This window comes from Streptomyces sp. NPDC001770 (assembly GCF_053596135.1).
In genome coordinates this window covers 1-56,866 of sequence record NZ_JBSFFN010000005.1, presented here as the reverse complement: position 1 = coordinate 56,866, position 56,866 = coordinate 1, and the positions used below count along the sequence as shown (strand labels likewise).

The 56,866-nt window shown below is 72.3% G+C and carries 48 protein-coding genes and 2 pseudogenes (1 of these 50 cut by a window edge); 25 read left to right on the top strand and 25 right to left on the bottom strand.

From position 1 onward, the window contains the following. Positions 1-22 carry the 3' portion of a hypothetical protein gene (locus ACWCSV_RS06780; RefSeq protein WP_451139567.1) on the top strand. It extends 200 nt beyond the left edge of the window, so 22 of the gene's 222 nt are visible here — the last part of the coding sequence; its start codon lies beyond the left edge, outside the window; its stop codon occupies positions 20-22. 56 nt (positions 23-78) lie between these two features. Here the strand turns inward: ACWCSV_RS06780 and ACWCSV_RS06775 are convergent, their stop codons facing one another. Next, on the bottom strand, positions 79-1,773 hold the full coding sequence (locus tag ACWCSV_RS06775; protein WP_451139201.1) for an AMP-binding protein: 1,695 nt from the start codon (positions 1,771-1,773) through the stop codon (positions 79-81). A gap of 89 nt (positions 1,774-1,862) precedes the next feature. Further along, positions 1,863-3,029, bottom strand: a complete 1,167-nt coding sequence (locus ACWCSV_RS06770) for a winged helix DNA-binding domain-containing protein (protein ID WP_451139199.1) — start codon at positions 3,027-3,029, stop codon at positions 1,863-1,865. A 202-nt stretch (positions 3,030-3,231) separates the two neighbouring features. Here ACWCSV_RS06770 and ACWCSV_RS06765 point away from each other — a divergent pair, with 202 nt between their 5' ends. Then, on the top strand, positions 3,232-4,104 hold the full coding sequence (locus tag ACWCSV_RS06765) for a DMT family transporter (protein ID WP_451139197.1): 873 nt from the start codon (positions 3,232-3,234) through the stop codon (positions 4,102-4,104). A gap of 37 nt (positions 4,105-4,141) precedes the next feature. Here ACWCSV_RS06765 and ACWCSV_RS06760 read toward each other — a convergent pair whose 3' ends face one another. Continuing rightward, positions 4,142-5,668: an MFS transporter gene (locus ACWCSV_RS06760; RefSeq protein ID WP_451139195.1), complete on the bottom strand. Its 1,527-nt coding sequence runs from the start codon at positions 5,666-5,668 to the stop codon at positions 4,142-4,144. A gap of 269 nt (positions 5,669-5,937) precedes the next feature. On the opposite strand from ACWCSV_RS06760, the gene ACWCSV_RS06755 reads away from it, so the two are divergent. Continuing rightward, positions 5,938-8,412, top strand: a complete 2,475-nt coding sequence (locus ACWCSV_RS06755) for an endonuclease/exonuclease/phosphatase family protein (RefSeq protein WP_451139193.1) — start codon at positions 5,938-5,940, stop codon at positions 8,410-8,412. 157 nt (positions 8,413-8,569) lie between these two features. On the opposite strand, the gene ACWCSV_RS06750 is transcribed toward ACWCSV_RS06755, so the two are convergent. From ACWCSV_RS06750 to ACWCSV_RS06740, 3 genes are read right to left on the bottom strand one after another with little or no spacing between them, the layout of a single operon-like run. Beyond that, positions 8,570-9,574: an alpha/beta fold hydrolase gene (locus tag ACWCSV_RS06750; protein ID WP_451139191.1), complete on the bottom strand. Its 1,005-nt coding sequence runs from the start codon at positions 9,572-9,574 to the stop codon at positions 8,570-8,572. Between the two features lie 19 nt (positions 9,575-9,593). Further along, entirely contained in the window at positions 9,594-10,865 is a 1,272-nt protein-coding gene (locus ACWCSV_RS06745; protein WP_451139189.1) for a beta-ketoacyl-[acyl-carrier-protein] synthase family protein, read from the bottom strand. After that, positions 10,862-11,095 carry an acyl carrier protein gene (locus ACWCSV_RS06740; protein WP_358756248.1) on the bottom strand — a complete coding sequence of 78 codons (234 nt, stop codon included), beginning with the start codon at positions 11,093-11,095 and terminating at the stop codon, positions 10,862-10,864. Before ACWCSV_RS06740 ends, ACWCSV_RS06745 begins: the two co-directional genes overlap by 4 nt. A 276-nt stretch (positions 11,096-11,371) precedes the next feature. On the opposite strand from ACWCSV_RS06740, the gene ACWCSV_RS06735 reads away from it, so the two are divergent. The 3 genes from ACWCSV_RS06735 to ACWCSV_RS06725 all read left to right on the top strand — a co-directional run bounded on the left by ACWCSV_RS06735 (position 11,372) and on the right by ACWCSV_RS06725 (position 14,964). Beyond that, positions 11,372-12,103, top strand: coding sequence for a nitroreductase family protein (locus ACWCSV_RS06735; RefSeq protein WP_451139187.1), 732 nt, complete (start codon positions 11,372-11,374; stop codon positions 12,101-12,103). Between the two features lie 224 nt (positions 12,104-12,327). Next, positions 12,328-13,890: a peptidoglycan recognition protein family protein gene (locus ACWCSV_RS06730; protein ID WP_451139185.1), complete on the top strand. Its 1,563-nt coding sequence runs from the start codon at positions 12,328-12,330 to the stop codon at positions 13,888-13,890. 282 nt (positions 13,891-14,172) lie between these two features. Next, positions 14,173-14,964 carry a class I SAM-dependent methyltransferase gene (locus ACWCSV_RS06725; protein WP_451139183.1) on the top strand — a complete coding sequence of 264 codons (792 nt, stop codon included), beginning with the start codon at positions 14,173-14,175 and terminating at the stop codon, positions 14,962-14,964. 186 nt (positions 14,965-15,150) lie between these two features. Here ACWCSV_RS06725 and ACWCSV_RS06720 read toward each other — a convergent pair whose 3' ends face one another. The 5 genes from ACWCSV_RS06720 to ACWCSV_RS06700 form a co-directional block, all read right to left on the bottom strand. Beyond that, positions 15,151-18,834: a S8 family serine peptidase gene (locus ACWCSV_RS06720; RefSeq protein WP_451139565.1), complete on the bottom strand. Its 3,684-nt coding sequence runs from the start codon at positions 18,832-18,834 to the stop codon at positions 15,151-15,153. 170 nt (positions 18,835-19,004) lie between these two features. Beyond that, complete coding sequence (locus ACWCSV_RS06715) at positions 19,005-20,231, bottom strand: XdhC family protein (RefSeq protein ID WP_451139181.1); 1,227 nt, start codon at positions 20,229-20,231, stop codon at positions 19,005-19,007. 120 nt (positions 20,232-20,351) lie between these two features. Beyond that, complete coding sequence (pucD, locus tag ACWCSV_RS06710) at positions 20,352-22,751, bottom strand: xanthine dehydrogenase subunit D (RefSeq protein ID WP_451139179.1); 2,400 nt, start codon at positions 22,749-22,751, stop codon at positions 20,352-20,354. A 2-nt stretch (positions 22,752-22,753) separates the two neighbouring features. Next, on the bottom strand, positions 22,754-23,335 hold the full coding sequence (locus tag ACWCSV_RS06705; protein WP_451139177.1) for a (2Fe-2S)-binding protein: 582 nt from the start codon (positions 23,333-23,335) through the stop codon (positions 22,754-22,756). A 2-nt stretch (positions 23,336-23,337) separates the two neighbouring features. Then, a complete protein-coding gene (locus ACWCSV_RS06700; protein ID WP_451139175.1) occupies positions 23,338-24,225 on the bottom strand; it encodes an FAD binding domain-containing protein in 888 nt (295 codons plus the stop codon). Positions 24,226-24,556: 331 nt separating this feature from the next. Here ACWCSV_RS06700 and ACWCSV_RS06695 point away from each other — a divergent pair, with 331 nt between their 5' ends. Continuing rightward, positions 24,557-26,299 (top strand): PucR family transcriptional regulator, encoded by a 1,743-nt coding sequence (locus ACWCSV_RS06695; RefSeq protein WP_451139563.1) that lies wholly within the window; start codon positions 24,557-24,559, stop codon positions 26,297-26,299. Between the two features lie 173 nt (positions 26,300-26,472). After that, positions 26,473-27,258, top strand: coding sequence for a hypothetical protein (locus ACWCSV_RS06690; protein ID WP_451139173.1), 786 nt, complete (start codon positions 26,473-26,475; stop codon positions 27,256-27,258). Between the two features lie 73 nt (positions 27,259-27,331). Here the strand turns inward: ACWCSV_RS06690 and ACWCSV_RS06685 are convergent, their stop codons facing one another. After that, positions 27,332-28,180: a GntR family transcriptional regulator gene (locus ACWCSV_RS06685; RefSeq protein WP_451139171.1), complete on the bottom strand. Its 849-nt coding sequence runs from the start codon at positions 28,178-28,180 to the stop codon at positions 27,332-27,334. 143 nt (positions 28,181-28,323) lie between these two features. On the opposite strand from ACWCSV_RS06685, the gene ACWCSV_RS06680 reads away from it, so the two are divergent. Then, on the top strand, positions 28,324-29,175 hold the full coding sequence (locus ACWCSV_RS06680; protein ID WP_451139169.1) for a (2Fe-2S)-binding protein: 852 nt from the start codon (positions 28,324-28,326) through the stop codon (positions 29,173-29,175). Positions 29,176-29,368: 193 nt separating this feature from the next. After that, positions 29,369-30,463: a DUF2637 domain-containing protein gene (locus tag ACWCSV_RS06675; protein WP_451139167.1), complete on the top strand. Its 1,095-nt coding sequence runs from the start codon at positions 29,369-29,371 to the stop codon at positions 30,461-30,463. Positions 30,464-30,572: 109 nt separating this feature from the next. Here ACWCSV_RS06675 and ACWCSV_RS06670 read toward each other — a convergent pair whose 3' ends face one another. Beyond that, on the bottom strand, positions 30,573-30,938 hold the full coding sequence (locus ACWCSV_RS06670) for an ATP-binding protein (RefSeq protein ID WP_451139561.1): 366 nt from the start codon (positions 30,936-30,938) through the stop codon (positions 30,573-30,575). A 280-nt stretch (positions 30,939-31,218) separates the two neighbouring features. Here ACWCSV_RS06670 and ACWCSV_RS06665 point away from each other — a divergent pair, with 280 nt between their 5' ends. Further along, positions 31,219-31,680, top strand: coding sequence for a ribonuclease domain-containing protein (locus ACWCSV_RS06665; protein ID WP_451139165.1), 462 nt, complete (start codon positions 31,219-31,221; stop codon positions 31,678-31,680). Between the two features lie 94 nt (positions 31,681-31,774). Here ACWCSV_RS06665 and ACWCSV_RS06660 read toward each other — a convergent pair whose 3' ends face one another. Both ACWCSV_RS06660 and ACWCSV_RS06655 read right to left on the bottom strand, forming a co-directional pair. Continuing rightward, the gene (locus ACWCSV_RS06660) at positions 31,775-33,517 is read right to left on the bottom strand and encodes a pyruvate dehydrogenase (RefSeq protein ID WP_451139163.1); all 1,743 of its coding nucleotides are present in this window, start codon (positions 33,515-33,517) and stop codon (positions 31,775-31,777) included. Between the two features lie 128 nt (positions 33,518-33,645). Next, positions 33,646-35,541 carry a protein phosphatase 2C domain-containing protein gene (locus ACWCSV_RS06655; protein WP_451139161.1) on the bottom strand — a complete coding sequence of 632 codons (1,896 nt, stop codon included), beginning with the start codon at positions 35,539-35,541 and terminating at the stop codon, positions 33,646-33,648. A gap of 319 nt (positions 35,542-35,860) precedes the next feature. Here ACWCSV_RS06655 and ACWCSV_RS06650 point away from each other — a divergent pair, with 319 nt between their 5' ends. Together ACWCSV_RS06650 and ACWCSV_RS06645 are read left to right on the top strand one after the other, a co-directional pair. After that, the gene (locus tag ACWCSV_RS06650) at positions 35,861-36,853 is read left to right on the top strand and encodes a helix-turn-helix domain-containing protein (protein ID WP_451139159.1); all 993 of its coding nucleotides are present in this window, start codon (positions 35,861-35,863) and stop codon (positions 36,851-36,853) included. 124 nt (positions 36,854-36,977) lie between these two features. Further along, positions 36,978-37,460: a DUF456 domain-containing protein gene (locus ACWCSV_RS06645; protein ID WP_451139157.1), complete on the top strand. Its 483-nt coding sequence runs from the start codon at positions 36,978-36,980 to the stop codon at positions 37,458-37,460. Between the two features lie 53 nt (positions 37,461-37,513). Here ACWCSV_RS06645 and ACWCSV_RS06640 read toward each other — a convergent pair whose 3' ends face one another. Both ACWCSV_RS06640 and rsgA read right to left on the bottom strand, forming a co-directional pair. Next, positions 37,514-37,822: a hypothetical protein gene (locus tag ACWCSV_RS06640; RefSeq protein ID WP_451139155.1), complete on the bottom strand. Its 309-nt coding sequence runs from the start codon at positions 37,820-37,822 to the stop codon at positions 37,514-37,516. A 66-nt stretch (positions 37,823-37,888) separates the two neighbouring features. Then, positions 37,889-39,049 (bottom strand): ribosome small subunit-dependent GTPase A, encoded by a 1,161-nt coding sequence (gene rsgA, locus ACWCSV_RS06635; protein ID WP_451139153.1) that lies wholly within the window; start codon positions 39,047-39,049, stop codon positions 37,889-37,891. 387 nt (positions 39,050-39,436) lie between these two features. Between rsgA and ACWCSV_RS06630 the strand changes: the two genes are divergently transcribed. Beyond that, entirely contained in the window at positions 39,437-39,937 is a 501-nt protein-coding gene (locus ACWCSV_RS06630) for a DUF5949 family protein (protein WP_451139151.1), read from the top strand. Between the two features lie 170 nt (positions 39,938-40,107). Here the strand turns inward: ACWCSV_RS06630 and ACWCSV_RS06625 are convergent, their stop codons facing one another. The 6 genes from ACWCSV_RS06625 to ACWCSV_RS06600 form a co-directional block, all read right to left on the bottom strand. Then, complete coding sequence (locus ACWCSV_RS06625; RefSeq protein WP_390957585.1) at positions 40,108-40,515, bottom strand: rodlin; 408 nt, start codon at positions 40,513-40,515, stop codon at positions 40,108-40,110. 119 nt (positions 40,516-40,634) lie between these two features. After that, a complete protein-coding gene (locus ACWCSV_RS06620) occupies positions 40,635-40,811 on the bottom strand; it encodes a hypothetical protein (RefSeq protein ID WP_451139149.1) in 177 nt (58 codons plus the stop codon). Positions 40,812-41,128: 317 nt separating this feature from the next. Beyond that, positions 41,129-41,539: a rodlin gene (locus tag ACWCSV_RS06615; protein ID WP_390957587.1), complete on the bottom strand. Its 411-nt coding sequence runs from the start codon at positions 41,537-41,539 to the stop codon at positions 41,129-41,131. A gap of 199 nt (positions 41,540-41,738) precedes the next feature. Then, on the bottom strand, positions 41,739-42,032 hold the full coding sequence (locus ACWCSV_RS06610; protein WP_451139147.1) for a hypothetical protein: 294 nt from the start codon (positions 42,030-42,032) through the stop codon (positions 41,739-41,741). 268 nt (positions 42,033-42,300) lie between these two features. Continuing rightward, positions 42,301-42,534: a chaplin gene (locus ACWCSV_RS06605; RefSeq protein ID WP_451139145.1), complete on the bottom strand. Its 234-nt coding sequence runs from the start codon at positions 42,532-42,534 to the stop codon at positions 42,301-42,303. A 304-nt stretch (positions 42,535-42,838) separates the two neighbouring features. Continuing rightward, the gene (locus ACWCSV_RS06600; protein ID WP_451139143.1) at positions 42,839-43,240 is read right to left on the bottom strand and encodes a rodlin; all 402 of its coding nucleotides are present in this window, start codon (positions 43,238-43,240) and stop codon (positions 42,839-42,841) included. 595 nt (positions 43,241-43,835) lie between these two features. On the opposite strand from ACWCSV_RS06600, the gene ACWCSV_RS06595 reads away from it, so the two are divergent. Next, complete coding sequence (locus ACWCSV_RS06595; RefSeq protein ID WP_451139141.1) at positions 43,836-44,474, top strand: chaplin family protein; 639 nt, start codon at positions 43,836-43,838, stop codon at positions 44,472-44,474. 219 nt (positions 44,475-44,693) lie between these two features. Here the strand turns inward: ACWCSV_RS06595 and ACWCSV_RS06590 are convergent, their stop codons facing one another. Then, complete coding sequence (locus tag ACWCSV_RS06590) at positions 44,694-45,920, bottom strand: acetyl-CoA C-acetyltransferase (protein WP_451139139.1); 1,227 nt, start codon at positions 45,918-45,920, stop codon at positions 44,694-44,696. Positions 45,921-46,150: 230 nt separating this feature from the next. Between ACWCSV_RS06590 and ACWCSV_RS06585 the strand changes: the two genes are divergently transcribed. Continuing rightward, entirely contained in the window at positions 46,151-47,698 is a 1,548-nt protein-coding gene (locus tag ACWCSV_RS06585) for a 3-hydroxyacyl-CoA dehydrogenase (RefSeq protein WP_451139137.1), read from the top strand. A 60-nt stretch (positions 47,699-47,758) separates the two neighbouring features. Here the strand turns inward: ACWCSV_RS06585 and ACWCSV_RS06580 are convergent, their stop codons facing one another. Next, positions 47,759-49,024, bottom strand: coding sequence for a YihY/virulence factor BrkB family protein (locus ACWCSV_RS06580; protein WP_451139135.1), 1,266 nt, complete (start codon positions 49,022-49,024; stop codon positions 47,759-47,761). A 17-nt stretch (positions 49,025-49,041) separates the two neighbouring features. Here ACWCSV_RS06580 and ACWCSV_RS06575 point away from each other — a divergent pair, with 17 nt between their 5' ends. The 9 genes and pseudogenes from ACWCSV_RS06575 to ACWCSV_RS06535 all read left to right on the top strand — a co-directional run. Beyond that, positions 49,042-50,685, top strand: a complete 1,644-nt coding sequence (locus ACWCSV_RS06575) for an acyl-CoA dehydrogenase family protein (RefSeq protein WP_451139133.1) — start codon at positions 49,042-49,044, stop codon at positions 50,683-50,685. A gap of 317 nt (positions 50,686-51,002) precedes the next feature. After that, complete coding sequence (locus ACWCSV_RS06570) at positions 51,003-52,298, top strand: GAF domain-containing protein (RefSeq protein WP_451139559.1); 1,296 nt, start codon at positions 51,003-51,005, stop codon at positions 52,296-52,298. Positions 52,299-52,462: 164 nt separating this feature from the next. After that, the gene (locus tag ACWCSV_RS06565; protein WP_451139131.1) at positions 52,463-53,059 is read left to right on the top strand and encodes a GNAT family N-acetyltransferase; all 597 of its coding nucleotides are present in this window, start codon (positions 52,463-52,465) and stop codon (positions 53,057-53,059) included. A 286-nt stretch (positions 53,060-53,345) separates the two neighbouring features. Beyond that, positions 53,346-53,417: pseudogene (locus tag ACWCSV_RS06560) on the top strand (putative leader peptide); the annotation flags it as partial. Positions 53,418-53,529: 112 nt separating this feature from the next. Further along, entirely contained in the window at positions 53,530-55,227 is a 1,698-nt protein-coding gene (locus ACWCSV_RS06555) for a nitrite/sulfite reductase (protein WP_451139129.1), read from the top strand. Beyond that, the gene (locus tag ACWCSV_RS06550) at positions 55,224-55,403 is read left to right on the top strand and encodes a hypothetical protein (protein WP_327178782.1); all 180 of its coding nucleotides are present in this window, start codon (positions 55,224-55,226) and stop codon (positions 55,401-55,403) included. The genes ACWCSV_RS06555 and ACWCSV_RS06550 overlap by 4 nt, the downstream gene beginning before the upstream one ends. After that, complete coding sequence (locus ACWCSV_RS06545; RefSeq protein ID WP_451139127.1) at positions 55,400-56,116, top strand: phosphoadenylyl-sulfate reductase; 717 nt, start codon at positions 55,400-55,402, stop codon at positions 56,114-56,116. Before ACWCSV_RS06550 ends, ACWCSV_RS06545 begins: the two co-directional genes overlap by 4 nt. Positions 56,117-56,139: 23 nt before the next feature. Next, on the top strand, positions 56,140-56,685 hold the full coding sequence (gene cysC / locus ACWCSV_RS06540) for an adenylyl-sulfate kinase (protein WP_451139125.1): 546 nt from the start codon (positions 56,140-56,142) through the stop codon (positions 56,683-56,685). Beyond that, positions 56,682-56,866 (top strand): annotated as a pseudogene (locus ACWCSV_RS06535) (sulfate adenylyltransferase subunit CysD); the annotation flags it as partial. The gene cysC and the pseudogene ACWCSV_RS06535, both read left to right, overlap by 4 nt.

The window sequence follows — 56,866 nt, the reverse complement described above, 5'->3', positions numbered from 1 at the left end:
GGAAATAGTCGAGGCCGCCTGAGAATCCGGCGGACCGCCGGGCCGCGACCGGCAGGGTTGGCCGGTCGCGGCCCCGGTTCACCGCAGGTCGCCCTCGGCGTACTCCGTACCGGCGGCGCGGGCGGTCTGCTCGCGCAGTTCGACCCGGCGGATCTTGCCGGAGATGGTCTTCGGCAGCTCCGCGAACTCCAGCCTGCGCAGGCGCTTGTACGGGGCGAGGACGGCCCGGGAGTGCTCGAACAGCACCTTCGCGGTGTCCGGTCCGGGCTCCCAGCCCTCGGCGAGCACGACGTACGCCTTCGGCACCGACAGCCGTACGGGATCGGGGGCGGGCACGACCGCGGCCTCGGCGACCGCCTCGTGCTCCAGCAGGGCGCTCTCCAGCTCGAAGGGAGAGATCTTGTAGTCGGAGGACTTGAAGACGTCGTCGGACCGCCCGATGTAGGTGATGTACCCGTCCTCGTCGCGGGAGCCGATGTCACCGGTGCGGTAGTAGCCGTCCGCCATCGCCTCGGCCGTGCGTTCCGGGTCCCCGTGGTAGCCGGTCATCAGCCCGGTCGGGGCTGCGGAGAGATCGAGGGAGATCTCCCCCTCCGTGGCGCCGGGTTCACCGGTGAGCGGGTCGAGCAGCTCGACCTTGTAGCCGGGGGTGGGGCGGCCCATCGAACCGGCCTTCACCTGCTGGCCGGGCGAGTTTGCGACCTGGACGGCGGTCTCGGTCTGGCCGAAGCCGTCCCGGACGGTCACGCCCCACGCCCGCCGCACGGTCTCGATGACCTCGGGATTGAGCGGCTCACCGGCGGCGACGACCTCACGCGGCGGGTTGGCGAGCTGGGTGAGGTCGGCCTGGATGAGCATCCGCCACACGGTGGGCGGCGCGCAGAAGCTGGTGATGCCCGAGCGGTCCATCTCGGCCATCAGCCGACTCGCGTCGAAGCGCTGGTAGTTGAAGATGAAGACGGTCGCCTCGGCGTTCCAGGGGGCGAACAGGTTGGACCAGGCGTGCTTGGCCCAGCCGGGCGAGGAGATGTTCAGATGGACGTCTCCGGGCCGCAGCCCGATCCAGTACATCGTCGCCAAGTGGCCTACCGGATAGGACACATGGGTGTGCTCCACCAGTTTGGGGCTGGCGGTCGTGCCGGAGGTGAAGTAGAGCATCAGCGGTTCGTCGGGGGACGTCTCCCGGTCCGGTACGTACGCCTCGGAGTGCTCGTCGGCGCCCGCGTAGGAGAGCCAGCCCTCCGGGACCCCGGCGCCGTCGCCCGCGCCGCCGACCGCCATGCGCGTGTAGGAGCCGGGCACGTCGTCGAACTTGCCGGTGTCCTCGGCCCGCACGATCACATGGCGGACCCGGCCCCGTTCGACCCGGTCGCGGAGGTCGAGCGGTCCGAGGAGCGGGGTGGCGGGGATGACCACGGCGCGCAGCTTCATCGCGGCGAGCGCGGTCTCCCACAGCTCGACCTGGTTGCCGAGCATGACGAGGATCCGGTCGCCTTCGCGCACGCCTTGGGCGGCGAGCCAGTTGGCCGCCTGGTTGGAGCGGGCCGACATCCGGGCGAAGGACGTCTCGGTGCGGCGGCCGTCCTCCTCCACGATGTGCAGGGCGGTACGGTCGTTGCCCTCGGCGATCACGTCGAACCAGTCGAGCGCCCAGTTGAAGCGGTCGGGCCGGGGCCACCGGAATCCCGCGTAGGCGGTCGCCCAGTCCTCGCGGTGCTGGAGCAGGAAGTCCCGGGCGGCCCGGAACGTCCCGGTCGCGCTGGTTGCCGACATGTGTCCTCCTCGTTGTGGACCGGACCGGTCATGGCCCCCGATTCAACCAGCCCCTCCTGCCCCAGGACCCCGCCGGTACCCGGGGCGGTTCACCCCCCGGAGTCCCCGAAGTCCACGAAGTCGGCGAAGCGGACGTCGTGCGCGCCCGCGTCCGTCATCACGGTCAGCAGGCGTACGGCCTCCACGGCGACGGCCTCCCGGTCCGCGCGGCCGAGCCGGCCCAGCGGCTGGACGGTGGCGGTCGCGGTGTCGTCCGTACGGTCGAGGCGCCAGATCGCGGCGAGGAACCCGTCGACGAGCACGGTGCCGTACGCCTGGTTCCCCTTGCCGTTGCGCCCGCTGAACTCGGCCGGGATGACCCGGGTGCGGTCGGCGTGGCCGAGGAGGACGTTGTCGAACTCGGGCAGGAAGCGCGGCGGGGCGGGGAGGTCCGGGCCGGGGCGCGGGGCGTCGGGGAGGTCGAAGAGTTCGGCGCCGTTCTCGTCGCGGAAGGTGAGGAGTTGCGGGCGCAGCCGGTCGAAGACCTCACGCATCCGGGTGAGCCCGGCCCAGCTCTGGAGGTCCTTCACGGATGCGGGGCCGAAGGCCGCGAGGTAGCGGAGCACCAGGGTGTCGGGGGCCGGGGCGGCTTGGGCGGAGCGGCCGAGCCAGTGCTCCAGCGTGGTGAGCGTGACCTGCCCGCTCCGCTCCCAGAGGCCCCGGGGCGTGGTCTGTGCCAGCGGGAGCGCGCAGCGGGCCGCCACGGTGAGGGCGAGCGGGTCGGCGTCCGGCCACTCGGCGAGGAGCGCGGTGCGCAACTCCTGGACCGTACGGGGCCGTTCCTCGACGAGTGCCCGGCTGATCTCCTTGAGCCGGTCGAGGTCCACCCCGGTGAGCCCCTGCCGGAAGAGTCTCAGTTCGCGGTCGCGGGCCGGCTGGACGAGCGGGCGCACGGTGAGGGCGTCGTCGGCGGTGTGGGTGTGGATCGTGGAGCGCAGGGTGACGATCCGTACGACCTCGCGCGACTCCATCAGCGTGGAGAGGGCGGCGGGGTCGAAATCGGTGAGGCGCGAGAAGAGCTGGAAGTAGGGCGGCCGGGTGTTCTGCGCCTGGAGCCCGACGAGGTGGGCGACGGCCTCCTTCGGAGACATCTCCGACCGTTCGAGGAGGAGTTGGCGGTGGAGCGTCGCCCGGTTCAGCGCGCGGGCCGAGAGCACGGCCGGGCGCACCGGTCCGGCGGCGGGGCGGGGTCCGGGAGGGTTCTTCTGGGCGGCCATGTCCGGCACGGTATGCGGACTCGCGGACAGTTCCGGTCCGCGAGGAGGGCCGCCGGTCCGATGTTCCGCCGGGCGGGCGGTCGACGGGGCGGCTCGGGCGGGCCCGTCCGGGCACTTCGTCGACCGCCCGCCCTGGGTCCCCGACACACTCGGGCAGCCCGTGTGACCCGGGCATGGGCCCTCCCGCCCGCATGATGGACCGGTGATCAGCGTCCTGTTCGCCGTCCTGACCGCGCTCAGCAACGGCTCCGCCTCGGTCCTCCAGCGCAGGGCGGCCGTCAACGTGCCGGACTCGGCGGCGATGCGGCCCTCCCTCTTCGGCCATCTGCTGCGCCAGAAGGTGTGGCTCGGCGGGATCGCGCTGGTGGTCGTCGCGGCCGTCTGCCAGGCCGTGGCGCTCGCGACCGGACCGATCGCGGTGGTGCAGCCGATCTTCGTGATCGAGCTCCCCTCGACCCTGTTGCTGGCCGGGTTCGTCATGCGCGTCCAGGTCCCGCGTCAGGTCTGGTACGGCGTCGCGGCCGTGACGGTCGGCCTGGCCCTGGGCATGGCGTCGGCGGCCCCGGGCGGGGGCCACGACACCGTACGGGGCACCGACTGGGCCGTGGCGCTCGTGGTCACCGGGATCTTCGAGGCGGCCCTGATCGTGGCGGCCCTGGTGTCCAGGCGCAACACCCGGGCGGCGCTGCTCGGGCTCGCCGCCGCCTGCGGCTACGCGCTGACGGCTGCCCTGATGAAGGACGCCATGGGCCGGCTCGACGGCTCCGGCGGGGTGACCCAGCTGCTCGCCGCCTGGCAGCTCTACGCCACGGCGGCGGCCGGGGTCGGGGCGCTGTTCCTGCTCCAGAACGCCCTTCAGGCGGGCACGCTGGTGGCGGTCCAGCCGATGCTGACGCTCGGCGACGCGCTGATCAGCATCCTGTACGGGGTGACGCTCTTCGGGGAGACGCTGCGCACCGGATGGTGGCTGCTGCCGGAGCTGGTGGCGGTCGCCCTGATCGGCGCGGGCTGCCTGGAGCTCTCCCGGTCGCCCCTCGCCTCCGGGAACCCGCTGCCCCCGCGCCGCGTGAAGTAGAGGGCTCCGCCTCCGGGCGCCGGTCACGCCCCGCCCGTCACGCGCCGCCGGTCGCCCCCGCCCCCTTGCCCGTACGCCTGCCGTGCCGGCGCCCGGCCACCACGTCGGCGATCGCCGCGAGGAGTCCGGCGCAGACGAAGGCGACCGAGACGATGAGGCCGTGGTCGTACGCCGTGGCCCACCCGTCGCCGGTGACCTGGGCGAAGAAGACGGACCCGACCGCGGCGATGCCGATGGCGGATCCGACGCGCTGGCCGGTCTGGAGTGTGCCGCCGGCGCTGCCCGCGTGGGCCACCGGCACGTCGGAGAGGGTGAGCGTCTGGTTGGGGGCGATGACCAGCCCGCTGCCGATGCCGCCGAACAGCAGGGGGGCGGCCATCGCCCATCCCGCGTTGTGGCCCGGTACCTGGTGCACGGCGAGGGCCGTTCCGGCCAGACCGACCGCGACCATGCCCAGCCCCACGACGACCAGCGGGCGCCCGAACCGGCTCACCAGCCGGCCGCCGATCATGGCCGAGAGGCCCGAGCCGACGGCGAACGGGGAGATGGCCAGGCCTGCCTGGAGGGCGCTGTAGCCGAGGCCGGACTGGAGGTAGAGCGTGGTGACGAAGAAGATCGAGGTGAATCCGGCGAAGTACAGCAGGATCAGCAGACAGCCCAGCCAGTACGAGCGCAGCCGGAAGAGCGACAGGTCCAGCACCGGCTGCGTCCCCCCGCCCGCGCAGCGCGCCTCCCAGGCGACGAAGGCGGCGAGCAGCGCGGCGGCGACGAGGAGCAGCAGCCACTTCCCGTTGCCGTGCCACTGCTGGGCCTGGACGAAGGGCAATAGCAGGCAGAGCACGCCCGCGCCGAGCAGCAGCACACCGAGCGGGTCCAGGTCGCGGGCGCGTACGTGGCCGGCCGACGGGGTGTCCGGCAGCAGCTTGCGGGCCAGCAGCAGGCAGACCACGCCGAGCGGAAGGTTGACGTAGAACACCCAGCGCCAGCCCTCCTCCGCGCCGGCCAGCTGGATCAGCAGCCCGCCGAGCAGCGGTCCCACGGCGGTGGAGATGCCGACGACCGTGCCGAACATCCCGAAGGCCCGGCCGCGTTCGCGCCCGGAGAACATCTGCTGGATCAGGGCGGAGATCTGGGGCGAGAGCAGGCCGCCCGCGAGCCCCTGGACCAGTCGGGCGACCACCAGCCAGAGGCTGGACTGGGCGGCGCCGCAGGCGGCGGACGAGAGCGTGAAGAGGGCGAGGCCGATCATGAACACCGGGCGCCGCCCCCGCGCGTCGCCGAGCCGTCCGGCCGGGATCAGGAAGAGCCCGAAGGCGAGGGCGTAGCCGGAGAGCACCCACTGGAGGTCCGATTCGGGGGTGTGCAGCCCTTCCTTGATGGACGGCAGCGCCACGTTGACGATCGACACGTCCAGCAGGGTCATGAACCCGGCCACCAGGCAGACCGCGAGGGCCCGCCACCGGTGGGGGTCGGGTTCCCCCTGCCCGGAGCCGCCGGAGCCGGAGGGGGAACCGGGGGGTGTACCGCGCCCTTGCGGACCGGGACGCGCCGAGCTGGGAGTCATGCTTCGGACCCTACGGGGTGTCCCGCCGTCCTCGGCGGATCAGCGCGCGGCGTCGGACGCGGTACGTCGCCCGGTCCCGGCCGTGCCGTCCGTACCCGTCGGGTACCACCCGCCGTCTGCTCCTTCATGCTCGAACACACCAACAGCCCGTACCCCGTCGCACCGGCAACTCACCCACACGATGCGGGGAATTAACCTCTGATGCCTTGTCATGCATGTTCTACGCGCATAGCTTTCTGCTCTCACTACACACTTTGGGGGCAGTACCCGTGCAGATATCCAGAGCCCGTTCGGCCGCGCTGGCCGGTGTCGTCGCCGTCGCGCTGTCGGTGACGGCCCTGCCCGCCGCCTTCGCCGCCCCGTCCGCGGGGGCCGTGATCTCGGAGGTGTACGGCGGCGGGGGCAACTCGGGCGCCACGCTCACCCGTGACTTCATCGAGCTGGGCAACGCGGGCGGCGCGGCGTTCGACCTCTCGGGCTACAGCGTCCAGTACCTGCCCGGGACCCCGTCCGCCGGCTCGCTCTGGCAGGTGTCCCCCCTCACCGGCTCCGTCGCCCCCGGCGGCCGCTACCTCGTGGCCGAGTCCGCCGGTACGGGCGGCACGGTCGCCCTGCCCACCCCGGACGCCACCGGCACCGTCGCGATGGCCGCGGGCAGCGGCACGGTCGCCCTGGTCTCCGGTACCACCCCGCTCACCTGCAAGACGGCGGCCGACTGCGCCATCGACACCCGGATCGTCGACCTCGTCGGGTACGGCTCCGCCGTCGTCCGCGAGACCGCGCCCGCCCCCGCCCCGTCCGCCACCGCCTCGGCGGCCCGTGCCGCCTCGTTCGCCGACACCGACGACAACTCCGCCGACTTCACCGCGGGCGCCCCGACCCCGGTCAACACGGCCGGCCAGACCTCCGGGGGCGGCTCCACCGACCCCGGGGAGCCGAGCGAGCCCACCGAGCCGGGCACCGTCCGGGTGCACGACATCCAGGGCACCACCCGTCTCTCGCCGCTCGACGGCCAGACCGTCACGGCGGTACCGGGCGTCGTCACCGGCGTCCGCACGAGCGGATCGCGCGGCTACTGGCTCCAGGACACCGCTCCGGACGGGGACGCCCGTACCAGCGAGGCGGTCTTCGTCTTCACCGGCTCCGCCGCTCCCGGCGTCGTCGCCGGGGACTCGGTCCTGGTCAGCGGCAAGGTGGACGAGTACTACCCCGGCACCGGGACCCAGTCCGTCACCGAGATCGGCACCCCGAAGACCACGGTGCTCTCGCACGGCAACGCCCTGCCCGCACCGGTCGTGCTCGACGCGTCCTCGGTGCCCGCCGCGTACACGCCCACCGCGGGCGGCGGCTCGATCGAGGCGCTCCCCCTGCGGCCGGACACCTACGCCCTCGACCTGTACGAGTCCCTCGAGGGCGTCCGTGTGCAGATCGCGGACACCCGGGTCATCGGCGCGACGAACTCGTACGGCGAGATGTGGGTCACGGTCAAGCCGAACGAGAACCCGAGCGCGCGCGGCGGCACGCTCTACACCTCGTACACCGACCAGAACACCGGGCGCATCGAGGTGATGTCCCTGGACACCGCCGAGCCGGTCCCCACCGCGAACGTGGGCGACGTGCTCTCCGGTACGACGACGGGCGTGCTGGACTACGTCTCCTTCGGCGGGTACGCCCTGCAGGCCACCGAGGTCGGCACGCGGACCGACAAGGGGCTGAAGCGCGAGGTCACCCGCAAGCAGAAGAAGAAGGAACTCGCGGTCGCCACGTACAACGTGGAGAACCTCGACGCCCTCGACGGCCAGGCGAAGTTCGACACCCTCGCCTCGGGCATCGCCGTCAACCTCTCCTCGCCGGACGTGGTCTCCCTGGAGGAGATCCAGGACGACAACGGCGCCACCAGCGACGGCACGGTCGGCTCCGAGGCGACCCTGAAGCGCTTCACCGACGCGATCGTCGCCGCCGGCGGACCGCGCTACTCCTGGCGCTACATCGCCCCCGAGGACGGCAAGGACGGCGGTGAGCCCGGCGGGAACATCCGCAACGTCTTCCTCTTCAACCCGAAGCGGGTCTCCTTCGTGGACCGCCCGGGCGGCACCGCGACGACCGCCGTCACCGCGGTGGACACCCGCAAGGGCGTCGAGCTCTCCGCCTCGCCCGGCCGGATCAACCCGACGAGCGCCGCGTGGGCGGACAGCCGCAAGCCGCTGGTGGGTGAGTTCCGTTTCAACGGCGAGACCGTGTTCGTCATCGGCAACCACTTCGCCTCCAAGGGCGGCGACCTGCCCCTGCACGGCAAGAACCAGGAGCCGCAGCGCAGTTCGGAGGTCAAGCGCGTCCAGCAGGCCGCCGAGGTCAACACCTTCGTCAAGTCGCTGCTGGCGGCGGACAAGTCGGCCAAGATCATCACGCTCGGCGACCTCAACGACTTCGCGTTCTCCCCGGCCGTGACCGCGCTGACCGAAGGCAAGGTCCTCAAGCCGCTGATCACGACGCTGCCCAAGAACGAGCAGTACAGCTACGTGTACGAGGGCAACTCCCAGACACTGGACCACATCCTGACGAGCCCCGGCGTCCGCCGTCTCGACTACGACGTGGTGCACATCAACGCGGAGTTCGCCGACCAGGCGAGCGACCACGACCCGCAGATCGTCCGCGTGGCCCTCGGCGGCGGCTCGGCCAAGGACGACAAGAAGCACGACGGGAAGAAGCACGGCAAGGACAACGGGCACGGGAAGGGGCACTGACTCCTGCCGCTGACCCGTACCGGTGATCACGAGGGCCGTCCGCTCGCGGGCAGCCCTCCGCCGTGTTCAGTGCTCGACGCGTGACCCGGCGGGCTGACGGGCCGGCGGGCTGACGGCTACGGACGACCGACAGACGGGACCGACGACCGACAGCCCTTCACGCACCGGCCCGGCCCGACGCGGCGTACTCCTGCCGGCCCGCCGGGCCTGGCCTCCGGTCGGCGGGGAGCGGGCGGTCCGTGAAGAAGCGTGCCGCCAACTCGGCCACGTCGTCGGCGCGTTCCAGGACCACCCAGTGGTCGGCGTCGGCGAGTGTGAGGAACCGGCTGCCCTCGACCGTCGCGGCGAACTCCCGTTGCCGCTCCGGTGAGGTGACCGTGTCGTGCTCACCGGCGAAGACCAGCGCCGGCACCCCGGTGAGCCCGCCGGAGAAGTCGGGCCGGTCCCCCAGGGCGCGTACCAGCGAGTCCGCGGCGTGCGGCGAGGTGCGCAGGGCGTGCAGGAAGGACCGCCTCACATAGCGCTGGGCCAACGCTCCCCGGTGGACGTACCGTTCGGGGTCCATGCACATCAGGGCCTCGGCCGCGAGGGTGGCGAGGCCCTCCGGGTCGCCGGCGGTCATCCGTTCCACCGCCCGCCGCCAGTGGTCGCGCTGGGCCGGGGAGATGTGCGCGGGGACCCCGCCGAGGGCGATCCTGGCGACCCGGCCGGGGTGGTGGCGGGCCCAGTCGAAGGCGATCGCCGTGCCGTAGGAGAAGCCGAAGAGGTTGACGCGCGGGGCGCCGAGGTCGTCGACGATCCGGGTGACCGCCTCCCGCAGCAGTACGGCGCTCGGTCCGGGAGGCAGCGCACCGGCGCTTCCCATGCCGGGGAGGTCGGCGGTCACCACGTCGGCGAGCGGGCCGAGGTGGTCGTCCATCTGGGGCCACCCGTGCATGCCCTGGAGCGCGCCGCCGAGCACCACCACGGGTTCGGTCGCGGGGCCGGGGGGCAGGACGGCGTCCTCGCCTCCCGGTGCGCGAGCCGCGTCCGGCCCGGGGCCCTGCCCCGGAACAGGTACGAGTACGGGTGCGGGGCCGTCGGGGCCGCCGCCGCGCTTCAGCAGGCGGTAGGCGAAGGGGACCCCCTCCACCGACAGCGACCGGATGATCTCCTCGCCCATGGTTCGCTCTCCTCCCGCCTCAGGCCCGGGTCAGAATGAGGGCCGCGTTGTGGCCGCCGAAGCCCAGCGAGGTCTTCGCCGCGTGGTCGAAGGTGTGCCGCCTGGCCTCCTTGCTCACCACCTCGACCGGGATCTCCGGGTCCGGTGCGTCGAGATTGACCGTGGGCGGGACCAGCTGGTGCTGGAGTGCGAGGACGGTGAGGGCCGTCTCGATGCCTCCGGCTGCCCCGAGGGTGTGCCCGGTCATCGCCTTCGTCGAGGTGACGAGGGCCTGGTCGCCGAGGACCCGGTGGAGCATGGTCGCCTCGATCAGGTCGTTGGCGACGGTCGAGGTGCCGTGCGCGTTGACGTGGCCGATGTCCGCGCCGGTGAGCCCCGCGTCCGCGAGGGCGGTGCGCAGCGCGCGTTCGACGCCCAGGCCGTCGGGCTCGGGCGCGACGGTGGAGAAGGCGTCGCTGGCGGCGCCGTAGCCGCTGACGTGGGCCCGTACGGTGGCGCCCCGGGCGCGGGCGTGGTCGGGGTGCTCCATGACCAGCAGCCCGGCACCCTCGCCGACGACGAAGCCGTCCCGGCGGGTGTCGAAGGGGCGGCAGGCGGACCCCGGGTCGTCCCGGCGGGTGGAGACGGCCTTCATCTGGCAGGCGCTGGCGATCAGGAGCCGGGAGCAGACCGACTCGGCGCCGCCCGCGATCACGATGTCGCAGGCTCCGGTGCGCAGGAGCTGGTGCGCCGTGCCGATGGCGACGGTACCGGAGGAGCAGGCGGTGGAGACGGCGAGGCTGGGGCCGTGGACGGTGAGGTCCAGGGTGACACTGCTGGCGGCGCCATTGACCACGACGAGGGGGGCGAGCTTCGGCGAGACCCGGCGGGCGCCGCGCTCACCGAGGGCGGTGTGCTGTTCGTCGTAGAACGGAAGTCCGCCGTGGGCCGAGCCGATCACGACGCCGACCCGGGAGCTGTCCCAGACCGAGGGGTCGAGTCCCGCGTCGGCGACGGCCTCGCGGGCCGCGATGACGGCGAGTTGGGAGAAGCGGTCCATCAGCCGCTGCGCCGCGATGCCGAGTTCGGCCCGGGTGTCGAGGCCGGTGACGGTGTAGAAGAAGTCGCAAGGCAGGCCTTCGAGTTCACTGCGGTGCGGCACCGAGGGTCCGTCGCCCTCGCCGCGGACACCGCGCCACGAGGCATCGGTGCCCACTCCGGCGGCGGTGATCAGGCCGATGCCGGTCACGGCGGCGTGGAACGGCTCCGGGCGGGGGCGCGGCCAGGGCCCGGGGGCCGGCCGGCCCGTCACGCGGTGACCTTGTCGTGCACGGCGGAGACGAGCCGGCCGACGGTGTCGCGGGAGGTGATCTCGACGTCCTCCAGGTCGACGTCCATCCGGTCCTCGATGAGCAGCCTCAGCTCTTCCAGGGCGAGGGAGTCCAGACGTAGCCGACGGAGCGGCACATCGTCCCCGATCGACTCGGGGTCGGTACCGAAGTTCGACACCAGCAGGTCGGTGATGTGTTCCGAGGTGCTCATGGGGCGCTCCTCCGCTCGGTGACGCGGTGACGCCTGCCGCGTGGGGATGAGGTGGGCCATCGGGGGACGCCGGCTGCTCCGAAGGGCCCTTTATACGCCCTCGCGGAGCATGATCGGCCCCGCGTTCCCCCGTGCGGAGGGCGTCTGGGCAGGTGTACGAATCCGTGGCCGCCGCCCGGGTGAACGCCACCGTCGGACGGCCGTGCGGTCCGGGCCCGTCGCGTACACCCAACACCCCTGCGGGGCTCTCTCCTTGGGCCCGTACACTCCGCGATCATGACAACGGAAACACTGATCACGGATACCTCCGCGACCGAGGACCCCGCTCTTTTCGCGACCATGTCCACCGTGCGCGCCATGCGCCGCCTCTCGCCGGAGCCGGTGCCGTACGAGACGCTGGAGCGACTGGTCCAGGCGGCGGTCTGGGGCCCGAGCGGCGGCAACATGCAGGCGTACGAGTACGTCGTGGTGACCGACCGCCAGGTGATGGCGGAGCTCGCGCCGCTGTGGAAGCGGTGCGTGGACGCCTATCTGGCGACTACGGGGAAGTACGCGCCGAAGGGCATGGACGAGGCGGCGTACGGCCGGATGGTCGCGGCGATCGAGTACCAGCGCGACCACTTCGCCGACACGCCCGCTCTCGTCGTGCCGTGTTACCGGTTCCCCGAGCCGCGCCTGGACGAGGAGGGCCTGATCGCCTCCGCCGTGGCGCTGGGACCGGTGGCGAGTGAGCAGCTGATGGCCTCGCAGGAACGCTTCCAGGCGCTGGCGGAGGGCGCGTGCGTCTATCCGGGGGTACAGAACCTCCTTCTGGCGGCTCGCGCGCTGGGTCTGGCCGCCAACGTCACCATCTGGCACCTGATGCTGGAGCAGGAGTGGAAGGAGGCACTCGGCATCCCCGAGGAGATGCGGACCTTCGCCGCGATTCCGGTGGGGTGGCCGAAGGGGAACTTCGGTCCCGTCCGCCGGCGCCCGGTCGCCGACGTCGTGCACCGCGACCGCTGGTAGCCCCCCGCTTCCCCCGGAGCCCGCCCCCCCGTTCGGGAGGCGGGCTCCGCCATGTGCCGACACTTCGTCAGATACCTTGCGCCGATGGGGTGTTGACCCGGCGCGCCGCGCCGGGACGTCATTGTCATGCATTCCTCAGATGGATAGCCTGTGCCCGCTCTGCAGCCCTCCGTCCACCCCACCGGACCGAGGGCTTCCTCTCCCCCACACACGCAGGAGCAGACATGCCCAGACGCCCCGCGGCCCCCGTGCGCCGTCGTGCCTCCGCCGCCGCCCTCGCGGCCTTCACCGTCGCGGCCGTCGTAGCGGCGGGACAGCCGGCCCTGGCGTCGGCCGCGCCGGACCCGGCCGCCGATTCCCTGAACCGGGCCTTCGCCCGCGCCGCCACCGAGTACGGCGTGCCCCGCGACCTCCTCGCGGCGGTCGGCTACGGCGAGACGCACTTCGACGGGCACCAGGGACGCCCCAGCCAGGACAACGGCTACGGCGTCATGCACCTGGTGAGCAACCCCACCAACCGGTCCCTGGAGAAGGCCGCCGCCCTCACCGGAGCCTCCGCCGCCCAGCTGCGCGAGAACACCGCGACGAACGTCCTCGGCGGCGCCGCCGTGCTCCGCTCGTACGCCGACGCCCTCGGGCTCGACCGGAACGAGCGGCTCGACGTCGACTCCTGGTACCCGGCGGTCGCCCGGTACGGCGGCGCCGACGGGCCCGCCGCCGCGCTCTACGCGGACACGGTCTACTCCTTCCTGGCCGGCGGTCTGCGTGGCAGGACCCCCGAGGGCGAGGAGATCACCGTCACCTCGCGTCCGGTCTCCCCCGAGAAGGGCGATCTCGCCCCGAGCGAAGTGAGCACCCGGTCGGCGGACTACCCCTCGGCGCTCTGGGTTCCCGCCAGCACCACCAACTACAAGTCGGGCCGGACGGCGGCGATCGACAAGGTCGTCATCCACGTCACCCAGGGCTCGTACGCGGGCTCCATCAGCTGGTTCCAGGACCCCGCGGCCGTGGTCAGCGCGCACTACGTGGTCCGTTCCTCGGACGGCCAGATCACCCAGATGGTGCGCGACAGCGACACCGCCTACCACGCGAAGAGCGCCAACGCCTCGTCCCTGGGCATCGAGCACGAGGGCTGGATCGACGATCCGACCTGGTTCACCGACGCGATGTACCGCTCCTCGGCGGCGCTCACCCGCTACCTCTGCGACCGGCACGGCATCGTGAAGGACCGGGCGCACATCATCGGGCACAGCGAGGCGCCCGGCAACGACCACACGGACCCGGGCCCCTACTGGGACTGGACCACCTACATGCAGCTGGTCGACGGCTCCACCGGCGGGACCACGGACGCGCTGAGCTTCTCCTCCTACACGACCCAGCAGTCGGGCTCCAGTGGCGCCCAGGTGAAGGCCGTGCAGCAGCTCCTCAACACCCAGGGCTACGGGGCGGGTTCGGTGGACGGGGTGTTCGGCGCGGCGACCACGTCGGCGGTCCAGGCCTTCCAGCGGGCCCGCGGGCTGAGCGCGGACGGCATCGTGGGCGCGAAGACCTGGACGGCGCTGCTGTCGGCCGGTACCACCCCCGACCTGCGCCAGGGCAGCACCGGTGAGGACGTCAAGCGCCTCCAGCGCTCGCTGACGGCGGCCCTCGGCACGACCGTCTCCGTCGACGGGGACTTCGGATCGGGCACCGCCACCGCGGTGCGTTCCTTCCAGACCGGTCACGGTCTGTCGGTGGACGGCATCGTCGGCACGGCGACCTGGACGGCCCTCCAGTCGGGGAGCTGACCCACCGGCGCGGCCGTGGCAGGGTCATGGCCGGGGTTCATGGCCGGGGTCGTCGGACGGCAGACCGCCCGGGGCCGGCGGGGTACCCGCTCGTCGGCGACGAGCGGGTACCCCGCCGGCCGGGCCGCGGCGTCCGGCGCGGCGGTCGAAGGACCGGCCGCCGGCCCCCGCCGTACGACCACCCGCCAATTCCGTTGAGTCCGCACCCTGCGATCGTGTTGGCTGTCGGCACCGATGCGTCGGTACCGCAGGTGTCCGCCCGGCCGTAGCAGGGAGTCGTACGTGCAGGATTTCGTCGTCGATCCCGCCGCCCACAATCGGGCGGCCTGGGACAAGTACGTCCAGGAGGGCAACGAGTGGTCGAGGCCGGTGAGTGCCGAGGTCGTCGAGCGCGCCCGCACGGGTGACTGGTCGGTCGTTCTCATCGGACACGAGCCGGTCGACCGCTCCTGGCTGCCGGCGGACCTGACCGGCCAGGACGTGTTGTGCCTGGCCTCCGGCGGGGGGCAGCAGGGTCCGGTCCTCGCCGCCGCGGGGGCGCGGGTCACCGTGTTCGACAACTCACCCGGCCAGCTCGGCCAGGACCGGATGGTGGCGGCGCGCGACGGACTGGAGCTGCGCACCGTCCTGGGCGACATGCGCGATCTCGGCGCCTTCGGCGACGCGGCGTTCGACGTCGTGTTCCATCCGGTGTCCAACCTGTTCGTACCGGACGTGGAACCAGTGTGGCGTGAGTGCTTCCGCGTCCTTCGACCGGGCGGATCTCTGCTCGCGGGCTTCCTCAACCCCGATGTGTACTTGTTCGACCACGAGGCGCTCGACGAGCGCGGCGAGCTGGTCGTCGCACACCAGCTGCCCTACAGCGATGTCACGCGGTACTCCGCCGAGGAGCGCGCCGCGAAGTTCGGCGCGGATGCCGCTCTTGAGTACAGCCACACCCTCACCGGCCAGATCGGCGGGCAGATCGCCGCGGGGTTCGTCCTCACCGGCTTCACGGAAGCACCGCACCAGTCCGACGCGTCCGCTCCCTATATGTCGGGCTATTTCGCGACGCGGGCCGTCAAGCCGGGCTGACCCGGCCGTGGGGCCGGCCGGGACGGCCGTGTCTCCGCATGGCCGGCAGGAGCGCTGCGCCGGCCCGGCCCCCGCCGGGTCAGCCGAGCCACGAGGAGGTGGCTCCGCACCCCCGGCGAGGGCGCGGAGCCACCGGTACCGCTACTGCCCCAGGCCGACGCCACGGGGGCCTTCAGCGCCGGGAGGTCACTTCAGACCGAAGGCCCGGATGATCTCCTGGTCCACGGCGAGGCCGTCCGGGCCCTCGGCGTGCGCCTTGAGGGAGACCGAGGAGGCCCCCTTCTTCGGCGGGGTGAACGCCGCGGCCCACTGGCCGGACGCGGTCCTGCGCAGCTTCACGGCGGACCACTTGGCCCCGTCGTCGTAACTGACCTGCAACGAGGCGGACGTCGCCTTCACCGCGCCGTCCAGCCAGGCCTGCGTCCCTGCGCCGAGGCCGAGTTCGACCTCCTTGCCCGCCTTCACATCACCCGCGAGGTCGGTGTCGACGTCGAAGTCCAGCTGGATCAGCGGGATGTCACTCCGCGCGTATCCGGCTTCGCCCGCGTCGAGCTGCCCCGAGACGAACGACCACTCGCTGTGCGTGCGGGTGGAGGACTTCCAGGTGCCGGCGTCGCGGCCGGAGTCGAGAACCAGTCGGTACGGCAGCTTCTCGGGCGAGAGGTCCCATGCGTAACCGGCCCGGCCCGCACCCTTCTTGATCAGGGTGTCGCCCTGGTAGAAGGCGTAGCTCGTGGTGTCGTACTCGTCCGCGGGCATCGAACCCGAGTGGCCCTCGCCCGAGTCGGTCCACGCGCTGATGTTGAACTGCATGTCGTTGTACGAGGTACGGAACGGTCCCCAGTAGCCGGTGCCGAGGCGGGGGCTCGTCACCGGTGCGAACCAGTCGTCCTTGTAGGTGCGGCCGGCCGTGTAGTCGAGATCGGTGCTGCGCATCTCGGCGGCGGTGTCGGTGGCGTCGGCGTTGAAGACGGAGTGGTTCTCGTACCAGAAGGAGTCGCCCGGGAGGGGGGTGACCCACTCGTCGCGGACGCCCGGGAACTGCTCGTACTCCTCGAAACCGACGCCAGGTCCGTACTCCGGGATGTCGTAGCGGTAGCCGGCGCCGAGCGTCTTCCTGGCCCCGTAGAAGGTGTTCTCCACCTTGGCCAGCTGGCGGACCGACGGGGTGAATGCGAGGGAGCGGTCCGGAATGGTGCCGTCGTGGCGGTCGACGAAGTCGTAGACGTAGTCGGCGAACTTCTTCTGGTCGACGCTGATCTTCTTGCCGCGCTGGGCCGCCTTGATCAGTGCCTGACCGGCGAGCTTCTGGGCGGAGGCCACCGGGATGGCGGTCTCGGTGCCCCAGTCGGCGTAGGTCTCCAGGGCGACCCCGCGGCCGTCGTTGACGACGAGGAGCGCCGAGGCTCCTGCGGCGACCGCGTTGGCGAGCCGGTCGGCGGGGGCGACGGCATCGCTGCGGTTGATGACCACGGCCTTGCCCTTGGCGCCAAGCCCCTTGTAGGCAGCGGCACTTCCGTCGCCCGCGTAGACGGCGTCCAGCTTCTGCTCGCGGTCCTCGGCGACGACGGAGCCGCCCTGCGCGGTGACCGGGACGTCGGTTCCGTCGGCCGTGACGTCGATCAGCTCCTCGCCCAGGCGCCAGCGGGTCAGGAAGCTGAAGGTGCCCTGGGTGACCTTCTTGGTGGGTGCGGCCCACAACTCGTCGTAGGCCAGGGGGATCTGGTAGAGGTCGCGTTGGACCAAGCCGTTCGGGTCCGTCCGTGCCATGTCGTACCGCAACTGACGCGTCTCGGACTCCTGCGGGGCCTTCGCGCTCACCTTGCGGGCCTTGGACGCGTCGAGCGTGATGGTCCGGGGGCCGTCGGTGAGGATCGTCTCGGGCGCGGCGAGGAAGGCGAGGGCCTTGGAGTCGGTGCGGTCACCGTCCACGTCGAGCGCGGTCCAGGCGGTGTAGTTGCCCGGGGGCAGCCGCAGGGTCGTGTCGCCCGCGACGCTGACGACGTTCAGCTGGGGGTCGCCGAGCGCGGCGAACACGACCTGGCCGTCCGCCGGTTGCCCCGCGCGGTCACGGAGCTGGATGGTGAGGTCGTAGCGCTCCTCCTCCTTGCTGACGGCGAAGCCCGTGTGGGCGACGGTCGCGCCGGTCGCGCCGGTGGCGAGGACCTGGCCCGAGAAGAGGGTGCCCGCGTCGACCTTGGAGGGGTCGATCGAGAGCACGGCCGTCGCGGTGGAACCCGCCGGGACGGTCAGCTCCGGGGTCGAGAGGGTGTACGCCGCGGCGTCCGTGTCGGTCGCCAGGTGCAGGGTGACGTCCTGCTTGCCGGTGTTGGTGTACGTGAGGGTCCGCCGCGCCACCTCGTCGGAGGCGTCGTGCGGCCAGGCGTAGTCGGCGGTCTCGACGGATCCGGTGGCCTGGATCGTGGCGTCGACGGCCGCCGCGACGTCCACGCGGCCGGTTCCCTGCTCGTACGGGGTGTACGCGGTGAGCCGCTTGGACGTGCTCATGAGGGCGTCCTTGAGCCGGCTGCCGGACCAGTCCGGGTGGCGCTGCTTCAGGATGGCGGCGGCGCCGGCGACGTGCGGGGTCGCCATCGACGTACCGTCCAGCGACTGGTACATCCCCTCCATGCCGGGAACCGACTGGGAGGCCGCCGCGTTGATGCCGACGCCCGGGGCGGACAGGTCCGGCTTCAGGCCGTGGTTGTTGATCAGCGGGCCCATGGAGGAGAAGGCCGCGCGGTTGTCCTGCTTGTCGACGGCGGCGACGGTGAGCGCGTCGGCCGCCGAGCCGGGGGCGCTGATGGTGCCGGCGCCGTAGGAGTTGCCGGCCGCGATGACGAAGAGCGGACCGCCGTCGGCCGAGAGCGCGTTGACCGCCTGGGCCATCGGGTCGGTGCCGTCGTCCGGCACCTGGGCGCCGAGGCTCATGGAGACGACGTCGGCGCCTTCGGCCTTCGCCCACTCCATCGCCTCGATGATGCCGGAGTCGGCACCCTCGCCGCTGTTCGCCAGCACCTTGCCGATCAGCAGGCCCGCGCCCGGGGCGACGCCCTTGTTCAGCCCGCCGGAGGCCGCGCCGGAGCCGGCGACGGTCGACGCCACGTGCGTGCCGTGACCGTTCTTGTCGTCCACGTCCTCACCGGGGACGAAGCTCTTCGACTCCAGGATGCGGTCCTTGACGTCCGGGTGGTCGGCGTCGATGCCGGTGTCCAGGACCGCGACCTTGATGCCCGCACCGTCGTACCCCTCCGCCCAGGCGGCGGGGGCGTTGATCTGCGGCACCGACTCGGAGAGCTGTGCCGTCGAACGGCCGTCGAGCCAGAGCTTGGAGATGCCCGCGTCCAGCGAACGGGCCTTCTGGGTACGGAAAATGTCGTCCCAGAAGGTGCGGGCGTCGGCCTTGTCGGCCGTGAGCGCCGCCCCGTGGATCGACTCCAGGGTGCGCACCTTCTTGGCACCGTCCGGCGCGGCGGGCAGCGAACGCGCCACGGCCTGCGGGTAGGTGGCGATCAGCGGGATGCCGCCGGTCCGCTCGTCGTCGTACCCCATTCCGACCAGCGCCGTGATGTTGAAGAGCCTGCGGTCGAGTGTGCCCGCGGCGAGGAGGGAGGTGGCCTCGTCGGGCAGGACGTAGAGGTCGTCGCCGGACTGCTGCACGTGGACGCCGCCGGTCGCGCCGTCCGGGCGGTCGACGGTGACGGTGCCGTGGTCGCCGGCACCCGCACCCTCGACGTAGTGCACCACGTCGCCGGTGACGAGGGTGATGTCATGGCTCTGCGGTTCGGCCGTCTGCCGGGTGTGCGCGGCCGGGGCCTGGGGGGTCGCCGGGTGGGGGGACGCGGAAGCGGAACCGGCGGCGGGGAGCATGACACCGCTCACGAGCGCGACGGAAGTCGCTATGAGCAGGAGCGTGCGTCCCTGACGAGCGGGTCTCGCCCGGCCGGAAACGGAGGGGGCTGAAAATGTCATGGTGTTGATCTACCGGTAAATGGCGGACGGCAAAGCGGTTTCACGGTGGCAGGAATCCGCCGTGGCGGTTAACCGCCCGGCGCGGAAAGGGCGTTCAGGGAGGCGATGTCCAGGGATGCGACACCCCGGGGCCCGGCGCCCGGCAGCACGCCGTTCGGCGACGGGACCGGTTCGTGATGGATCGGGGTACGGGCACCGGTGAGCCGCGCGCCGGTGCCGCCGTGCCGCTCGGCGACGACCTCCGCCATGATCGAGAGAGCGGTCTCCTCGGGCGTACGGGCTCCGAGGTCCAGCCCGATCGGCGAGTGCAGGCGGCCCAGTTCGCGTGCGGTGAGGCCCTCCTCCCGCAGCGCCGCTTCACGGTCCAGGTGCGTGCGCCGCGAACCCATGGCGCCGACGTAGCCGACCGGCAGTCGCAGCGCGGTCTTCAGCAGGGGTACGTCGAACTTCGGGTCGTGGGTGAGGACGCAGAGGACGGTACGCTCGTCGACCTCGGCCGTGGCGAGGTAGCGGTGCGGCCAGTCGACGACGATGTCGTCGGCCTCGGGAAAGCGGGCGGCCGTGGCGAAGACCGGCCGGGCGTCACAGACGGTGACCCGGTAGCCGAGAAACGCCGCCGCGCGGGTCAGGGCCGAGGCGAAGTCGACGGCACCGAAGACGATCATGCGGGGCGGCGGCACGCTCGACTCCACGAACAGGGTGACGGGCCGGCCGCACCGCGAACCGTCCGCGCCGACGGTGACTGTGCCGGTGCGCCCCGCGGTGAGCATCGACCGCGCCTCCGCGACGGCGGCACGCTCGAACTCCGGACCTGACACATCGTCATTATCCTGCGTGGAAATGACACTTGTGGAGTTCCCCCCCACCGCCACGGCTCGGCCGAGGAGTTCGTCCGGCCCGTCGACGACCCGGGCGAGGGCGGCGGGCCGGCCGGTCGCCGCCGCCGCGAGCGCAGCCGCCACGACCGGCCGGGCGGAGTCACCGGCCCGGACCGGGGTGACCAGCACCTCGATGGTCCCGCCACAGGTGAGGCCGACCGCGAAGGCGTCCTCGTCGCTGTAGCCGAACCGCTCACGCACGGTGATCCCGTCGTCCAGGGCCTGGCGGCACAGTTCGTACACCGCCCCCTCGACGCAGCCGCCCGAGACCGATCCGGCCGCCTCGCCGGCCCGGTCCACGGCGAGCGCGGCGCCCGGCTGCCGGGGTGCGCTTCCGGTGACCCGGACGACCGTGGCGACGGCGAAGTCCCGTCCCTCCAGGGTCCATCGGTGCAGTTCTGCGGCGATGTCCAGCACGGGGTGCTCCTCTCGGCGGTACGGCTCTCGGCGGTACGGCTCTCGGCGGTACGGCTCTGGGCGGGGCAGCTCTGGGCGGGGCCGGCGCGGGCGCGGCGGTCGCCGCACCGCGCGCCGTGATCATGTGCCGGTGAGGTGCTCCGGACGTACCGGGGTCCGGTTGAGCTCCAGGCCCGTCGCCGCCCGGATGGCGGCGAGGACCGCGGGGGTGGACGAGAGGGTGGGTGCCTCGCCGACGCCCCGCAGCCCGTACGGGGCGTTCTGGTCGGCGAGTTCGAGCACGTCGACGGGGATGGGCGGGGTGTCGAGGATGGTCGGGATCAGGTAGTCGGTGAAGGACGGGTTGCGGACCTTCGCGGTCACCGGATCGACGAGGATCTCCTCCATCACGGCGACGCCGAGTCCCTGGGTGGAGCCGCCCTGGATCTGTCCGGCGACGGCGAGCGGGTTGAGCGCCTTGCCGACGTCCTGGGCGCAGGCGAGTTCGACCACCTTCACGAGCCCCAGTTCGGTGTCGACTTCCACGACCGCCCGGTGGGCGGCGAAGGAGTACTGCACATGGCCGTTTCCCTGGCCGGTGCGGATGTCGAGTGGCTGAGTGGGGCGGTGGTGCCACTCCAGCTCGACCTCGATCACCTCGTCCTCCAGGACCTCGGCCAGGCCGGCGAGGGCCTCGCCGCCGTCGGTGACGACCTTGCCGTTCTCCAGCAGCAGTTCGGCGGTGCCCCAAGCGGGGTGGTACGTACCGAACTTGCGGCGCCCCAGCTCCAGCACCCGCTCCCGGACGGCCTCGCAGCTGTTCTTGATCGCGCCGCCGGTGACGTACGTCTGGCGGGAGGCGGAGGTGGACCCGGCCGAGCCGACCCGGGTGTCGGCGGGCTGGATGGTGACCTGTCCGACGCCGAGTTCGGTCCGCGCGATCTGGGCGTGCACGGTGACGCCGCCCTGTCCGACCTCGGCCATCGCGGTGTGCACGGTCGCGACCGCCTCGCCGTTGATGACCTCCATCCGGACCCGGGCGGTGGAGTAGTCGTCGAAGCCCTCGGAGAAGCCGACGTTCTTCAGCCCGACCGCGTACCCCACCCCCCGTACGACACCCTCGCCGTGCGTGGTGTTGGAGAGTCCGCCCGGCAGCGCGCGGACGTCGACCGAGCCGGCGCCTCCCGCCGAGTCGGCGGCCAGCCACTGCCGTTCGGGCGGCAGTGGGCGGGCCTTGACGCGGCGGAGGAGTTCGGCGACCGGCGCGGGCGAGTCGCAGGGCTGGCCGGTGGGCAGCAGGGTGCCCTGCTCCATCGCGTTGATCCGGCGGAAATCGACCGGGTGGAGCCCGAGTTCGGCGGCGAGCTTGTCCATCTGCGCTTCGTACGCGAAGCAGGCCTGGACGGCACCGAAGCCGCGCATCGCCCCGCAGGGAGGGTTGTTGGTGTAGAGGGCGAGCGCCTCGATGTCGACGTCGTCCACGGCGTACGGTCCCACCGAGAGCGAGGCGGCGTTGCCGACGACGGCCGGGGAGGACGAGGCGTAGGCGCCGCCGTCCAGCACGATGCGGCACTTCACGTGGGTCAGCTTGCCGTCGCGGGTGGCCCCGTGCTCGTAGGTGAGCCTGGCGGGATGACGGTGGACGTGCCCGAAGAAGGACTCGAAGCGGTTGTAGACCATCTTGACGGGCTTGCCGGTGCGCAGTGCGAGCAGGCAGGCGTGGATCTGCATGGACAGGTCCTCGCGGCCTCCGAAGGCGCCGCCGACGCCGGAGAGCGTCATGCGGATCTTCTCCTCGGGGAGGCCGAGAACGGGCGCCATCTGGGCCCGGTCGTTGTGCAGCCACTGGGTGGCGACGTAGAGGTCCACACCGCCGTCCTCGGCGGGGACGGCGAGCCCGGACTCGGGGCCGAGGAAGGCCTGGTCCTGCATGCCGAAGACGTACTCGCCGCGCACGATCACGTCGGCGCGGGCGGCTGCCGCCGCCGCGTCGCCGCGCACGATCGGCTGGCGGTGCACGACGTTGGGGTGCGGGACGTGGAGGCTGTGGTGGTCGTCGCGGCCCTCGTGGAGCAGGGGCGCGCCAGGTGCGGTGGCGGACGCCTCGTCGGTGACGACCGGCAGTTCGGCGTAGTCGACGCGGATCTTCGCGGCGGCGCGGCGGGCCGTCTCGGGGTGGTCGGCGGCCACCAGGGCGACCGGCTCACCGTGGTGGCGGACCCGGCCGTGGGCGAGGGCGGGGGTGTCCTTGATCTCCAGGCCGTAGTTCTTCACGGCGGCGGGCAGGTCGTCGTAGGTGAGGACCGCGTACACGCCGGGGGTGGCGAGCGCCTCGGCGATGTCGATCGAGCGGATCTCGGCGTGGGCGGTGGTGGAGCGCAGGGTGTGGCCCCAGAGCATGTCCTCGTGCCACATGTCGGAGGAGTAGGCGAACTCCCCCGTGACCTTGAGGGTGCCGTCGGGGCGGAGGGTGGACTCGCCGATCCCGCCCCGGGTGGGTGAGCCCTGGGTGAGGCCGACCGGGGTTCCGGTGGTCGCCATGGTCAGGCCTCCTGTCCGGAGCGGGCGGCGGCGAGGCGGACCGCGTCGAGGATCTTCTCGTAGCCGGTGCAGCGGCAGAGGTTGCCGGAGAGCGCCTCGCGGATGTCCTGGTCGGACGGGGAGGGGTGCTGTTCGAGGAGTTCGTCGGCGGCGACCAGCAGTCCGGGGGTGCAGAAGCCGCACTGCACGGCTCCGGCGTCGACGAAGGCCTGCTGGACCGCGGAGAGCGGGGGCCCGCCCGGGCCGGGGACGGCCTGCCAGCCGCGGGCCTCGTCGAGGCTGGTGCCGCAGCGGCCTGCCGCGCAGCCGCTGCCGGGGTGGGCGTCGGCGCGGTGGCGGGCGTAGTCGGCGAGTCCTTCCACGGTGACGACCTCGCGGCCCTCGGCCTGTCCGGCGGCGACCAGGCACGCGCAGACGGGCACTCCGTCGAGGCGGACGGTGCAGGAGCCGCACTCGCCCTGCTCGCAGGCGTTCTTGGAGCCGGGCAGGCCCATGCGTTCCCGCAGGACGTAGAGGAGGGACTCGCCCTCCCAGACGTCGTCCGCCTGCTGCGGCCGGCCGTTGACGGTGATGTGGACGCGCATGGTCAGCGGGCTCCTTCGAGGGTGCGGCCGGTGCGGTACTGCTCCCAGGTCCAGCCGAGGGTGCGGCGGGCCAGCACGCCGACGGCGTGCCGGCGGTAGCGGGCGGTGCCGCGGACGTCGTCGATCGGGTTGCAGGCGCCCGAGGCGAGGGTGGCGAACTCCCGGGCGAGGGAGGGGGTGAGGGTGTCGCCGTTCTCCCAGAACCCGCCCTCGTCGAGCGCGGCATTCAGGAACTCCTCGGCGGCGGTGGCGCGGACCGGGGTGGGCGCGGCGGAACCGATGCCGGTGCGCACCGTGCGGGTCTCCGGGTGCAGGGCGACGGAGAAGGCGCAGACGGCGATGACCATGGCGTTGCGGGTGCCGACCTTGGAGAACTGCTGCGGGCCGTCCGCCCGGGCGATGTGCACGGCGCGGATGAGTTCGTCGGGGGCGAGCGCGTTCCGTTTGACGCCGGTGTAGAAGGCATCGATGGGGATCATCCGGGTGCCGCGTACGGACACCGCTTCGACCTCCGCGCCCGCGGCGAGCAGCGCCGGGTGCGCGTCCCCGGCGGGGGACGCGGTGCCGAGGTTGCCGCCGACCCCGCCCCGGTTGCGGATCTGCGGGGAGGCGACGGTGTGCGCGGCGAGGGCCAGTCCGGGGAGCTCGGCCCTGAGGTGCTCCATGATCGCGCTGTACGGCACCGAGGCACCGAGGCGTACGGTCCGCTCGCCGACCTCCCAGTCGGAGAGTTCACCGATCCGGCTCAGGTCGAGGAGGTGGTCCGGGCGGCGGTGGTCGAAGTTGATCTCGACCATCACGTCCGTGCCGCCCGCGAGCGGGACGGCCGCCGGGTGCTCGGCCTTGGCGGCGAGCGCGTCCTCCCAGGCGGCGGGGCGAAGGAAGTCCATGAGTGGCTCTCTTCTCGATGGGCTGCGCAGGGTGGAAGAAGAACCCCGCAACGGTGCCGGGGGCCGGTCCGCGCGGGGCCGGGAACGGTCCGCGTACGGCTGGGGAGCGGTCCGCGTACGGCCGGAGAGCGGTCGCCCTTCATCAGTTGTTGACGCAGGGTGGCCTCCAGTACACAAGCCGTGCTCCAACCGGTGCAGTCACCGAAACAATGAAGGAGTTGGCTGGTCTCCTCGCTCGTCTTGTAGATTCGAACGAATGGCGAGGGTCGGAAACCTCGCCGCAATTCACAGGACCCCTGGAACCTACGAAAAACAGATCGGCGGCAACGAGATGCGGCTGCGCGCACTGCTGGACACCGACGCGCTGGGGCTGCGGCTGCTCGGCGGCGAGGACGAGCTGGACCGTCCGGTCCGGGGCGTCATGACGACGGACCTGCGCGACCCGAGCCGCTACCTCTCCGGCGGCGAGCTCGTGCTCACCGGGCTGGCCTGGCGCCACGACGCGACGGATTCGGAGCCCTTCGTCCGGATACTCGCCCAGGCCGGGGTCAGCGCGCTGGCGGCGGGCGAGGCCGAGCTCGGCCCCATACCCGACGACCTGGTCGAGGCCTGCCGGCACCACCGCATGCCGCTCTTCGCGGTGAACGAGACGGTTGCCTTCGCGACGATCACCGAGTACGTCGTACGCCAGGTGTCCGGCGAGCGCGCCGGGGATCTGGCCGCCGTCGTGGACCGGCACCGCAGGCTGATGACCTCGGGTCCGGCGGGTGGCGGTCCCGAGGTGGTCCTGGACCTGCTCGCCGGGGATCTGTCCCTGTCGGCGTGGGTGCTGTCCCCCACCGGCCGCCGGATCGCCGATGCCGGGAAGCCGCTGCCCGGCCCGGTCGCGACGGCTCTCGCCGGCCGCCACCTGGCGGCGGCCAGGACCGGTCGCCGGGGTCCGCACGCGACCTCGGTGGACGGCACCACGTACGCGCTCTTCCCGATCCGGAACACCGGCCGGGGCGCCGTTCCCGCCCCGTGGGGCACCCGCGGGTCCGCCCTCTCGGAGTGGCTCCTCGCGGTGGAGGCCGACCCGGGCGACTGGCCCGAGGCCCGGCTGGACCTGCTGCAGGGCGTCACCCAGCTGATCGCCGTCGAACGCGACCGGCGCGACGCCGCGCGTACGGTACGCCGCCGGCTCGCGCAGGAGGTGCTGGAGCTGGTGCAGACCGGCGCCGCCCCGGCCGAGGTCGCGGCCCGGCTGCGGGTGGCCGCACCGGTGCTGCTGCCCGGCCTCGGTACCGCTCCGCACTGGCAGGTCGTGGTGGCGCGGGTGGAGTGGGAGGCGCCGGACGGCGGTTCGCCGGCCCGCGGCGGTGCCGAGGACGGGGCGGGGGGCCCGGTGGCCCAGGCGCTGCTGGAGGAGATCCTGGTCGACCCGGCGGTCACCGGGCCGGACTCGGCGGACCGGATAGCGGTGGCGTACACGGAGGACGAGGCCATCGCGCTCGTACCGCTGCCGGCGGTCTCCGCGGCCGGGCCGGTACCCGGTGACGGAGCGGACGACGGCGGCGGTGTCCACGGGGCGGTGGACCCCGCCCTGCGCGCAGGAGCCCTGCTGGACGCGGTCCGCGAGCCGCTCTCGGCGGGACTCGCGGACGACGGGCGGCTCACCCTGGGGGTCAGCGCGGCGGTCCACTCGGCCGAGGGTCTGCGCGGGGCGCTGGAAGAGGCCCGGCACGCGCGCCGGGTCGCAGCGGCCCGCCCGGGGCGGGTCTGCGCGGCCGGCCACGACGAGCTGGCGTCGCACGTCCTGCTGCTGCCGTTCGTTCCCGACGACGTACGGCGGGCCTTCACGGCACGGCTGCTGGACCCGCTGCGGAGCTACGACGAGCGGCACCGCGCCGAGCTGATCCCGACCCTGGAGGCGTTCCTGGAATGCGACGGCTCCTGGACCCGTTGCGCGACCCGCCTCCACCTGCACGTCAACACCTTGCGCTACCGCGTCGGGCGTATCGAGCAGTTGACGGGCCGCGACCTCTCGCGGCTGGAGGACAAGCTCGATTTCTTCCTCGCCCTGCGCATGAGCTGACCTTCCTCGTCCGACCCGGCGCCGCCCGTGCCCCGCAAGGCCGACACCCGTTTGTGAAATCTTTCACCTGAACCTGGCCCGCCCTCTTGGCCGGGCTGCCGATCCGTGCTGAGATGCGCCCACACTCAACAGCTCAATGGCGCGCTCGGGGAGGCAATGTGGCGTACACCGCCATGTCTGGGTCCGGAACGACAGCCGATGACGAACCTCCTCTCCTGACCGCGGTGTGGCGGCTGCGCTCACGCGCCTGCTGGACGGACGCCGCCGCACTGCTCGGACCGAGCGCCGCGACCGATCCGGCCGCGGCCCTCCAGCGCACCGTCCTGCTGACCGAGCGCTGCCTCTACACGACCAAGGGCTGGACCGAGGCCGAAGAGGCCCTGCGGGCGGCGGAGGCGCTCGCCAGGGACAACGCCGAGCGGGGAGCCGCCGCCTGCGAACGCGGCTATCTGGCGTACGCCTCGACCCTGCTCGGCATCCGCGACCGGGCGGACGAGGCGTCCGTGGCACTCAGCCGCGCGGCGGCGCTGCTCGCCCCGGACGCGCCCGGCCGGCCCCTGCTGGACTTCCGGCGCGGGCTGATCGCGCAGAACATCGCCCAGGCGCCCGATTCCGCGCGGGCCGCCTTCCGGCGGGCGCACGCGGGCGCCACCGCCAGGGGGGACGCGTTACTGCTCTCCTTCACCTGGCGTCACCTCGCGTCCCTGGCCCTGAGTGCGGGGGAGCGCGCGGAGGCGCGCCACGGCTTCGCGGAGTCGCTGCGGATAAGGGAGGAGCTGGGCTACCTGGTCGGGACGGCCCCCGCGCTGATCTCGCTCGCGGAGACCGAGACCGAACCGGTGGCCACCCGGCTGCGCGCCGAGGCGGGTCGCCTCTTCCGGCTGCTGGGCGGCGTACCGACCTGGCTCGCCCCGCTGCTCGACCAGCCCCCGGAACCGGAGGTCGCCGCGGCGAACTGAGTGCGGCCGGCGCGGCGAACCGAGCGCGGGCCGCTGTGCCCGCGCGGACGGCTGTGCGGTGCTCACGCCTCGCTCAGCCGTCCGCCGGGCTCCGGTAGTGCTCGGCGACCAGGGCGCGTACGGCCGTCGTGTCGCGGTCGGCCAGCGCGTCCAGCAGCGCGGTGTGCTGCGCCGCGTCGGCCCGCAGCCCGGCGGGCCGGCCCGGTGCGGCCCCGGGCAGCGGACCCGGGCAGCGGCGGTGCAGGTCGTCGGCGAGGGCCACCAGCTGGGCGTTGCCGGCGAGGGCGAGCAGGGCGCGGTGGAAGGCGCGGTCGCTCTCCGCGTAGGCCGAGCCGTCCCCGGTCGCCGCCGCGGCGACCGTGGCCTCCGCCAGCGGCCGCAGGGTCCCCCAGCGGCAGGCCGGTACGATCCGGGCGAGCCGCAGCACGACGGGCGCCTCGATCAGCGCGCGGAGCTCGGCCAGTTCGGCCAGTTCGCGCGGGCCGCGCTCGACGACGCGGAAGCCGCGGTTCGGTACGACCTCCACCGCGCCCTCCGCGGCCAGCCGCTGCATCGCCTCGCGTACCGGGGTGGCGGACACGCCGAAGCTCGCGCCGAGTGCGGGAGCGGAGTACACCTGACCCGGGACGAGATCCCCGGCCGCCAGGGCGTCGCGCAGGGCGTCGAGGATCTGCCCGCGCACGGAGTGCCGGCGGACGGACGGAGGCGCGGCGGCCTCGCCGTGGGTGTGCTCGCCGCGCGCCGTGCCGCGTCCGGCCTGTTCGGGCACGCGAGGGACGGGACCGGCTCCGGACGCCCCGGGGCCTTCCGGCGAACCGGCCCTGCCGGACGTACCGGAGACTCCGGACGCCCCCGCCCCGGCACGCTCCGGGTACGCGGAGAACGCGAGCGCGTCCTCCCGCCGCGTTCTGCCCTGCTCCACCGGTCCTCCTCGTCCCCGCCCGCACCGTCCCGCACGGGCGCAGCCACCCGAGCACGATAGGCGCAGGACCCCCGGGTTCACACGTCGATCACTTCGGGTAAGGTAAGGCTTGCCTGCCAACGCTCGTGATTCGGTGGTCCCGCATGACCGTTCCCACGGTGCCCGCCGGCACCGCCCCGGCCTCCCCGGTGACGTCCGCGTACGCGCGCCTCGCCGAGGTCTTCCCCGGCCTGCGCACCGACGTCCTCGACGCGGCGGCGCCGCTGCCCGCAGGCTCCGGCTGGGTGCACGCGGACGGGCTCGCCTCGGGCGGCGCGGCGGTCGACACGTTCCTGCAGTGGGACGAGGCGCAGATCCTGCGCGACTACCAGCAGCGGGCCCGTCCGGACGTGGTGGCCAGCTTCGGGCTCCACCGGTACGCCTGGCCCGCCTGCCTGCTGGTGACCCTGCCGTGGTTCCTGCACCGGAGGGTGCCGCGGGTCCCGGTCGAGGACGTGGCGTTCCAGCGGGCGCTGGGCCACTTCGCCGTCCGCGTGCGCGAGTTCGCCTGCCTGCCCGACGACCCGGCCGCCTCGCACCCCGACGCGCGCGTGGTGCCGGACGAGGCGGCGCTCCGGGCCGAGGTGCTGGCGTCCGTCGCCGCCCACATGGGCCCCGTCCTGGAGGGCTTCGGCCCCCGCATGCGGCGCGGGAAGCGGGCGCTGTGGGGCATGGCGACGGACGAGATCGTCGAGGGCCTCTGGTACGTCGCCCATCTGCTGGGCGAGGAGACCCGGGCGATGACCGAACTGGAGCGGTTGCTCCCGGGCGCCACCAAGCCGTACGTCGGAGCCGCCGGCTTCCGCGAACTGACCGGTCCCAACGGCGAGTCCCTTCCCACCCGTGACCGTGCCAGCTGCTGCCTGTTCTACACGCTGCGCCCCGAGGACACCTGCGTCACCTGCCCGCGCACCTGTGACAGCGACCGCGTGAAGAAGCTGAGCGCCGCCCCGTAATCGACACCACCCGCACGAGGGAGCGTCCCTCGAATGCAACTCTTCCGTCTCGTGCGGCAGTTCGACCCAAATGCGGTCACCTGTACGCTCAAAGCCCCCCGAAGGCGTGCTCTTCCCCCGAATCCGCTTGAGGCGAGCGGAAGTTCCGTCACGATGGCGTCCGAAACGCCCTACGTGACCCGAGGAACCGCGCATGAGACTGACCGACATGTCGCTTGACTGGCTGCTTCCGGGCGCCGTGCTGCTCGTGGGAGTCATGGCGGCGGTGACGGTGGTCGCACGCGGCAAGCGTGCCGCCGGCAAAGCCTCGGCCGACGACAGCTGGGAACGCAGCGAGGACCGCCGCAGGCGCAAGGAAGCGCTCTACGCCACCGCCTCCTACATCCTGCTGTTCTGCTGTGCGGCCGTCGCCGCCGCGCTCTCCTTCCACGGCCTCGTCGGCTTCGGCCAGCAGAACCTGGGCCTCTCCGGAGGCTGGGAGTACCTCGTCCCGTTCGGCCTCGACGGTGCGGCCATGTTCTGCTCCGTACTGGCCGTGCGCGAGGCGAGCCACGGGGACGCGGCCCTCGGATCGCGGCTGCTGGTGTGGACGTTCGCCGGTGCGGCTGCCTGGTTCAACTGGGTCCACGCACCGCGCGGCATCGACCACGCGGGCGCCCCGCAGTTCTTCGCGGGGATGTCGCTCTCGGCGGCGGTGCTCTTCGACCGCGCGCTGAAGCAGACCCGCCGGGCCGCCCTGCGCGAACAGGGCCTGGTTCCCAGGCCGTTGCCGCAGATCCGCATCGTCCGCTGGCTGCGCGCCCCCCGGGAGACCTTCGACGCCTGGTCGTTGATGCTCCTCGAAGGGGTGCGCACCCTGGACGAAGCGGTCGACGAGGTGCGCGAGGACCGCCGCGAGCAGGAGCAGGACCGCATCCGCAGGCGGGACCAGGAGAAGCTGGACCGGGCGCGCATCAAGGCGCTCAACCGCCAGAACCGTGCCTGGAACAGGCGCGGAGGCCGCCAGGTGGACGCCCCCGCGCTGCCCCCCTCGCCGAACGCGGACCGGCCTGCCGTGGAATCCGCCACGACGGAACCCGGCCAGCTCCCGCTGCGCCCCCGGCCACCGCTGCAGGCCGTCAGCGGCTCACCGCGGACTGCGGGCGAACCCGGCCCGAAGAACGGCGCGCCGAGTTCCGGCGGTGACCCCCTGACCGTCGACCTCACGGCCGAGGACGACACCCAGGCACTGCCGCGGCTCGACTCCCTGGAGCGCAAACTCAAGGATCTTGAGCAGCAGTTCGGCTGAGCACCCCGGCAACGCCCGTACGGTGGAGGCGGGAAGGAGTCCGTGGGCAGAGGGTGATCCACCGCCCACGGACTCCGCACCACGTCCGGCGGCCTGAATCGGGCACCGCCTAATCGACGACCTCGAACCAGACCACCTTGCCCAGCACCTGCGCTTCCACCCCCCAGGCGTCCGCGAGGCTCCGTACCAGGATCAGCCCCCTGCCGTGCGTACCGTCGTCGGCGTTCGGTACGTACGACCGGGGCATGCCGGACGCGAAGTCCCGCACCTCCACCCGGACCCGTGCCCCCTCGACCGTGGCCGTGACGGCCGCACCGTTGCGGGTGTGGATCAGCGCGTTGGTCAGCAGTTCGCTCATCAGCAGTTCCGCCGTCTCGACGGACTCCGTGCCGATCCGGGGCCGGAGGAAGTCCCGCAGATCACGCCGGACCTTTCCGACGGCGGAGCTGTCGGTGTGCCCGAGCCGGCGGTACAGGCATTCGCCCTGCCCCTCTCCGACGCCGGGAGAACGTCCCCCTCCCCCGCGGTGACCGGCCTTGTTGTGACGTTCCATCATGTCCCCCGCCCGCACGCCGATTCAGCCTCCTTCTTCCTCGATCCCTCGAACGTCCTCACGGAATGCATGCCCCGCCACCACGCGATCACGCTTTGTCGCGCACAGTGGCGCCCGCTGGTGACTCCGTTGGTTAACTTCGAGAAAATTCCGGGGAGTTGCCGTTGACGCGGAGGGATCTACGCGCGTCATCATAGAGCCCATGCGAATCCCCCCACGGGTCATCACGCTCGGCGGCACCGCCGCCCTCCTGTCCGCGCTCCTCGTCGGTGCCCCGGTCTCGGCCGCCGTCGCGGACCCTTCCCCCACCTCCGCGGCGGCGTACGCCTCCTCCCCGTCGTACGCCGCCTCCTCCCCCTACGCGCTGTTCTCCGTCGCGTCGGTCGGCAGCATCTGTTACTCCGACCTGCCGTCCCAGGCACACGACACGCTCGACCTCATCGACGCCGGGGGCCCGTTCCCCTACTCGCAGGACGGCGTGGTGTTCCAGAACCGCGAGGGCGTCCTGCCCAGCAAGGCCGCCGGTTATTACCACGAGTACACGGTCGTGACGCCGGGCTCCACCACTCGGGGTGCCCGCCGGATCGTCACCGGTTCGGCGGTTCAGGACTACTACACCGCCGACCACTACGTGACCTTCGACCTCGTCGACCACGGCTGCTGACGCTTCGGTCCCATCGCGACACCCGGTTCCGGTACGCGCCGCCGCCCCCCACCGGCGGCGCGTACCCCTCAAGCTCCGTCGGGTAAGGGCTTCTTCAGGGCCGGGGCACGTTGCGCAGGTTGGACCGGGCCATCTGGAGCATCCGGCCAACCCCGCCGTCGAGCACGATCTTCCCCGCGGAGAGCGCGAAGCCGGTCACCATGTCGGCGCTGATCTTCGGCGGAATGGACAGGGCGTTCGGGTCGGTGACGACGTCCACGAGCGCCGGGCCCTTGTGCTTGAAGGCGTCCCGCAAGGCGCTCTCCAACTGCTTCGGCTTCTCCACCCGGACGCCGTAGGCGCCGCACGCACGCGCCACCGCGGCGAAGTCCGGATTCTTGTTGGTCGTACCGAACGAGGGAAGTCCGCCCACCAGCATCTCCAACTCCACCATGCCGAGCGCGGAGTTGTTGAACAGTACGACCTTGACCGGCAGGTTGTACTGGACGAGGGTGAGGAAGTCGCCCATCAGCATGGAGAATCCGCCGTCGCCGGACATCGAGACGACCTGGCGGTTGCGGTCGGTGAACTGGGCGCCGATCGCCTGCGGCAGGGCGTTGGCCATCGAGCCGTGGCTGAACGAACCGATCACCCGCCGCTTGCCGTTGGGCGTCAGGTAGCGCGCCGCCCAGACGTTGCACATGCCCGTGTCGACCGTGAACACCGCGTCCTCGTCGGCGATCTCGTCCAGGACCGAGGCCACGTACTCCGGGTGGATCGGTGTGTGCTTCTCGACCTTGCGGGTGTACGCCTTGACCACGCCCTCCAGCGCGTCGGCGTGCTTCTTCAGCATCCGGTCGAGGAACTTGCGGTCGCTCTTCGGCTTCACCCTCGGGGTGAGGCAGCGCAGCGTCTCGCGTACATCGCCCCAGACCGCGAGATCGAGCTTGGACCGCCTCCCCAGCCGTTCCGGCCGGACGTCGACCTGGACGATCTTCACGTCGGTCGGCAGGAAGGCGTTGTACGGGAAGTCGGTGCCGAGCAGGATCAGCAGATCGCACTCGTTGGTCGCCTCGTACGCGGCGCCGTAGCCGAGCAGCCCGCTCATCCCGACATCGTACGGATTGTCGTACTGGATCCATTCCTTGCCGCGCAGCGCGTGGCCGACCGGCGCCTTCACCTTCTCGGCGAACTCCATCACCTCGGCGTGCGCGCCGGCCGTACCGCTGCCGCAGAACAGGGTCACCCGTTTGGCCTTGTCGACCATCCTGCAGAGTTTGTCGATCTCCTCGTCGCCCGGACGGACCGTGGGCCGCGAGGTGACGAGGGCGTGCTCGACCGACTTCTCGGGCGCCGGCCGGGATGCGACGTCACCGGGCATGGAGACGACACTCACGCCGCCCCGCCCGATGGCGTGCTGGATCGCCGTCTGGAGGAGGCGAGGCATCTGCTGCGGGTTGGAGATCATCTCGTTGTAGTGACTGCACTCCTGGAAGAGCAGCTCCGGATGGGTCTCCTGGAAGAAGCCGAGTCCGATCTCGCCGGAGGGGATGTGCGAGGCGAGGGCGAGCACCGGGGCCATGGAGCGGTGGGCGTCGTACAGCCCGTTGATCAGGTGGAGGTTGCCGGGGCCGCAGGAGCCGGCGCAGGCCGCGAGGTCACCGGTGATCTGCGCCTCGGCACCGGCCGCGAAGGCGGCTGTCTCCTCGTGCCTGACCTGGATCCACTCGATCCCGGGGTGGCGCCGGACGGCGTCGACGACCGGGTTCAGGCTGTCACCGACGACGCCGTACAGCCGCTTCACTCCCGCCCGTCCGAGAATGTCGACGAACTGCTCCGACACGTTCTGCTTGGCCATGGGAATGCGCCTCTCTGCCCGTGATCCGTGCACGATCGGCTGTCCGGACTCCGGAATCCGAAACTCCCGGACCTCCGGGGATCGCAGCCGGACGGTCTCCGCAGTCCATCAACCCATGGCGGACGCGGTTACGCCTCCCAGACCGCGGCGGCCGTGCGGTCCTCCGCGTACCCCTCGATCCGGATGTGCAGGTCCGCCAGGAAGTCGGCGAGGCCGGGCGGGCCCCCGGGAGCCCAGCGCGCGGCGAGTTCCCCGGCGAGAGCCGGCTCGGCGCGCATCGGGTCGGCGAGTCCGGGGGAACAGAGCAGCAGCGTGTCACCCGAACGGGCCACGGACGCCCGGAACCTGAAGGGCTCCGGGGGCGGGGGCAGCGGGTCCTCGATGTACGGCCCCGGGGGCGTCGGGATCTGGAGGTCCAGCGTCAGCCGGTCCTCGCCGGTGCCGGGCGGGCTCGGTGCGTAGGGCTCGCGCGGCGGCGAGCCGAAGCCGACGACTGCCTCACCGCTGGCCGCCCCGCCCTCGGGGAGGGTGGGTTCGAGGTCCTGCCAGAGACCGTCGCGCAGCCGGAAGAGACCGCCGAGGCCGACGCCGAAGAACACCCGGGTACGGCAGCGCGGGTCGGCGGAGAGCAGCAGGCAGCGCAGCCCGACCGCGTGCTCCCGCGGGTCCAGTCCCAGTTCGGTGGCGCGGGACCGGAGCTTGCCGTACGTACGGTCGGTGAGCCGGTGCAGCCCGGACTTCAGCTCGCCCCTGCGCCCGGCCCGGATGTCCTCGGAGAGGCGCGCATGGCTGCGGCCGACCGCGCCGCCGATCCAGCGGCAGGCGTCCGCCGCCGCGAGGTGAGCCCCCTCGGCGCCCCGGGCGCCCCGGGTGCCCCGGGCGACGGCGACGAGGACGAGACCGCTCTCACCGCTGCCGAACCGCGCGGTGAGCAGCGCGTCGCTCCGGGGTTCGCCGCAGAACCGGGCCGCGTCGCCGCGCACGGAGACGGTGCGGAGCGTGTACGTGCCGTACCGGGCGCCGTCGAGAACGGTGTCGGGGACGAGTCCGTCGAGGTTGAGCGGGGTGGTGGCCGGCAGGGTGGCGGGCTCGGGCTCGTAGGCGGGCGGGCGGTCCCCGAGGTGGCCGGGAGCGGCGGGCCGGTGACCGGTGACCGGGAGCGGCTCACCCGCTCCCTGCGGGGCAGGGCCCTTGGCGTGCCTGCCGCCGGCCGTGTCGTTCCGGCTCTCCGCCGGAGGCGGGGGCGGGGGCACGGGCACGGCGAAGGTGCGCGGCACGGCGGGCCCGGCGGGCGTCTCCCACGGCGCCGCGAACCGGACGACTCCGGGCGGCGGCACCGGCGGGCGCTGCGGCGGGGCCGGGCGCTGCGACGGCGGTCCGAGCACCGGCGAGCGGGGGTCGGACGGACGCCGGTCGGGTGCGGGCGGGCGCGGACCGGACGGGAGCTGAGCGGACGGGAGCTGCGCGGACGGGAGCTGCGCGGACGGCTGCGTGCCGGGTGACACCACGCCGCGCCAGGCGGCCGTGACAACCGTGTCCTCGTGGTGGTCCTGGTCCGCGAGGAGAGCGTCCTCGTCGGGGTCGGCGTGGGTATAGGTGTACGGGTCGGCCTGGTCAGCCGGATCGTACGGTCCGGTGTCCACGGTCCGGTCGTACGGGCCAGTGTCGACAGCCTGGTCGTTCGGGCCGGTGTCAACGGTCCGGTCGTACGGGCCGGCCTCGGCGGCCTGGTCGTACGGGCCGGTGTCGGCCTCGGGGCCGTACGGGCCGGCCGGGTCGTCGCCGTCCGGGCCCTCGACCGCCGCACTCTCGTTTTCCGCATCCTCGCTCGCCAGGCCATTGGCGGGCTCCTGCGGGCCGTCGGCCGGAGACGTCGTCGAACTCACCGCGTCCGCGGCGGAGTCGAAGCGGTCGTCCAGAGTGTCCCGCGCGGCGGCGGGTCCGGTGTCCGGCGCGGCCCCGTCGTAGAGCTTGCGCCACCAATCGTCCTCGTGGTCGGTGGAGTTCTCCCCCTGCTGACTCATGCCCTCATTGTCACCGCGAACGGCGGCCCGAACCGGGACGTCGGGAAAAAGACACGGCCTTGGCCCGTTGGCCCGCCGGGCTGCCCCACCCCCCACGGGAAGGGCGCCCGGCGGGCCGGTCCTGGCGGCCCGCGCGACTGTTCGGCGCGTGTCCAGGGAAAACACGGAACAGTCCTAGGGCGATGCCACCTTGGCAGGGGGGCCATCAGTACGGGGATGATGGGCGCGGCGGGTTTGCGCCGTGGCCGTTTCCCGCCACGGCGAGTCCGCCGGTGCAGGTGGTGCGTGATTCGTGACGCCCGGGGAGGGTCCGAGGAGAATGCTGAGTGCCATAGGTCTCGACGAACGACAGGAAGCGGCCTACCGCGCGCTGGTCGCCCTGGGGGCGGCCGAACTCCGTCATCTCGCGCACCGTCTGGGGCTGCCGGAGGCGGAGACCGAACGGACCCTGCGCCGGCTGGAGCAGCAGGGGCTGGCCGCGCAGTCGTCGGCGCGGTCCGACCGGTGGGTGGCGGCTCCGCCCGGCGTCGCGCTGGGCGCGCTGCTGATCCAGCAGCGGCACGAGCTGGACCAGGCGGAGCTGGCGTCGGCGCTGCTGGCCGCCGAGTACCGTGCCGAGGCGAGCGAACCGACCGTGCACGACCTGGTGGAGGTGGTGACCGGGGCGAACGCGGTGGCCCAGCGCTTCCACCAGTTGCAGCTGGGGGCGGCGTTCGAGGTCTGCGCACTGGTGACCGGGAACCCGATCGCGGTGAGCGGTACGGACAACGAGTCGGAGGAGCGGGCGGCGGCGCGCGGGGTCTCGTTCCGCGTGGTCGTCGAGCGCGAGGTGCTGTCGCTGCCGCAGGGCATTCTGGAGCTGTCGGCCGCGCTGGGCCGGGACGAGCAGTGCCGGGTGGTGGAGCGGGTACCGACGAAGCTGGTGGTCGCGGACCGGGCCCTCGCCATGGTGCCGTTGACCGGCCGGAACGCCGAACCCGCGGCCCTGGTCGTCCACGCGAGCGGACTGCTGGAGTCGTTGATGGGGCTGTTCGAGGCTGTCTGGCGCGAGGCGATGCCGCTCCGGCTGGGCGAGCAGGGGTGTCTGAAGGAGGGCGAGAACGGCCCCGACCCCACCGACCTGGAGATCCTGTCGTTGCTGCTCGCGGGGTTGACGGACGCGAGTGTCGCCAAGCAGTTGGAGCTGGGGCTGCGGACGGTGCAGCGCAGGGTGAAGGGGCTCATGGAGCTGACGGGTGTGTCGACCCGGCTCCAGCTCGGCTGGCACGCGTACGAGCGCGGCTGGGTGGCCCGCAGCCACCCCCGGCGCTGACTCCGTACCCGGCCCCGGCCCGCTGCGGCGGGGTCCTGGCCGCCTCCCTCGCTCCTGGACCCGGCACGCCGCGTCCGACCTGCGCTGACGCGCGGGAACCCGGGGTCTCCGGCAGGCTGGTCGAATGAGTGTGTGGCAGCTCTTCGCCGTGGCCCTGGTGATGCTGCTCGGGCTGGTCGGGGTCCTGGTACCCGGCGTACCGGGCCAGGCGATCGTCTGGGCCGCCGTGCTCTGGTGGGCGCTGACCGACGTGTCGCCGCTCGCCTGGGGGGTGCTGATCGGGTCGACGGCGGTCCTGCTGCTCAACCAGGCGCTGAAACCCCTTCTGCCGGCCCGGCGGCCGAGGGAGTCGGGGGCGCCGCGCCGGACCCTGCTCGTCGGCGGGCTGGCCGCCATCGGGGGGTTCTTCGTGCTGCCGGTGGTGGGCGGGGCCCTCGGTTACGTCGGCGGTGTCTACGGCGTCGAGCGGCTGCGGCTGGGGTCCCGGAGCGCCGGATGGGCCTCGGTCAGGTCGGTGATGCGGGCCACGGGGTACGCGGTGCTGGTGGAGCTGTACGCGTGTCTGCTGGTGGCCGGGGCGTGGCTGGGCGCGGTGGTCCTGGGCTGAGTGCCGGGTGTGCCCGACCGCCCCGGAACGCCCGCGCCCGTCCTCGCGCCGGTTCAGTCGCGGCGCCAGCCCTCCGCCTCCACCGTGTCGGTGTCCCCGGCGGCGAGCCTGCCGAAGAGCCGGAGCACGTCCTCGGTGGTGGCCTTCTCGATCACGCCGGGGACGAGCGAGTCGTCCTCCACGTTCTCCCAGAGCAGCAGCCCGCCCGCGTAAGCGGTCAGGGACCAGCCGGACTCGTGGGTGAGCGAGATGTCCGGGTTCTCGCTGTCCGTCTCGCCGAGGGAGGCCACGGCCGCCCGCACGGCGTCGGCGTCGGGCTCCTCGACCGGAGTGCCCGTGATGTCGTACATGAAATAGGTCATGCCACTCATTAGCTCATCACGGCCGCCGGACCGGAGCACCGGCCCGGCGGCCGTGAGGAGTGACTCCTACCGGACACGCCCCCGCTTGGCCTCCATGGAGGCCCGCCCTTCCGCTCCCCTGCGCTTCCACTCGCGCAGCATCTCGGTGCGGACGCGGGCGTCGGTCTTGGCGACGATCCGCTGGTTCTCGCGCAGCAGCTTGCGGTAGCTGTCGAGCCGCCGGGCGGAGAGGGACCCGTCATCGAGGGCGGCGGTCACCGCGCAGCCGGGCTCGGAGACGTGGGCGCAGTCGTGGAAGCGGCAGCGCCCGGCCAGCTCCTCGATCTCCGAGAAGACCTGGCCGACGCCCTCCTCCGCGTCCCAGAGTCCGACCCCGCGCAGTCCGGGGGTGTCGATGAGCACCCCGCCGTGCGGCAGGACCAGCAGGTTCCGGGTCGTGGTGGTGTGGCGGCCCTTTCCGTCGACGTCCCGGGTGGCCATCACCTCCATCACGTCCTCGCCGAGCAGGGTGTTGGCGAGGGTCGACTTGCCCGCGCCGGAGATGCCGATGAGCACGCTCGTACCGCTGGAGACGAGGGCGGTGAACACGTCGACGCCCTCGCCGGTGTGGGAGCTGACGTTGAGAACCTGCGCGCCGGGAGCCACGGCCGCGACGTCCTCGGTGAGGTGCGCGAGCGTCGCCGCGTCCGGCACCAGGTCCGACTTGGTGAGGACGACCACGATCTCGGGCTGTCCGCCGGCATCCGCGTCGCCGCCCAGCAGGGCGTCGCCGCTGGAGCTGGAGAGGGCGAGCGCGAGGAACCGTTCGAGCCGGCCGAGGTCGAGTTCGACCGCGAGGGACACACAGATGACGATGTGGTCGATGTTGGTGGCGAGCACCTGCCCCTCGGAACGCTGTGAGGAGGTCGACCGTACGAAGGCCGTACGCCGCGGCAGCAGCGTACGGACGAAGCGCGGGTCGCCGTCGGGGTCGACGGCCACCCAGTCCCCGGTGCAGACGATCCGCATCGGGTCGCGGGGCACGACGAAGGCGGTGTCGGCCCGCAGAGTGCCGGAGGGAGTGATCACGTCGCACTGGCCCCGGTCCACCCGCACCACACGACCGGGCAGGAGTCCCTGCGCGGCGTACGGGGCGAAGGCGGCGGCCCAGTCGTCGTCCCAGCCGTACGGCGTGAGGGGGTGCGACGGGGCCTGGAGGCCGGAGAGAGCGGTGAGGGAGAAAGACAAGGGGAAACCCTTCACAGGGTGGCCCCGGCAGCGCGCGCTTCGGCGCGGCGAGAGGTGAAGGTCAGCCGGTGGCCACAGGGGGGAGAACAGAACTGGTCCGATTGCGGGCAGTGCCCGTCGCAGTGACAGTCATCAATGTCCTCACCTCCTGGTTCCTCGCCGGTGGCCGTTCGCCGACTCGGCGTCCCGTGCGGTGTCGCAGGGGAACGCGGTCCACCCTAGCCAGTCGCCCCCGGCGCCCGTCAACGCAATTACCGGGAGCCTCCGTCCAACCGCGGCCGCAGTCGTGCGCGCTTCCCGGGTCCGCGCCGGATTTACGCGTAAATCTCCCTCGTTCAGGTGATAAGCGTGCACAACACCCGGTCCGCCACGGTTAGGGTGCCGAGCATGACCTCATCCCAGACGTCCACCTACCCCTACTCCCCTGCCCAGTTGGGCACCCAGATCGTGATCGGATGGAGCGGCCGGAACCCTGAGAGCGGGCACGATGTCGCCTTCCTTCTGACCTACTCCCTCGGGGACGGACGGGACGGTCCGGTGGTCGGCGAGGCCTCCATGCGGACGGCGCTCGAACGGGCCGGCCTCCAGGTCGGCGGCGGCGTCGCGAACGCGGCCGAGCAGCCCGGACTCCAGGTCAAGCTCCTCGTCCAGTCCGGGCAGGCCGTCCTGACCCTCCCCCACTTCACCGCGCAGTACCCGGCACCCGACGAGTGGCTGGCCGCCGCCAGGGACCAGGGCCAGGTGTACGGCATGTTCGCGACCCGCCCCTGGCCCGAGGCAGTGCCCGGACGGCCGGTGTCCGAGGACCAGTTGCGCGCGTACGCCGCGAACCCCGAGATCGTCGCCACGTCCGCCCACTGCCTGATGCCGGTGCGCGCACTCGGCTGACCGGACCGTTGGCCGGCTGCCGCCCCGCCTCTCCGGCTCCTCCGGCCCCTCCGTTCACGACGATGCCCACCACCCCCCGTGGGGTGGTGGGCATTGTCACGAGCGGTGCCTCACCTGCGGGCGCGGGCGGCGGCGGGGAGATCCCCGCCGGCCGCCCGGCCGCGCGCGGGTCAGTTGTTGCCGGCGCCGTTGCCCGAGAGGACCGGGATGTCGTCCAGGACGTGCGACAGCGGCTCGTCGCCCTTCGCCTGCGTGGAGTTGTCCGCGCACTGCTGGTTCTGCGGGTTGGACAGGACGTTGACGTCCTGGACCGTGATCGGGATGAGCCCGATCAGCGAGCCCACGTTGGCCTTGACCGGCACACCGAGGCACAGGTCGTTCAGCGTGCCCTGGATGAGCTGGTTGTTGGGGCTGAAGGCGCCGCGGGTCTCGCTGTTGCCGACCTCCGACTCGGCGCCGTTCCCGTTGACCGTCGTGGTGCCGCCGTCGTTGCCGATCGCCAGGGCCATCGGGGCCGCGGCGACGGACAGACCGATCAGGGACACAGCCATTGCCGCGCCGGTCATCATCTTCTTCATCACGCTTCACCTTTCGGAGCGTTCCGTTGTGGAACGTATTGATCAACCCCGCGCCGCAGATTCGGTTGCGCAGTACCACTCAAATGGGTTTGATCTGGCGTGAAATAGACGCCTTTGGTCTACTGTTCGGGCGATTTGCGATGATTTCGTGCCGCCGGAACACGGGGAGCCGCCGGAACGGGCCGGCGGCTGCTGTTCGCCGCCTGCCACTCGGCGAACAGCCGGTCGTAGATGGGGGTGTCGCTCTCCGCGGGCCGCTGCCCGTGCGGCGGATTCTGACTGTCGTACTGGTCCATGGGAGAGCCCTACCCCCGCTCGGCCGCCGCGGCGGCCGGACTGCGGCATCCGGCCCAACGGCCTTACCGGGGCGGGTCAGGGAGCCGGGCCGCCCCGGTCCGGGGCCGTGCGGGAGCCGCACCCGGCGGTGCGCCCCGCACGTACGGCCAGGTGGGCGGAGGCTGCCGGACGGACCCCGGACACGACGAAGGGCCTGTCCCCTCCGTACGGCCGAAGAATCGGTCGCACAGGGGAACAGGCCCCGCGCGGTCGGGTGCTGATGCACCGACGGGCGCGGGGGGGGCGCCGTCGCGGCACCGCCCCGCACCCGTGCGCGTCAGCTGTTGCCGACGCCGTTGCCCGAGAGGATCGGGAGGCCGTCCAGGATGTGCGACAGCGCCTCGTCGCCCTTCGCCTGGGTGGAGTTCTCGGTGCACTGCTGGTTCTGCGGCGAGGACAGCACGTTGATGTCCTGGACCGTGATCGGGACCAGGCCGATGAGCGAACCGAGGTTGGCCTTGGCCGGCAGCGCGATGCAGGGCTTGTTCAGCGAGCCCTGGATGAGCGCGAACTGCGGGCTCCAGTCGCCGTGGGTGGCGGAGTTGCCGTAGGACTGCACGGCGCCGTTGCCGTTGACGGACGTGGTACCGCCGTCGTTGCCGATGGCCATGGCGGACGGCGCGAACGCGGCGGAGACGCCGACGACGGAGGCCGCGACGGCGGCCGAGGTCATAATCTTCTTGAACATGGAAATGCCCTTCTCGAAATGTCTACGTGCCCGCCTGTCCGGAGCGATCTGATCAACTCTCGGATGCGGGATTGGTTGCGCCGGTTCACTCAAATGGTGTTTCGCCACAGGAAGTCGGCCTCCGGCGCGGACCGGCCCGGCGCAGTGCCTTTTCCGCCCTGACGGGCCGGGGAAAAGGCGGGGTGCCGGTGACCGGGTGTCAGCCGCCGAGCGAGAGTCCGCCCAGAAGGGGCGTCGCACCCTTGGCGGCGCTCTTCGCCTCACCGGCGAGCTTGCCGACGGTGCCGTCCTTCTTCATCGTCTCCGTCGCGCCGTCCACCGTGCCGCCGAGCGCGTCGACGACCTGCGGAGCGTTGTCCATGACCTGGTTCAGGCCGGTGTCGAGGCTGAAGACGGGGGCGGTGGGGGCTGCCGCGGCGGCGAACGCGGGAGCGGCCGTTCCGAGGGCGGCCACCGAACCGGCAAGGAACGCGGCGGTCTTCGCGTACTTCACTTTCAGCTTCCCTTCTGGAGCGGCAGCCGTATCGGCCGCTCAGGGCGACCGCACACAAGCCTTCTTTGGTTGTGACTCCTGCCGCTTGCACCAGGACAACGAGCCCGGATGGCCCCGGAAACTGTGTGGGGCGGTAATTTTCCGGACGTTCTCCGGAGCCCGTTCCCCCGGATCACAGGGCCGTTCTCGGAGAGGAAAGGCGAAGACCCCGGGTCGCCGAGGCGATCCGGGGCCGACCATGAGTGAGCTCGGCTCACCCGGTCCATTTTCAGGCGTTGACGCAGGTGTTGCCGAAGGCCGGGTTCAGCAGGCCGATCACGTTGATCGTGTTGCCGCAGACGTTGAGCGGAATGTGGACCGGAATCTGGATGACGTTCCCGGAGAGAACGCCCGGGGAACCGGCAGCGACGCCCTCGGCACCGGCGTCGGCCATGGCGGGGGCGGCGGCACCCAGCGCCATCAGGGTTCCGGCGGCGACAGCGGCGACCTTGGTGTACTTCATTTTCATCCCTTTCTCGCGACGGAGTCCGAGGCGGTCACGCATTTCGTGCCGCACGAGCGTTCTGTCGATCGCTCGTCACTCCGACGCTTTCCTTCATAACGAGGAGCGGGCGGAATCGAAACTCTCACAGGAGAGATTTTCTGGGAATCCACCCGCATGGTGCGATGATCCGACGGCCGCCGGCACCGCGACAGGCACGCGGGCACGGACGGCCGCCACAATTACTGCCGCGGAGACGGCAGGGGACGGGCCCGGGCCGGACGGGGAGGAAGGCCGTCGGCCCGGGCCCTGCGGTGCGCGTGGATCAGTTGTTGGCGGCGCCGTTGCCGGAGAGGATCGGGATGTCGTCCAGGATGTGCGACAGCGCCTCGTCGCCCTTCGCCTGGGTCGAGTTCTCGGTGCACTGCTGGTTCTGCGGCGAGGACAGCACGTTGACGTCCTGGACCGAGATCGGGATCAGGCCGATGAGCGAACCGAGGTTGGCCTTGAGCGGCAGCCCGACGCAGGGCTTGTTGAGCGACCCCTGGACCAGGCCGAACTGCGGGCTCCAGTCGCCATTCGTCTCGGCGTTGCCGTAGGACTGCGTGGCACCGTTGCCGTTGACCGAGGTCGTGCCGCCGTCGTTGCCGATGGCCATGGCCTGCGTGGCCCCGAGACCGAGGATGGATGCGGCGACGGCACCCGTCGCCAGAACCTTCTTGATCACGATTAACCCTTCTCGTACTCGTTGCCCCGTGGAGGAGCGGCCTGATCAACTCGCTGCCCGGGCTTTGGTTCTCCGCATTCACCCGATTGCCCGGCAACCGCCTCGCCCACCTGCGGCAATTCAGGAATTGCTGCCCGTCCGAGTGGGCACCCGACCACGCGTACGAGCCCGACCGGCGCACGCCCGGCCCCGACGGTCGCGGTTCACCCGGACTCACGGGCCCCCTTGATGCGCTTGACGCCCACCGGCAATCCCGGGGCATTCGTCATGGACCTTGCACCCGCGGTGCACCTGGACCAGCCGCGGGCGGCGAGGGAACGCCGCACGGAACACGCCTCCAGGGAAGGACTGTTGGAGCAGCCCTTTCGGACAGCGCGTCATTCACCGCGTTCACATGCAACCCGTTCGAGTGAGAAAAACTTTCCCGCACATCTCCGAGTTTCCATCACGTGCGCGTTTCGTTAGGGCTGTTATCCAGCGCGCACGTGGGACGACTGCCCCGCCAAGGTCTCCGGCCCCGGTCGCCCAGTGAAGCCCGTCCGGTCATTCCTCGGACGAGTCCACTCATACGGAAATTTCCAAGGAAGAGCAGGAAATGCGACAGGTTCTGAAGAAAAACACGCTGCTCATCGCCGCCGCCACGGGGCTCCTCTCCGTCGCCGGCGGCCAGGCGTACGCCGACGCCGGCGCGTCGGGTGCGGCGGTCAACTCCCCCGGCGTCGGCTCAGGAAACGTGGTCCAGGTCCCCGTCCACGTCCCGGTCAACCTGTGCGGCAACACGGTGAACGTCATCGCGCTGCTCAACCCGGCCTTCGGCAACACCTGCGCCAACGCGGACACCCCCGACCTGCCTCCGGTGGACCTGCCGCCCATCGATCTGCCGCCGGTGGAGCCGCCCGTCGACCAGCCCCCGGTCGACCAGCCCCCCGTCGACCAGCCCCCGGTCGACCAGCCCCCCGTGGACCAGCCCCCGGTCGACCAGCCGCCCGTGGACCAGCCCCCCACCGACCAGCCCCCCACCGCTCAGCCGCCCACCGACCAGCCTCCGTCGGAGGAGCCCCCGGCGGAGGAGCCCCCGGCCGACGAGCCGCCGTCGGGTACCCCCGTCGCACCCGCTCCGCCGGAGCTGGCCGAGACGGGTGCGGCCCAGACCGGCCTGGCCGCCGGCACCAGCGCCGCGATGCTGCTCGGCGGGGTGCTGCTGATGCGTCGCGCCCGGGACGCGCGCAACTGACGTACGTCTCAAGGTGAGGCCCGGCCGGGGAGTGTCCGCTCCCCGGCCGGGCCTTCCGTCGTCTTCGGTGGATCCGGTGTCCGGTGCGTCCGTCCGAATCCGGTGGATCCGGTGCGTACGCCTGGATCCGGTGGATCCGGTGCGTACGCCTGGATCCGGTGGATCCGGTGCGCACGTCTGGATCCGGTGTCCGGGACGTACGTCAGCCGGTGCGGCCGGTCAGCCGGTGACGCGTTCGAAGATCGCGGCGAGGCCCTGGCCGCCGCCGATGCACATGGTCTCCAGGCCGTACCGGGCCCCGGACCGGTGCATCTCACGGCTGAGCGTGGCCAGGATGCGGGCACCGGTGGCGCCGACCGGGTGGCCGAGGGAGATGCCGGAGCCGTTGACGTTGATCCGCTGCTCGTGGTCCTTCTCGCCGAGGCCCAACTCGCGGGTACAGGCGAGGACCTGGGCGGCGAACGCCTCGTTGATCTCGATGAGGTCGAGGTCGGCGAGGGTGAGTCCGGCACGCTGCAGTGCCGTCCGGGTGGCGGGCACCGGGCCGATGCCCATGGTCGAGGCGGGGACACCGGCGCGGGCGAAGGAGACGAGCCGCACCAGCGGGGTCAGGCCCAGGCGTTCGGCGGTGGCGGCGCTGGTGACCAGGCAGGCGGCAGCGGCGTCGTTCTGGCCGCTGGCGTTGCCGGCGGTGACCGTCGCCTCCGGGTCGGACTTCCCCAGCACCGGTCGCAGCGCGGCCAGCTGCTCGGCGGTGGTGTCGGGGCGGGGGTGCTCGTCGGCGGACACGGTCCGCTCGCCCTTGCGGGTCCGGACGGTGACGGGGACGGTCTCCGCGTCGTAGCGGCCCTCGGCGGCGGCCTGGGCGGCGCGCCGCTGGGAGCGCAGGGCGAGCGCGTCCTGGTCCTCGCGGCTGATCCCGTACGTCCGCCGCAGGTTCTCGGCCGTCTCGATCATGCCGCCGGGGACGGGGTGGTGGAGGCCGCCGGCGGTGGCCCGGCCGCGCGCGAGGGAGTCGTGGAGCTGGAGGCCGGGGCCCTTGATGCCCCAGCGCCCGTCGTGGGTGTAGTAGGGGGCGGCGCTCATGACGTCGACCCCGCCCGCGATCACGACCTCGCTGAAGCCCGCGCGGATCTGCATCGCCGCGTCCAGGACCGCCTGGAGGCCCGAGCCGCAGCGCCGGTCGATCTGCGTACCCGTGACGGTGACGGGGAGCCCCGCGTCGAGTGCGGCGACCCGGCCGATGGCGGGTGCCTCGGAGGTCGGGTAGGCGTGGCCGAGGATGACCTCGTCGATACGCTCCGGGTCGACGCCGGTACGCGCGACGATCTCGGAGACGAGGCGTGCGGCGAGGGCGGCGGGGGCCGACTGCGCGAACGAGCCGCCGAAACGGCCGATCGGGGTGCGCAGCGGTTCGCAGACGACGACGTCGAGCGGGTCGGTCACGGTGGGACCTCTCTACGGGGACGGCTCGCGGCCGGGACGGCGTACGCGGGCAACTGCGGGGTGGCGCGGTGTTCTTCGGCCCGAGGGTATGCGGGTGGCGCACGCCGCTCCATGACGCCGGTCACGGTGAGGTACGCCACCGGGCCGGATCCAGGCCCCGTCCCGGCCCGGTCCACCGGGGCTGTCTACGCTGGGGCCGCCCGGACCCGTCGTCGGAAGGACCCTCTGTCATGCGGATCAGGATCGTCGGCGCCGGAGCGATGGGCCGGGGTATCGCGCAGTGGGCCGCCGCGGGCGGGCACACCGTGGAGTTGGCGGACGTGCGGCCGGAGGCGGTGGCCGACGCCCTCGGCCACGTACGGTCCATGCTGGAGCGGTCGGTGGCCAGGGGGAGGCTGAGCGCGGCGGACGCCGCGGCGGCGGCGGACCGGATCGTGCCGCTGGACGACCCGTTCGCGGCCGGGCCCGGGGTGGAGCTGGTCGTCGAGGCGGTGCGGGAGGACCTGGAGACCAAGGCCGAGGTGTTCGGGAAGCTGGAGCGGGTACTGCCCTCGTCCGCGGTGTTCACGACCAACACCTCCTCGCTGTCGGTGACCCGCATCGCGGCGACGCTGACCGATCCCTCGCGTCTGGCGGGGCTGCACTTCTTCAACCCGGTGCCGCTGATGAGGATCGTGGAGGTGGTGCCGGGGGCGGCCACCCGGCCGGAGATCCCGGCGGCCCTCACCTCGCTGGTGGAGGGGTGCGGGCACCGTGCGGTGACTGTCTCCGACACCCCGGGGTTCCTCGTCAACCACGCGGGGCGGGGGCTGGTGACGGAGGCCCTGGCGCTGCTGGAGGAGTCGGTGGCGGGTCCGGCGGACATCGACCGGATCGCCCGGGACGTCCTGGGGCTGCGGATGGGCCCGTTCGAACTGATGGACCTCACCGGGCTGGATGTGACGGCCGCCGTCATCGACTCGATCTGGACCGGCTTCCGCCACGAGGACCGGCTCCGCCCCTCCTACCTCACTCCGAACCGGGTGGCCGCGGGGCTGCACGGCCGCAAGACGGACCGGGGCTGGTACGGATACGGGACCCCGGGGGCGAGCGGCCCCGCCCCGGAGCGGCCGGTGACCGGCGACGCGGGGAGGCCTGTCTTCCTCGCGGCCGGGGACCTGTCCGCCGGTGACGCGTACACCGCGGCCCTGCTCGGTTCGCTGGACGCGGCGGGGGCCCGGATCGAACGCGGTGCGGCGCCGTCCCCGCGCGCCGTGGTGCTGGTACCGGTCTGGGGCACCACCGTCGCGGCGGCGGTCGCCGAGCAGGGGCTGCCGCCGCAGCGGACCTTCGGGGTCGATCCGCTGCCCCCGGCGGCCCGGCGCAGGGTGCTGGCGGTGACCCCGGCGGGCGATCCGGTGGCGGCCGGGGACGCCCGTGCGGTGCTGGCCCGGGCGGCCGACGGCACCGAGCCGCACGCCGTGTCGGTGGTACGGGACACGGCCGGCTCCGTCGCCCAGCGGCTGCTGGCCTCCGTGGTCTCGGTCGCGGCGTCCATCGCGGAGCGGTCGCTCGCCACCCCGGCCGACATCGACCTCGCCGTCACCACCGGGCTCGGCTATCCCGAGGGCCCGCTGGCCTGGGGCGACCGGGTCGGAGCGGTACGGATGCGGGAGTTGAGCCGGGCCCTGTACGCCACGACCGGCGATCCGCGCCACCGCCCGACCCGCTGGGTCACCGAACGGGCTCAGCTGGGGCTGTCGTTGACCGATCCGGGGACGGACCCGGAGGACTGCTGAGAGGCGGGCGTTCGGGGGCGGTTCAGGCGGTTGACGCGTCCGGAACGCCCGTCTCCGGTCCTAATCCGGCGGCCCCGGCCGCCAGGTGGAGCCGCCGACCGGGCCGTCCGCGGAGTCCGTCGGCTCCCGGTCCGCCTTGTCGTCCCAGTGCGCCTTGTCGTCGCGGTGGGACTTGTGCTCCTTCGTCTCCCTCGGCTCCTTGTCCCAGGCCGCGTGCAGCCGGGACTTCAGGTCGTCCGGCGGGAGGAAGCGGGACCAGCGCTCGGGGAACTCGGAGGGCATGTCGCCGCCCTCGTCGGCGCCGTCCTCGTCGTCCGCGTACATCGCCCAGGCCGAGGGCCGGGTCCGGGCCACGAACTCGGCGGCCTGGGCGGCACGGGCGAGGTCGTTGGCCTCGCGTGCGGCGGCCGTGGCCAGGGACGGCCACACCCGGTCGATGGCGGCGTTCACCGCGGCCCCGACGAGCACCGCGAAGGCGGAGACGCCGATCCACAGGAGTACGGCGATGGGGGCGGCCAGTGAACCGTAGATGGTCGGGCCCTCGACGGTGCTGGTCAGGTAGAACCGCAGGACGAAGCTGCCGATCACCCACATCGCCAGGGCCACCAGTGCCCCCGGGACGTCCTCGATCCACGGCGACCGGACGGGGACGGACACGTGGTAGAGGGTGGTCAGGAAGGCGATGGTCAGCACGATGCCCAGCGGCCAGTACAGGACGGCGAGGACCTCGGTGCCCCAGGGGACCAGCTCGATGACCCGGTCCGGGCCCGCCACCAGCAGCGGCAGCACCACGGCCCCCAGCAGCAGGGCGACGACGTACAGCAGGAAGGCGAGCAGGCGGGTCTTGACGATGCCGCGCTGGCCGTCGAGTCCGTACATCACGGTGATGGTCTCGACGAAGACGTTCACCGCGCGGGATCCCGACCACAGGGCGATGGCGAAGCCGATGGAGATGACGTCGGGGCGGGCCCCGTGGGTGATGTCGTCCAGGAGCGGCTTGGCGAAGTCGTTGACGCCGCGCTCGGAGAGGACGGTCTGCGCGGCGTCGAGGATGTTGCGCTCGATGGAGGCCACCGTGGTGGTGGACGTCCAGTCGTCGACGTACCCGAGGAGACCGATCAGCCCGAGCAGCAGGGGTGGCAGGGACAGCAGGGTGAAGAACGCCGCCTCGGCCGCGAGCCCCAGGATGCGGTACTCCATGCACGAGTTGACGGTGTCCTTGAGCAGATGCCACGCCATCTGCCGCTTGGAGACGTTGCGGTAGAGAACTCGGGCACGGTGGAGCCGGCTCGATCTCCGCTCGGGTGTTTCATTTGCTGCCTGCACGTCCTTACCGTATCGGCATGGCAGCCACCACCCACACAGTGACCAATCAGGTACCGCCGCTGGTCGGCTACGACGTCTTCGGCGCCGACCGCGCCCTGTCCGAAGCGGTGGAACGACATCTCGCCCCCGGAGTCCTGCCCGGGGCCCGGCAGGAGCTGAGCACGCTCGGGCAGGCGGCCGGATCGGCCCAGGTGCAGGAGTGGGGGGCGCAGGCGAACGAGAATCCGCCGAAACTGCGCACCCACGACCGATACGGGCACCGGATCGACGAGGTCGAATTCCATCCGTCGTGGCATCGTCTGCTGGGTCACGCCGTGACCGGCGGGCTCACGGACGCCTGGGGCAGGGAGGGCGGCCATGTGCGGCGCGCGGCGGGCTTCCTGGTCTGGACGCAGGCCGAGGCGGGGCACGGCTGCCCGCTGTCGATGACGCACGCCGCGGTGCCCGCGCTCCGTACCGACCCGGCGCTCGCCGCGGTGTGGGAGCCGCTGCTGACCTCGCACGTGTACGAGGAGGGGCTGCGGCCCGCCACGGAGAAGTCCGGGGTCCTCTTCGGGATGGGGATGACGGAGAAGCAGGGCGGTACGGACGTCCGCTCCAACACCACCCGGGCCGAGCCGCTCGCCGCCGAGGGCGAGTACCTGCTCACCGGGCACAAGTGGTTCTGTTCCGCGCCCATGTCGGACGGCTTCCTGGTGCTGGCACAGGCCCCGGGCGGTCTCACCTGCTTCCTGGTGCCCCGGATGCTGCCGGACGCGACCCGGAACGTGTTCGCGATCCAGCGGCTCAAGGACAAGCTGGGCAACAGGTCCAACGCTTCGAGCGAGGTCGAGTTCGACGGGACGTGGGCCCGCCGGGTCGGTGAGGAGGGCCGGGGGGTGCGCACCATCATCGAGATGGTCGCGGCGACCCGGCTGGACTGCGTCGTCGGTTCCGCCGCGCTGATGCGGCAGGCGGTGGCGCAGGCGATCCACCACAGCACTCACCGGAGCGCGTTCGGCGGGCTGCTGATCGAGAAGCCGCTGATGCGCAACGTGCTGGCCGACCTGGCGCTGGAGTCGGAGGCGGCGACGGTGCTGGGGATGCGGCTGGCCGCCGCGTACGACGCCGACACCGAGGAGGAGCGGGCGTTCCTGCGTCTCGCCGTGCCGGCCGCGAAGTACTGGGTGACCAAGCGGTGCACCGCGGTGGTGGGCGAGGCGCTGGAGTGCCTGGGCGGCAACGGGTACGTCGAGGAGTCCGGTATGCCCCGGTTGCTGCGCGAGGCGCCGCTCAACTCGATCTGGGAGGGGTCGGGCAATGTGCAGGCCCTCGACGTGCTGCGCGCGCTCCAGCGGGAGCCGAGGGCGCTGGACGCCCTGCTGCGTGAGGTGGGGAAGGCGCGGGGGGCCGATCACCGGCTGGACGGGGCGATCAAGGACCTGCTGACCGAACTGGCCGATCTGGACGGGGTCGAGGCGCGGGCCCGGCGGATCGTCGAGCGGATGGCGCTGGTGCTCCAGGGGTCGCTGCTGGTGCGCTGGGCGCCGCCGGAGGTCGCCGACGCGTTCTGCGCCTCGCGGCTGGGCGGCGACTGGGGCTCGGCGTTCGGGACGCTGCCGCACACGCTCGACCTGGCGTCCGTCGTCCGCCGGGCACGCCCGGTCGTGGACGTGCGCTGAGCCGGCTCGCGCCGTCGGAGTGCCGGGGTTCGCCGACAGGCGGTCGCGGGGCCGCCGGGGACAGCGAAGGAGGGTGGTGCTGCGCCGACACGGCACCACCCTCCCCGCCGGTGCTGCACCGGGCGGCGCCGACGCGAGGCCGCGCCGAACGGTGTGGACACATTCTCACCCTTTGCCCGAGGCTTGGCCAGAGTTGCAAAGGGTTGCAAGCCGGGCGGGCACGTGGAACGCGCGGGCCCCGCCGGCGACAGGATGAGTACCTTGGGACCTCGACCGGGGCCCGAGGCACCTTGTGTGGGGGAGAACTCGTGAAACCAGTGAGGGAGACAGGCCCTGCCCGAACGCCCCCGCCGGCGCCCGCCGACGCGGTACGCGCGCTGCGCCGGGCCCGCGAGGCGCGGCTCTCGGGCCGTCGTACCGGTCCGGCGCCCCGGGCGGAGATCGACGCTTCCTGGTCCCGGGCGCTGCGCAGCGGGGTCGATCCGGAGCGTGCGCCGGACGGTGCGCTGATGGGGGCCGAGGAGATCGAGCACGAGCGGCGTTCCACGGCGCTCGGCGCGGTGATGCCGTTGCTGCGCGAGGGACTGGCCTCCTTCGTGGACAGCAGCCGGCAGATCATGGTGGTCTGCGACGCGCAGGGGCGCGTGCTCTGGCGGCAGGGCGACCGGTCCGTGATGCGGCGGGCGGGAGGCATCCGGCTGGAGGAGGGCGCCACCTGGACCGAGCCGGTGCGGGGAACCAACGCGATCGGTACGGCGCTGGCCGCGCGTACCCCCGTTCGGGTGCACTCCGCGGAGCATTTCGTGGACGTCCTGCAAAGCTGGACCTGCGCCGCGTCCCCCGTGCGCGACCCGCGTGACGGGCGGTTGATCGGCGTCGTCGACGTCAGCGGTCCGGAGTCCACCTTCCACCCGGCGACGCTGGCCCTGGTGGATTCGGTGGCCAGGCTCGCCGAGAGCGAGATACGCAACCGTCACCTGGCGACGATCGAGCGGCTGCGGTCCGTCGCGGCCCCGATCCTCTGCCGGATCGGCGGCCGGGCTCTCGCCGTGGACACCCACGGGTGGCTGGCGGCGGTGGCCGGGATGCCGCCGGTGGACCGGCTGCCGCTGCCCAAGTCGCTCGCCCTCGGCCGGGCGTGGTTCCCGTCGCTGGGGATGTGCCGGGTGGAGCCGCTGCCCGGGGGCTGGCTGGTCCAGGTGGTGGACGGGGCGTCCCAGAACGCCTCGGACGGGCCGCCGCGCCGGGTGGTGCTGGACCTGGGGCGGGCCGGGCAGCCGGTGGTGCACGTGGCGGGGCCGGTGGGGACCTGGACGCAGCGGCTCTCGCCCCGGCACGCGGAGATGCTGTACGCGCTGGCGCTGCGCAAGGAGGGGTGTACGGCCTCCGAGCTGGCGGCGGAGATCTTCGGCGACGGGACCCGCACGGTGACGGTGCGCGCCGAGATGTCGCGGATGCGCCGTCACCTCGCGGAGGTGCTGGCCCACCGCCCGTACCGCTTCCGGGAGGGGGTCGACGTCGAGGTCGTGCACCCGGAGGAACCGGCCGATCTGCTGCCGCACTCGACCGCGCCGGTGGTGGTACGGGCCAGGGCGGCGCCGCGGAGCTCCTGAGGGCGAGGACGTTCCCGGCGTCCCGGGCGCCGCGGAGCACACCCCGAAGTCCCGGAAGACGCTCCGGACGCGGACACCCCGAGCACTCCGGAGGGCGCCCCGCTCCGGCGAGTCCGGGGCCCCCGCCTCCCCTCCCCGGCGGCCGTCATGGTTGCCTGACGCCCATGAACAGCCCCGATCGCCCCACCGCCCCCACCGTCGATGTGACCACCTGGTCCCTGGAGCAGACCGCCCCCACCGATCTCGAACCCGCGAAGGAGCCGGACGGCGACGTGACGATCGTCCGTGCCGAGGTGCCGTCGCCTGAGTTCAGCCGCTTCCTCTACACGGCGGTCGGCGGGGACGTCTTGTGGACGGACCGGCTCGGCCTGACGTACACGCAGTGGCAGGAGATCGTGGACCGGCCGGGGGCCGAGACATGGGTGGCGTACGTGAACGGGACGCCCGCCGGGTACATCGAGCTGGACCCGCAGGACGACGGTGTCGTGGAGATCATGTACTTCGGTCTCCTTCCCGCCTTCCGCGGGCGCCGGATCGGCGGTCATCTGCTCGGTGTGGGCGTCGCGCGCGCGTGGGATCTCGCCGAGCGGTGGCCCGGGCGGCAGGCGACCCGCAAGGTGTGGGTGCACACCTGCTCGCTGGACGGTCCGCACGCCCTGGCCAACTACGAGCGCCGGGGGTTCCGGCTCTTCGACACGAAGGTCGCACCGGAGCCCGAGGTGGCCACCCCCGGGCCGTGGCCGGGGGCCTTCCCCGCGTGAGTGGGCGGGGCGCGCGCCGGAGCGTCCCGGCGCGCGCTCCGGCGCATCCGGGCGTATCCCCGGCGCACCCACCCCGGCTGAACTGGGCGTCCACCAACTGAACACCCGTCCGGTGCAGGGCCCGTGGAACTTTTGGGACATAGCGTGACCGATGGGGATCCAACAGAGGTGCGCACGGGTGATGCAAGCCACATCATCTCATTGTACGAGACGATCTCGTCCGCATGATGGATAGCTATGGACTGGCCGGAGATGCGCGTGACACGCTTCCGTCATGTCTGGAACTGGAATTGCCTTGGTGAGTCGACGTCACGTCGACCTCTGCCGCATGTCCAGCGCCATCTGTCCGGCGGGCTGAGAGTCCCAGCACCGCCGCGCTCCCTTTCCTCTGCAAGCCCCGTCGCACCACCGCGTCCACGCGAGTGCGCAGCTCAGAGCCGCCCTCCCGCAGTCCCGAAGGACGTATTGTCATGGCCGCTACCCCTGAACAGCCTGCGACCACCACGCCTCGCCGCAAGGCCGGACGCCACCGCGGCGAGGGCCAGTGGGCGATGGGGCACTACACCCCCCTCAACGGGAACGAGCAGTTCAAGAAGGACGACGACGCTCTCAATGTGCGCGCCCGCATCGAGAACATCTACTCCAAGCGCGGCTTCGACTCGATCGACCCGAACGACCTTCGTGGACGCATGCGCTGGTGGGGTCTGTACACCCAGCGCAAGCCCGGCATCGACGGCGGCAAGACCGCCGTGCTGGAACCGGAGGAGCTGGACGACCGCTTCTTCATGCTCCGCGTACGCATCGACGGCGGCCGGCTGACCTCCGCCCAGCTGCGGGTGATCGGTGAGATCTCCCAGCAGTACGCGCGCGGCACCGCGGACATCACGGACCGTCAGAACATCCAGCTGCACTGGATCGCCATCGAGGACGTCCCGGCGATCTGGGAGAAGCTGGAGGCCGTCGGGCTCTCCACCACCGAGGCCTGCGGCGACTGCCCCCGCGTGATCATCGGTTCACCGGTGGCGGGCATCGCGGCCGACGAGATCATCGACGGCACGCCGGCGGTGGACGAGATCCACGAGCGGTACATCGGCACCAAGGAATTCTCCAACCTGCCCCGGAAGTTCAAGACCGCGATCTCCGGTTCGCCGGTCCAGGACGTGGTCCACGAGATCAACGACATCGCCTTCGTCGGTGTCGAACACCCCGAGCACGGGGCCGGGTTCGACGTCTGGGTCGGCGGCGGTCTCTCCACCAACCCGCGGTTCGCCGAACGCCTCGGCGCCTGGGTGCCGTTGGACGAGGTGCCGGACGTGTGGGCCGGGGTCGTCGGGATCTTCCGCGACTACGGCTACCGCCGGCTGCGCACCCGCGCCCGGCTGAAGTTCCTGATGGCCGACTGGGGTCCCGCCAAGTTCCGCCAGGTGCTGGAGGACGAGTACCTCAAGCGTCCGCTGCTCGACGGTCCCGCCCCCGCGCAGCCCACCTCCCGCTGGCGCGACCACATCGGCGTGCACGAGCAGAACGACGGGAACTTCTACGTCGGCTTCGCCCCGCGCGTCGGCCGGGTGGACGGTGCCACGCTCACCAAGATCGCGGACCTCGCGGCCGCGCACGGTTCGGACCGGCTGCGCACCACCGTCGAGCAGAAGATGATCGTCCTCGACGTGGCGCCCGACCAGGTCGAATCGCTGGTCGAAGGGCTGGAGGCGCTGGACTTCCAGGTCCGCCCCTCGTCCTTCCGGCGCGGCACGATGGCCTGCACCGGCATCGAGTTCTGCAAGCTGGCGATCGTCGAGACGAAGGCGCGCGGCGCCTCGCTCATCGACGAACTGGAACGCCGACTGCCGGAGTTCGACGAGCCGCTCACCATCAACATCAACGGGTGCCCCAACGCCTGTGCCCGTATCCAGACCGCGGACATCGGTCTCAAGGGCCAGTTGATGCTGGACGGCGACGGCAACCAGGTGGAGGGCTACCAGGTGCACCTGGGCGGCGCCCTCGGCCTGGAGGCCGGTTTCGGCCGCAAGGTCCGCGGCCTGAAGGTCACTTCGGCCGAGCTGCCGGACTACGTCGAGCGGGTGCTGGGCCGCTACCAGGAGGAACGCGAAGAGGGCGAGCGCTTCGCCACCTGGGCGGCGCGGGCCACCGCGGAGTCGCTGTCATGAGCGAGCGAGCCGCGCCGTTCTACTGCCCGTACTGCGGCGACGAGGATCTGCGCCCGCACGAGACCGGGCACGGCGCCTGGGAATGTGCGTCCTGCAACCGCGCGTTCCAGCTGAAGTTCCTGGGCCTGCTGACCCAGGGACTGGTGCGTGACGGAGCGGAAGGGGAACGCACATGACGGACACTCTGCGGGCCGGTGGGCTCACCGACGCCGAGCTCGAAGAACTCGCCGAGCGGGCGGGCCGGGAGCTGGAGGACGCTTCGGCGCTGGACATCCTCGGCTGGGCGGCGGACACCTTCGGCGAGCGGTTCTGCGTCACCTCCTCGATGGAGGACGCCGTGGTGGCCCACCTCGCGTCCCGGGCCCGGCCCGGCGTGGACGTGGTCTTCCTCGACACCGGCTACCACTTCCCCGAGACCATCGGGACCCGGGACGCGGTGGAGGCGGTGATGGACGTGAAGGTCATCACGCTGACGCCCCGGCAGTCGGTGGCCGAGCAGGACGCCGAGTACGGCCCGAAGCTGCACGACCGCGACCCCGACCTCTGCTGCGCGCTGCGCAAGGTGAAGCCGCTCGAAGAGGGGCTGACCGGCTACACGGCCTGGGCGACCGGACTGCGCCGCGACGAGTCCCCGACCCGGGCCGGCACCCCGGTGGTCGGCTGGGACGCGAAGCGCCGCAAGGTGAAGATCTCGCCGATCGCCCGCTGGACGCAGGACGACGTGGACGCCTACGTGCTGGAGCACGGGGTGCTCACCAACCCGCTGCTGATGGACGGTTACGCCTCTGTCGGCTGCGCCCCCTGCACCCGCCGGGTGCTGGAGGGCGAGGACGCGCGCGCCGGCCGCTGGGCGGGGCGGGGCAAGACCGAGTGCGGGCTGCACGGCTGATGACGACTGATCAGGAGATATCGATGAGCGTGACGGAGACGGGAGCCACCGTCTGGCTGACCGGTCTGCCGAGCGCGGGCAAGACCACCATCGCGTACGAACTCGCGGGCCGGCTGAAGAACGGCGGCCACCGGGTGGAGGTCCTCGACGGTGACGAGATCCGGGAGTTCCTCTCCGCGGGTCTCGGCTTCTCCCGCGAGGACCGCCACACGAACGTGCAGCGGATCGGCTTCGTCGCCGAACTGCTCGCGGCGAACGGCGTGAAGGTGCTGGTTCCGGTGATCGCTCCGTACGCGGACAGTCGTGACGCCGTCCGCAAGCGGCACCACTCCGAGGGCACCCCTTATCTGGAGGTGCACGTGGCCACCCCCGTCGAGGTGTGCTCCGTGCGTGACGTGAAGGGGCTGTACGCCAAGCAGGCCGCGGGCGAGATCAGCGGGCTCACCGGGGTCGACGACCCCTACGAGGCGCCCGAATCACCCGACCTGCGCATCGAGTCGCACCAGCAGACCGTGCAGGAGTCCGCAAGCGCGCTCCACGCGCTGCTCACCGAGAGGGGCCTGGCGTGACGTCCGTCGCCACCGTGCCGGAAGGCACCGTCCACCCGTACGCGCTCAGCCACTTGGACTCGTTGGAGTCGGAGGCGGTGCACATTTTCCGTGAGGTGGCGGGGGAGTTCGAGCGGCCGGTGATCCTGTTCTCCGGCGGCAAGGACTCCATCGTGATGCTCCACCTCGCGCTGAAGGCCTT

Coding starts and splice junctions, on each gene's coding strand:
- ACWCSV_RS06775 (WP_451139201.1), bottom strand. CDS start 1,773: ATGTCGGCAACCAGCGCGACCGGGACGTTCCGGGCCGCCCGGGACTTC.
- ACWCSV_RS06770 (WP_451139199.1), bottom strand. CDS start 3,029: ATGGCCGCCCAGAAGAACCCTCCCGGACCCCGCCCCGCCGCCGGACCG.
- ACWCSV_RS06760 (WP_451139195.1), bottom strand. CDS start 5,668: ATGACTCCCAGCTCGGCGCGTCCCGGTCCGCAAGGGCGCGGTACACCC.
- ACWCSV_RS06750 (WP_451139191.1), bottom strand. CDS start 9,574: ATGGGCGAGGAGATCATCCGGTCGCTGTCGGTGGAGGGGGTCCCCTTC.
- ACWCSV_RS06740 (WP_358756248.1), bottom strand. CDS start 11,095: ATGAGCACCTCGGAACACATCACCGACCTGCTGGTGTCGAACTTCGGT.
- ACWCSV_RS06735 (WP_451139187.1), top strand. CDS start 11,372: ATGACAACGGAAACACTGATCACGGATACCTCCGCGACCGAGGACCCC.
- ACWCSV_RS06730 (WP_451139185.1), top strand. CDS start 12,328: ATGCCCAGACGCCCCGCGGCCCCCGTGCGCCGTCGTGCCTCCGCCGCC.
- ACWCSV_RS06720 (WP_451139565.1), bottom strand. CDS start 18,834: ATGCTCCCCGCCGCCGGTTCCGCTTCCGCGTCCCCCCACCCGGCGACC.
- pucD (WP_451139179.1), bottom strand. CDS start 22,751: ATGGCGACCACCGGAACCCCGGTCGGCCTCACCCAGGGCTCACCCACC.
- ACWCSV_RS06705 (WP_451139177.1), bottom strand. CDS start 23,335: ATGCGCGTCCACATCACCGTCAACGGCCGGCCGCAGCAGGCGGACGAC.
- ACWCSV_RS06700 (WP_451139175.1), bottom strand. CDS start 24,225: ATGGACTTCCTTCGCCCCGCCGCCTGGGAGGACGCGCTCGCCGCCAAG.
- ACWCSV_RS06695 (WP_451139563.1), top strand. CDS start 24,557: ATGCGGCTGCGCGCACTGCTGGACACCGACGCGCTGGGGCTGCGGCTG.
- ACWCSV_RS06690 (WP_451139173.1), top strand. CDS start 26,473: ATGTCTGGGTCCGGAACGACAGCCGATGACGAACCTCCTCTCCTGACC.
- ACWCSV_RS06680 (WP_451139169.1), top strand. CDS start 28,324: ATGACCGTTCCCACGGTGCCCGCCGGCACCGCCCCGGCCTCCCCGGTG.
- ACWCSV_RS06675 (WP_451139167.1), top strand. CDS start 29,369: ATGAGACTGACCGACATGTCGCTTGACTGGCTGCTTCCGGGCGCCGTG.
- ACWCSV_RS06665 (WP_451139165.1), top strand. CDS start 31,219: ATGCGAATCCCCCCACGGGTCATCACGCTCGGCGGCACCGCCGCCCTC.
- ACWCSV_RS06660 (WP_451139163.1), bottom strand. CDS start 33,517: ATGGCCAAGCAGAACGTGTCGGAGCAGTTCGTCGACATTCTCGGACGG.
- ACWCSV_RS06655 (WP_451139161.1), bottom strand. CDS start 35,541: ATGAGTCAGCAGGGGGAGAACTCCACCGACCACGAGGACGATTGGTGG.
- ACWCSV_RS06650 (WP_451139159.1), top strand. CDS start 35,861: ATGCTGAGTGCCATAGGTCTCGACGAACGACAGGAAGCGGCCTACCGC.
- ACWCSV_RS06645 (WP_451139157.1), top strand. CDS start 36,978: ATGAGTGTGTGGCAGCTCTTCGCCGTGGCCCTGGTGATGCTGCTCGGG.
- ACWCSV_RS06640 (WP_451139155.1), bottom strand. CDS start 37,822: ATGACCTATTTCATGTACGACATCACGGGCACTCCGGTCGAGGAGCCC.
- ACWCSV_RS06630 (WP_451139151.1), top strand. CDS start 39,437: ATGACCTCATCCCAGACGTCCACCTACCCCTACTCCCCTGCCCAGTTG.
- ACWCSV_RS06625 (WP_390957585.1), bottom strand. CDS start 40,515: ATGAAGAAGATGATGACCGGCGCGGCAATGGCTGTGTCCCTGATCGGT.
- ACWCSV_RS06620 (WP_451139149.1), bottom strand. CDS start 40,811: ATGGACCAGTACGACAGTCAGAATCCGCCGCACGGGCAGCGGCCCGCG.
- ACWCSV_RS06615 (WP_390957587.1), bottom strand. CDS start 41,539: ATGTTCAAGAAGATTATGACCTCGGCCGCCGTCGCGGCCTCCGTCGTC.
- ACWCSV_RS06605 (WP_451139145.1), bottom strand. CDS start 42,534: ATGAAGTACACCAAGGTCGCCGCTGTCGCCGCCGGAACCCTGATGGCG.
- ACWCSV_RS06595 (WP_451139141.1), top strand. CDS start 43,836: ATGCGACAGGTTCTGAAGAAAAACACGCTGCTCATCGCCGCCGCCACG.
- ACWCSV_RS06585 (WP_451139137.1), top strand. CDS start 46,151: ATGCGGATCAGGATCGTCGGCGCCGGAGCGATGGGCCGGGGTATCGCG.
- ACWCSV_RS06575 (WP_451139133.1), top strand. CDS start 49,042: ATGGCAGCCACCACCCACACAGTGACCAATCAGGTACCGCCGCTGGTC.
- ACWCSV_RS06565 (WP_451139131.1), top strand. CDS start 52,463: ATGAACAGCCCCGATCGCCCCACCGCCCCCACCGTCGATGTGACCACC.
- ACWCSV_RS06555 (WP_451139129.1), top strand. CDS start 53,530: ATGGCCGCTACCCCTGAACAGCCTGCGACCACCACGCCTCGCCGCAAG.
- ACWCSV_RS06550 (WP_327178782.1), top strand. CDS start 55,224: ATGAGCGAGCGAGCCGCGCCGTTCTACTGCCCGTACTGCGGCGACGAG.
- ACWCSV_RS06545 (WP_451139127.1), top strand. CDS start 55,400: ATGACGGACACTCTGCGGGCCGGTGGGCTCACCGACGCCGAGCTCGAA.
- cysC (WP_451139125.1), top strand. CDS start 56,140: ATGAGCGTGACGGAGACGGGAGCCACCGTCTGGCTGACCGGTCTGCCG.